This window comes from Roseisolibacter agri, assembly GCF_030159095.1.
GTDB classification, from domain to species: Bacteria; Gemmatimonadota; Gemmatimonadetes; order Gemmatimonadales; family Gemmatimonadaceae; genus Roseisolibacter; species Roseisolibacter agri.
In genome coordinates, this window is the sequence record NZ_BRXS01000002.1 from 1 (window position 1) to 55,485 (window position 55,485).

The following is a 55,485-nucleotide window of genomic DNA, read 5'->3' on the forward strand; positions in this document are numbered from 1 at the left end:
GGGTGGCTCAAGCGCTGGCGGCGCGTGGCGACGCGGGCCGAGAAGCTCGCCGTCACCTACCGCGCCGCCATCTGCCTCGTCCTCGCCGCCCGCTACGCAACGCGGTACTTCTCAGACACTACCTAGGCCGCTCTACCCCCAGATCACGCCTGATGGACCAGCTGCAGCGGTAGGAGCGGAGAGACGCGCGCGGACCCGCGCGAGCCCGCGCCGACGAGCTCTAGGATCGCGACGCACGCACTCGTACAGCGTTTCCGCTCCGCGCCGACAGCGCCTTGGCCGTAGTGGGACGCACGACGCGGTGATCCACCCACTGCGCGGACTCGGTGTCGAAGCGCGCGGGCCGATGCGCGAGAGACCGATCGGCATGTCGCGCGCGACGATCGCGCTGGTGCGGCCCGGGTCCACGCCGAGGGCGCGGACGACCGGCGCGGGCGGCGCTGAGATGCGCGGCGCGGGCGCCGAGTTGGCAGGTGCGGAAGCGAGAGTCGGTGTCATCTCGCTTCCGCACCCTGACGCGTGTTCCGCTTCAGGTCAAGTGCATCGCGCGATGCGCGCGCGTCAGCAGACCGTCCCACGGGCAGATCGCCTTAAGACGTACGGGCACGTGCGCCACTACCGCGTGAAGCGGAAGAACGCGGACTTGGTCCGGCCGTCGGTGAGCGTCACGTCGAGCCGACGACAGCCACCAGCCCAGCCCTTCTCGGACTTCCACACGTAGATGTACTGATCCGTCGCCGCATCGTACGACAGACTGTTGCCAGACGCGGCCACCGTCTCCCCGACCGCGGATTGGGCAGCCTCGGAGACGCAGCTGACCGTCGTGGCCGAGGGCGATCCGCTCTTCAGGATCGCGAGACCGCGGTTCCCGTCGAGACTGAACTTCACGGGGATCGCGCTACCGGCTTTCACGACGTTGAAGACGCCGTCGTTCGCGACGGGCTGGAAGAACCCGGTAAACGCGAAGGTCGGGACGGATTCGACCACGACGAGGAACGAACCCGATGCGGAATTCCAGAAGTTGTCGTACGCCGCGCAGGTCACCTGGGTGGTACCGATCGGAAACATCGCACCGGACTCCGCATCACAAACGATCTGAACATCCGGGTCTGCCACGTCACTGGCGTGCACCGTGAAACTCACTGATGCTTCCTGCGCACCAGGGGCCGCCTGCACAACCTGGGTTGGCGGCATAGTCAGCTGAGGATTCGTCGTATCCTGAACGCGGACGGTGAAGTGGGTGTTCTTGCTGTTGCCAGCAGCGTCAACGGCGAAGCAGATCACGTTTGTGCTGCCGAACGGGAAGAGAGTTGGCGACGGGGCATCACACTGCACCGGGAGAGCATTTCCATCAACGTCATACGCATTCGGAGTCGCGAAGGCGACGACCGCGCCATCGGGTCCGGTAGCCTCTACGACGATGGGCGGGGGCGTGTCAATATAGACTTGGCTGCCAGGTACGACCTCGGCCGAAGCACGGGACGTCGGAGCGAGAGCTCGCGGTCGCGCCGGATCCGCATCACCGCACGCTGCGCTCAAGGCGAGCAGGCCAAGCGTCGCGACGCGTCCGAGACCTGCGATCGTCTGAGACGAGGCGGATCTTCCAAGGGTCGTCCGAGTGGGAGGCGTCATCCAGCGCCGAGTACGCATGCGGCAACTCCTAGCGAGGTCGCGCGGTGGGTGGGGGTCGTTCGAGGGATTGAACGGAGGACGCGGCACACGCGTCGCGCTCGAGGGCCGCAACTGAACCGCGAAGACGCGTGAGTGACGCGCACGAGGGATGTTCGCGCTTGAGTGGCGCGAAGGGATCGCGGACACGTGGTGCCGTTGACGCTGCGGCGCGAACCACCGCTACCGTCGCTGCGCGACTTCCATGCGCCGCCGGGATCGTGCGTCGCACACGCCTCGCGCGCCATGCATTTGTTTACCGGGCGCCCACTATTCGGTTGCGCATCCGTGCTGTCAAGAGCGCGGCATCTTGCAATTCAGCAAGCCGTGCTTGACGATTCGCGGCGTGTCATCGGCGAGCGCATGTATGGCGCGTGCCGGACGCGTGCACGGTGTTAAGCCGCGGACCGCTGGCCCGTCGGATTGCGCGTACGATCGTGCACCGCGTCGGGGGCCTGCACACCCGCACCGTGCGGCACGCGTTGTGGACGCCGGCTGAACACGCGCATGCGTACCCCGTCCGAGCCGGGCGTGAGCTGCGCGCGCGGCGTGCGCCGAGATGCGGCCACCTCGACTTCGGGCACGTCGTCTAGGCTCGCGCCTCCGAATGGATCCGGTGCCTCGTACGCGCCGGACCGGTAGAGCGGTAGCACCGCATTCGCCGTCCGCGCCATGCCGCTCCCGCCCTGCAAGTCCGCCAGCGCCGGCCGCTTCTCCGCTCTCCGGAGCGTGCTCGCCGCGCCACGACGTTGACGAGGATGTTGTCGAACTCTGCGTTGTCGGTCGCGTGTCCCGACAGGTGCCATGTCCGCGCGTAAGCAGTGCGCGCTCCGATGTCCTCCATCACGACGTACCGCCGCTTGGACGCCGGCGAACGGCTCCCGCTCCCAGTCTGCGCCGCATAGGGCTGCAGGTCGCTCGAGAGATCCTGCGCGGGCGCGGTCGGGTCCTGCGTAGTGGCTGCTCGGCAACTTCGGGATCTTCCGGTAGGCCGGGCGCCAGCGACCTGCATTTGCAAGGATGAAGATCGGATAAGATCTGATAACGACGGATGGCTCCGCGTGGCGCGAGAATCCACGCGCTCCGCCGGAGCCATCCGCTCTCATCCGATCTTCTCGGACTTTCATCCTTGCTGCTGTTGCCGTTCTGGTCCGGCGCGCTCGACCCCTCTTGCCTTTGGGAGGGATGCGGATGCTCCGGATGAAGACGGATGCTCCGGATCGCTCCGCATGGCGGCGACGTCCCATGCGCTACACGGAGCGATCCGAATCATCCGTTCAGATCCGAAGCATCCGCTTCCCCCCAATAGGCCAACAGGTCCGGCGCGTCGATGCCGGCCGCGTCAGGCCGGCGCGCTCGCCGGCGCCGCCTCCGGCACATGCGCACCCGGCCGCTGCGCCCGTGGCCGGAAGAGCAGCGCGAAGATCACCAGCACCACCAGCGCACCCGCCGCCGGCACCAGCCAGATCGACGTCCAGTCGTGCGTCACCGCGCCTGCGGCGCCCGCGACCGTGTTCGCGTCCACCACCACGCCCGACAGCCAGCTCCCGATCGCCTGCCCGAGGCCGAGCGTCACCAGCGTGATGAAGCCCTGCGCCGCGGCGCGGATCGAGACGTCCGCCTGCTGGTCGACGTAGATCTGACCCGTCACGAAGAAGAAGTCGTAGCACACGCCGTGGAGCAGCAGCCCGAGGTAGAGCATCCACATCCCGCTCGTCGCGTTCCCCTGCGAGAACAGGACGTAGCGCGCCGTCCACGCGGCCATGCCGATCAGCAGCATCTTCTTCACGCCCAGGCGCGCGAAGAAGAACGGCATCAGCAGCATGAAGCCGATCTCCGACATCTGCCCGAGCGTCATCTTCGCCGCCGCGCCGGCTACCCCGATCTCGTTCAGGAAGGGGTTGGTGAACGCGTAGTAGAACTGCAGCGGGATGCACAGCAGGAACGAGCCGAGCACGAACACCGCGAACGAGCGGTCCTTCATCAGCGCCAGCGCGTCCAGCCCCAGGACGTCGCGCGCCGAGAACGGCTTGCCGGCGGCCTGCGGCGGCGTGTGCGGGAGCGTGAGCGCGTAGAGCGCCATCAGCACCGACGCGCCCGCGCCGATGCGCAGCGGCATCGCCGTCGCGTCGGCGCCCAGCAAGCCGATCACCCAGCCCACCGCGATGAAGCCGATCGTGCCGAGCACGCGGATGCGCGGGAACTCGCGCCCCGGGTCGCCCATGTTGGCGAACGAGAGCGAGTTGGTGAGCGCCAGCGTCGGCATGTAGCAGAGCGTGTACAGGCCGAAGTAGAGCGCGAACCCCGAGAAGCCGTCCTGCAGCGTCGCCACGTACAGTAGCGCCGCCCCCACCAGGTGCAGCGCCGCCAGCATCTTCTCCGTGGCGAAGAAGCGGTCCGCGATCATCCCCACGATGAACGGCGACACGATCGCCGCCAGCGCCGGCATCATGTACGCGAAGCCGATCTCCTTGCCGCTCGCCCGCAGCACGTTCCCCAGGAACGTCCCGAGCGTCACCAGCCACGAGCCGTAGATGAAGTACTGCACGAACATCATCACGGAGAGGCGCGTGCGGATCGCACCGCCCCCTCCCCGCACGGGCGCGGCGGCGGCGCTCATGGCAGCACCCGCACCTTGATCGAGCGGAACTGCACGCGGTCGCCGTGGTCCTGCAGGCCGATGAGGCCCTCCTTGCCCGTGCCGTACGCCTTCCACGCCGCGAACTTCGACGCCGCGACCTTCGCCTTCCAGTCGTCGCTCCACGCCTCGTAGCTCACGACCTTCTGGCCGTTGAGCCAGTGCTCCACCGCGTTGCCACGCACCACCAGCCGCGCGCTGTTCCACTCGCCGGCCGGCTTCACCACGCCGCGCGGCGGCGCGTACAGCCCGTACGCCGCGCCGGCGGACGTCAGCGGGTTCTTGCCGTCCGGATGCCGCGCGTCGTCCAGGATCTGCATCTCGGGCGCGCTGTAGTAGATCGGGTCCGCGCTCTCCAGCGCGTGGTAGAAGACGCCGCTGTTGCCGCCGGGCGGCACCTTCCACTCCAGCGCCAGCTCGAAGTCCTTGTACTTGTCCGTCGTGACGATGTCGCCGCCGCGCCCCGTGCGCGTGAGCGCGCCGTCCACCACCGACCACCCGGAGTCCGGCATCGCGGTCTTGCCGTAGCCGCGCCACCCCGCGGTCGACGTCCCGTCGAACAGCAGCTTCCACCCGTCGGCGCGCTCGGCGTCGGTGAGCGTGTTCGGCGCGCCCGGCTGCGCGGCCGCGTTGGTGACGTCGCCCATGGCCTGCGCGGTGTCGGTGGCGGTGCTCGTCGCCGCCGGCGAGTCGGCGACGGTGTCGTTCCGCTGTCCGCAGCCCGCAGCCCCCACGACGAGGAGCGCGGCCTGCACGAGGAGAGAGGTTCGCATGGTCGTCAGAGGCTCCAGCCGTCGCGGTACCGGCGCGTGAGGAATGGGTTGGCTTCGGGCACGTTGGTCACGGTCATCGCCGCGGCGTCGTAGGCGATCTTCCGCCCCTGCCCCGCGCGCAGCGCCACGATCGGGAGCAGCATCGTCTCGTTCAGCGCCGCCGCGTATGCGAACGGGCTGCTCGCCTGCCCCTTGCCCTTGCAGGCGTTCGCCCAGTTCACCTCGTGCGGGACGTCCACGCGCGGCACCGTCTTCGGGACGCGGTCGGCCGCCTCCTGCAGCGACGCCGGGAAGACGCGCGGGTTGTTGCCGTACGTCTCGTAGATCAGGATCCCCTTCTCGCCGATGAACACGCCCCCGCCGCCGTCGCCGCGCGGGAGCGTCTGGTCGTCGGGCAGGAAGTTGGGACGCGGCGGCATCAGCCCGCCGTCGTACCAGAACAGCTTCACCGGCCCGCGCGCGCCGACCGCGGGATACTCGTACTCCGCCGTCATCGCCAGCGGATAGCTCGCGGGGTTGTTCGCGGGTCCGCCCCACGGCGTCGACGACGCGCTGACGCTCGTCGGCTGCGTGAGGTCGAGCGCCCAGTACGGCTGGTCGATCAGGTGCGCGCCCATGTCGCCGATCGCGCCCACGCCGAAGTCCGTCCACCCGCGCCAGCTGAACGGGTGGTACGCGGGATGGTACGGGATCGGCGGCACCGGGCCGCAGTAGAGGTCCCAGTCGAGCCCCGGCGGCGGCGACTGCGGGTTGGCCGCCATCGCCGCCAGCACCGCGTTGTCCACCGTGCGCATGTTCCAGCGCGGCGGCGCCACCGGCAGCGGCTTGCCGTCGCTCAGCGCCAGCGCAGCCTGCGGCGCCGCCGCGGGTGCGGCCGCACCGTTCGTCGCGTTCGCGACCTCCGGCCGCGGGATCCCCTGCGCCCAGTAGCGCACCGGACGGTCGGTCCAGACGTGCACCTCGCTCACCTTGCCGATGATGCCGGCCTGAATGAGCTCGCGGATGCGCCGCGTCCCCTCGCCCGAGTGGCCCTGGTTGCCCATCTGCGTGACGATCTTCGGCAGCTCGCGCGCCGTCTTCGCGAGCACGCGCGACTCGTGCACGGTCGCCGCCAGCGGCTTCTGCACGTACACGTGCTTCCCCGCGCGCATCGCCCGCTCGGCGATCACGGCGTGCAGGTGGTCCGGCGTCGCGACGACGATGCCGTCCAGGTTCTTCTGCCTGTCCAGCAGCTGCCGGAAGTCGGCGTACTTCGCCGCCTTGAGATACGTGCGCTCGACCGCCTGCGCCTCCAGCAGCGACTTCTCGGCCGCCTTCGTGCGCTCCTCCATCCACTTCGCGCGCTCGGCCTCGGGCACGGTCGCGGGCACGCTCGTGGGCGGGCGCACGCGCAGGCGTCCCGCGATCGACCGCTCGACGTACGGCATGTCGACGTCGCAGATCGCCACGACGTTCTCGCCGAGGAGCTGCGTCCAGTTGCTCATGCCCATGCCGCCGGCGCCGACGATGGCGACGTTCAGCGTGTCGCTCGGCGCCTGGTAGCCCGGGCCGCCCAGCACGTGGCGCGGGACGATCATCGCGCCCATCGCCAGCGTCGACGCCGTGCCGACGAACTCGCGGCGGGTGATCGGGTTGGTCACGGGACCCTGTCCATCGTTCATGCGGGGCTCAGCTCCGGGCGGTGGCGAGGCGGTCGAGGGCGGGCGGTCGCCACGTGCCGCGGGCGACCGGGGGGACGTAGTCGGCGATCGTGTCGGGCGCCCACTCCAGCGTGCGGCGCTCCTCCGCGCTGCGGTACGCGGTCATCAGCAGCTGCACCACTTCCAGCCCGTCGGCGAACGTCAGCCGCGGCTGCTCCTTCCCGAGGAACGCGCGCGCGAAGTGGCGGTTCTCGGCCTCGTAGCCGTAGGCCGCGGCCTCGTTCACCACGACGGGCATCAGGCCCGATTCGGCGTTCTGCTTCTCGATCAGGTCCTCGCCCGCGCGGCCCTGCACGGCGCGGCTGAAGAAGAGCTGCAGCCCCGTGTCCAGGGAGCTCCAGCGCATCGAGTACTCGGGCCCCAGCAGCTCGGCGCTCAGGCGCAGCCCCGCGCCCACGAAGCTCCACGACGTCGACGCCTCGCCGATCGCGGTGTGCCCTTCCGCGGTCTCGAACTCGATCGTCGCGCTGGCGAAGTCCTCGGACGGCGCGCGGTGGTAGTCGACGCCCATCTGCTGCTGCAGCACCGCGCGGTACTCGGGGCGCGTCCACTTGAGGCTCGCGATCTGCGCCGTCACGCGCACGGGCCGCACGCTCGACAGCGGCTCGCCGGGGCGCGTGAGCAGGTGCCGCACGAGCAGCGCGGAGTGGCACATCATGTCGTTCAGCACCCCGCCGCCCTGCTGCACGCCGCTCCAGAACCACGGCATGTGCGGCCCGCTGTGCTCCTCCGCCGCGCGCGCGAGGTACGGCCGTCCGGTGGCGGATGCGCCGCGCGCCCACAGCAGCTCGCGCCCCGTCTCCACCTGCGGCGCGAACAGCTGGTTCTCGAGGTACGCGGTCGGCAGCCCCACCGACTCCACCAATTCGACGACGCGGCGCGCTTCCGCCACCGTGCGCGCCAGCGGCTTCTCGCACGCCAGCCCGCGCAGCGTGCCGCGCCCCTCGCGTATCGCCTGCACGATCGCCTCGACGTTGGCCACGCGCGCGTGGTTGGGCCCCACGAGCCAGATCGCGTGGACGTGCGGATCGGCGACGAGGTCGGCGATCGAGGCGTGCGCGCGCGCGTCGCCCACGTCCAGCGAGCGCGCGTACGCGGCGGCCGACTCGGCGTGCCGCGCGTCGGGGCTCCACACGCCGCGCACGTCGGCCTCGCGCACCGCCTGGAAGGAGCGGATGTGGAAGCGCGCGATGAAGCCGCTGCCGACGAAGCCGATCCCCAGGCGGTCGCTCATCGCGTCGGGGTGCCCTGCGGTGCGACGCGCGTCGTCATCAGGTCGTAGCTGACGCCCAGCTTGTCGAGCGCCGGCTTGGGGCACCCCTGCCAGTTGGGGTTGAAGACGTTCCCCTGGTACTGCAGGTCCTTCCACCCGATCGCGCTCGAGAAGAAGCCCGAGGCGACCATGTTGCGGAAGGTGTTGAAGAACGCCGCGCCCGGCCGCAGCGCCGGCGGCGCCTGCGCCGCGGGGCCCGCGATGTCGTCCAGGATCTGGTGCCGCTGCGCCTCGCTCGCCTGATGGTACGCGACGTTGAAGCGCCGCCGCGTCTCGGTATCGAGCCACCGCAGCCCGCCGCGCATCGCGACGCGCGACTCGTCGCTCGTCTCCTGCACGGACATGTGGTGGTCCATGTAGGCCGGCACGCCCGCGTCGGTCGCGCTCCCCGAGCGGTCGTCGCGCGGGATGATGTCGTCGGCCAGCACGCCGACGGTGCGCCACTCGCGCGCGGTGAAGAACTTCCGCTTCGGCACGCTCGCCGCCGGCGGCGCCGTCTGCCCGGCCGGCTGGTTGGGCGTCGCGTGCGGCGTGCGCGGCGGCTGCGCGGGCTGCTGCGCCTCGACGGCGTCGACGACGCCCGCGAGCGGCAGGACGCTCAGGACCTTGAGCGCCGCGCGACGGTTGATGTTCTCGCTCATCAGATCGCTCCCGCCTTCCGCTGGGCCGTGATCGCGTCCGCCGTGCGCCACGCCAGCGCGAGGATCGTCCACGTCGGGTTCTTGTCCGCCTGCGACACGAACGGCGCGCCGTCGGCGATGAACAGGTTCTTGCAGTCGTGCGCCTGGCAGTCGGCGTTCAGCACCGACGTCTTGGGGTCGGTCCCCATGCGCGCGCCGCCCAGCTCGTGGATGATGCGGCCACCCGGCGCGAGCCCGTACTGCTGCTCCTTCGTCGGCATGCCGCTGAACACCGTGCCGCCCATCTCCGCGATCAGCTTGCGGAAGGTCTCCTGCATGTGCTTCGACTGGTTGATCTCGTGGTCGCTCCACTCCCAGTGGAAGCGCAGCACCGGGATCCCCCACTGGTCCACCACCGTCGGGTCGATCTCGGCGTACGACTTGTCGTTCGGGATCATCTCGCCGCGCCCCGAGAAGCCGATCGTCGCGCCGTAGTACTTGCGGTAGTCCTCCTTCAGCTTCTTCCCGTAGCCGGCGACGTTCGGGTAGCGCTGGATCCCGCCGCCGAAGCCGTACGACGGCTGCCCCAGCCCGCCCCACACCTCGATGTGGTAGCCGCGCGGGAAGTCGAGCTTCGCGTTGTCCAGCCACCACGGCATGTACACGTGCATGCCGCCCACGCCGTCCTCGTTGTGCGGCACGTGGTCCACCATCGCGGGGATGAAGCCCGAGACGTCGGTGCCCGTGGTGTCGGTGATGTAGCGCCCCACCGTGCCGCTGCCGTTCGCGAGCCCCTGCGGGAACTGCGAGGACTTGGAGTTGAGCAGCAGCCGCGCGCTCTCCAGCGCGCTCGCCGCCAGCACCACGACCTTCGCGCGCACGTGCCGGTCCTCGCCGCTCGGCTTGTGCACGTACGAGACGCCCGTCGCCAGCCCGTCGCGGCCGACCGTCACCTCGCGCGCCATCGCCTCGGTGATCAGCGTCAGCTTCCCCGTCGCCAGCGCCGGCGCGATCAGCACGTCGGGGCTGGAGAAGTTCGCCTTCACGCTGCAGCCGCGGTTGCACTGGCCGCAGTAGTGGCACGCCTGACGGCCCGGCAGCGGCTTGGTGATGATCGAGAGCCGCGACGGGATGCACGTGATCCCCAGCTTGTCGCTCGCCTTCTTCACCAGCAGCTCGTAGCAGCGCGGCTTGGGCGCCGGATGGAAGCGCCCGTCGGGGTGGTTCTCCAGCCCCTCGTTGCTGCCGAAGACGCCGATCAGGTCGTCGATGCGGTCGTAGTACGGCGCGATGTCCTGGTAGCCGATCGGCCAGTCGTCGCCCAGCCCGTCGTGCGTCTTCCCCTTGAAGTCGCGCGGCCCGAAGCGCAGCGAGATGCGGCCCCAGTGGTTCGTGCGCCCGCCGAGCATGCGCCCGCGCCACCAGTCGAAGCGGGTGCCGGGGGCGCGCGTGTACGGCTCGCCCTCGATCTCGAAGCCGCCGTCGCACGCGTCGTGCTCGCCGAACTCGCGGTTGCGCGTGGAGCGTCCGCGCCCCGGCGTCGCGTACGCCGGCAGGATCATCGTCGAGTTCTTCGACGCGTACCACGCGGGGCCCGCCTCCAGCATCACCACGCGCGCGCCCGCCTTCGTCAGCGCGTACGCGGCCATGCCGCCGCCGGCTCCGGAGCCGACGATCGCGACGTCGTAGACCTGCTGCTCGCTGTGCGCCATCAGGACATCAGTCGGCGAAGGTGCTCGTAGCCCGCACGCGCGGTCGCCAGCGCGTCGGTGGGATTGTCGTGCTCCACGTACACGCCCTGCAGGCCCACGCGGCGCCCCTCGCGGATCAGCGTCGCGAAGTCGATCGTCCCCGCGCCGACGTCCACCATCTTCCGCTCGGGCGCCGCGGTGGCGTCCTTCGCGTGGATCATCACCACGCGCCCCGGCTCGCCGGTCATGAGCGCCAGCGCGTCCTTCCCCGCCTTGGTCGCCCAGTACACGTCCAGCTCGTACTTCACGAGCTGCCGGTCGGCCTCCGCGCGCAGGATGTCCCATCCCGTCTGCGTCGTCCCCGCGATCGGCGCGAACTCGAAGTCGTGGTTGTGGTACGCCATGCCGATGTCGCGCGCGCGCGCGAGCTCGCCCCAGCGCGACAGGTCGGCGGCGAGCCGCTTGTACGCGTCCACGGTGCGCTCGCTCTGGTCCAGCCACGGCACGGCGACCCACTGGTGGCCGAGCGTCGCCGCGTCGTCGAGGACCTTGGCGACCGAGGCGCGGAACTGCGCGAGCGGCACGTGCGCCGACGGCGCCGCCAGCTGGTGCCGGTCGAGGATCGCGCGGAGCTCGGCCGCCGTCTTCCCGTGGTGCTGGAACAGCTCGACGTTGCGGTAGCCGATCCGCGACAGCGCCGCGAGCGTCCCTTCGAGGTCCTTCCCGAGCGCGTCGCGCAGCGTGTACAGCTGGACGCCGAGTCGCATGGTGGCGGGCGCCGTGGACGCGTTGGCCGGCGTGGTGGTGTCCGGCGCGGAGCCGGCGCGGGGCGCGCACGCCGCGAGGGGCGCGAGCAGCGGCGCGGCCATCGCGGCGCCGGCCGCCGCACCGAGCGTGCGCAGGAAGGTGCGCCGCGGGGTCGCGGCGGCCTGGTCGAGAGGCATGGGAGTCACCGCGTGAGGGGAGCCGCGGCGAAATCCTACCGGGGTGCGCAGGAGGACGCCAGAGCGCGGCGCGTCGGCCGTCACGGACGGTCGCACCGCTGGCGTCCCACGCACGCCCTCCGCAGACTTGCACCGTCGTCCCCCCCTCCACCCGCGCCGCGCCTCGCGATGCACTACCTGCTCATGTACGACGTCGCGCCCGACTACCTCGCCCGCCGCGGCGAGTTTCGCGGCGCGCACCTCGCCCTCGGCTGGGCCGCGCACGCGCGCGGCGAGCTGGTGCTCGGCGGCGCGCTCGCGGATCCGGTGGACGGCGCGGTGCTGCTCTTCCGCGGCGACTCGCCGGCGGTCGCGGAGCGCTTCGCGGAGGCCGACCCGTACGTGACGAACGGGCTGGTGCGGACCTGGCGCGTGCGCCCGTGGACGACCGTCATCGGCGACGACGCGGCGACGCCGGTGCGCCCCGAGCCGGCATGAGCGCGGGCATGAGCGCGCCCGAGCCCTGGCTGCGCGGCCCGATCGCCGGCGTGCCGCCCACGCTGCAGCCCGCGGCGCACGCGCTGCAGCAGGCGCTGGAGGACGTGCGCGCGTCGGTCGGCACGCTGGACGACGCGGCGTTGTGGCGGAGTCCCGGGGGCGGCGCGCCCTCGGCCGGCTGGCACGTGCTGCACGCCGGCGGCGCGCTCGACCGGCTGCTGACGTACGCGCGCGGTGCGGCCCTCGACGACGCGCAGCGCGCCGCGCTCGCGGCGGAGAAGGCGCCCGAGCAGGTGAACGGCGCGACGCTGCTGGCCGGCTTCGAGGCGCGCGTCGCGGCCGCGTTCGCGCAGCTGCGCGCCACCGATCCGTCGACGCTCGCCGACGTGCGCGAGGTCGGCCGCGCGAAGCTGCCGTCGACGGTGCTCGGCCTGCTCTTTCACGCGGCCGAGCACACGCAGCGGCACGTGGGGTCGGTCGTGACGACGGCGCGGGTGGTCAGAGGCTGAGCGCTGCGCGCTACGTGGCCGGCCTGTTCACGCCGGACCCGCTCGCCTTTGGGGAGGATGCGGATGCTCCGGATGCGGCGGATGCTGCGGATCGCGCCGCGTGGCGGCGACACTCCGTGCACTCGAGCGGAGCGATCCGAACGATCCGTTCCGATCCGAGGCATCCGTATCCCTCCAATCGCCAGGGGGCTCGGGCGCGCCGGACCTCGGCATGCGACACACTGCTCCGCGCCCGAGCGTCAGACGGCCGCGCAGCCCGCCGCCGCTGGCGAGGTCGGCGCGCCGTGGCAGGTCCGATCAGCTTGACTCGCGCACGCGCCTCACGATCGTGGAGCGCCGCGCGCCGCACGGAGGCGCGGCGCACGTTCCCGCTCCGTCCCGCCGCCCGGCGCACTCCCGCTGCCGGCGTCGGCCACGTGGCGCAGGGGCGGGTGGGGACCTCACCTCCGCAGCCCGGGAGGTCGTCATGGCAAAGTCCACGCAGCAGGACGCCGCCACCTACACGGGTGCCGGCCAGGACGTCACCACGATCGCGCGCACGCTGATCGACGCGTACAACACGCGCGACTTCGACCGGCTCGACGCGGTCATCGCGCCCGACGCCGAACTCCGCAACGTCGCCACCGGCGAGGTCTATCGCGGGGCGGACGCGATGAAGCGGTACCAGCGCAACTGGGCGACCGCGTTCCCCGAGTCGAGGGTCGACCTCACGACGCTGGTCGGATGCGGCGAGACGGTGACCATGGAGTACGTCGGCCGCGGCCGGCAGACCGGCCCACTCGACACGCCGCAGGGGCGCATCGAGCCCACCGGACGCAGCGTCGAGCTGCCGCTCTGCGACGTGCTCACCGTGCACGACGGCCGCATCACCGGCGGTCGCACCTACTACGACGTCGCGACGCTCCTGCGGCAGCTCGGCCGGTGACGGTGCGGCGGACCGCGGGACTCGATCCGTGCCGTCGTCAGCCGTCGTTGCGCCCGCGCCCTGTGACTTGTGGAGGGATGCGGATGCTCCGGATCGGAGCGGATCCTTCGGATCGCTCCGTGTGGCGGCGACGCTCCGTGCGCCGGTGCGGAGCGATCCGGAGCATCCGTTCTCATCCGAAGCATCCGCATCCCTCCAAAAGGACAGGAGGGTCCAGCGCGCCGGACCCGAACGACAAGAGCAGACAGGATCAAACGGATTGACGGACAAGATCGGATGTACGCTCCTCGCGGCGCAGGGAGCCACGCCCGACGAGGAAGTCACATCAGATCTTGTCCGTCCAATCCGTCCAATCCTGTCGAAGCCGTTCGCCGGTCAGGTCGGCTGCGTCGATGCCGGCCGCGCAGCACACAGCGGTTCAGATCCGCAGCCCGCAGCCGTCAGCGCTTCTTGGCGAGCATCGTCCCCCGGCAGTTCGCCGCCCCGCAGTTGCACGGGAACCGCCGCTTCGCCGCCGGCGTGTGCCGTTCCTCCAGCACGAACGCGTAGTCGTACGCCAGCTCGTCGCCCGGGTCCACGTCGTGGATCGTCTCGATCCAGATCCGCCCGCCCTCCACGATCGCGTCGCAGTTCGGGTCGCACGAGTGGTTGATGAAGCGCGCCTCGTTGCCGTTCACCGCCGCGTCCACCACCACCTCGACCCACTCGCCGTCGATCTCGTCCTCGATTGCGAACAGGAAGGTGTGGTGCCGCTCCCCCGGCACGTCCGGATACCGCGCCTCCGACTCCGCCACCGTCAGCCGCTCGCCCGCGTACTCGATCAGGCGCGTGCCCGCGGGGATGAAGCGCGTCGCGAACGCTCCCAGCCCCTGCATCGGCGACGGGCGGATCTCGAACGGAAGATCGACGGGGTCGGCGGGCCCGGAAGGGGCCCCGGAGGCGGCGGCATCGTGCGGCATGCCGCATCTTACCCGCATGACGCCCCGAATCCTCGCCTCCGCGTCGCTCCTGGCGACGCTCCTCGCCGCCGCGCCGCTGGCCGCCCAGGCGCCGGCCGCCGCTGCCCCCACGTTCGATCCCGCCGCCGACCGCGCCGCCGCGCTGGCCGTCGTCAAGCGCCTCTTCGACGCCATGCGCGCCGGCGACAGCGCCACCGTCCGCGCCGTCTTCCACCCGCAGGCGCTCCTCTCCTCCGCGCTCGTCGGCCGCGATGGCACGCCGCAGGTCCGCGTCGATTCGCTCGCCAGCTTCGTCCGCGCCGTCGGGACGCCGCACGCCGAGGTGTGGGACGAGCGCATCTCCGGCGAGATCGTGCAGGTGGACGGGCCCATGGCCACCGTCTGGACGCGCTACGCCTTCTACGCCGGCACGAAGTTCAGCCACTGCGGCGTCGACGCGTTCACCCTCGCCCGCACCGGGACCGAGTGGCGCATCCTCGCGCTCACCGACACGCGGCAGCGCACCGGCTGCCCGGAGCAGGCCGCCGGCGCCGCGCGCTGATCCGCGGGTGACCCACCCGGTCAACGATGGGGTGATCCTCGCGCTCGACGGCATCGTCAAGCGCTTCGGCGCCGCCGTCGCGCTCGACGGGGCGTCGCTCGCCGTCCGGCGCGGGACGCTCCACGCCGTCCTCGGCGAGAACGGCGCCGGGAAGACGACGCTCATGCGCATCGCGTTCGGGATGCTGCCGCCCGACGCGGGCACCATCCGCCTGGATGGCGTCGCGCGCCGCCTGGCCTCCCCCGCCGACGCGATCGCCGCCGGCATCGGCATGGTCCACCAGCACTTCACGGTCGTCCCCGCGATGACCGTGGCGGAGAACGTGGCGCTGGGCGGACGCGGGCGGTACGACGCGCGGGCGGCGGCGGACCGCGTCCGCGAGGTCGGCGCGCGGGCGGGCCTCGCCCTCGATCCGGACGCCCGCGCCGGCGACCTCTCGGTGGCCGGCCAGCAGCGCCTCGAGATCGTGAAGGCGCTCGCCCGCGACGCCCGCCTCCTCATCCTCGACGAGCCGGCCGCCGTGCTCGGCCCGGCCGAAGCGCGCGAGCTCCTGACCTGGCTCCGCGGCTACGTCGACGCCGGGGCGACCGCGGTCCTCATCACCCACAAGCTGCGCGACGCGCTCGCCTTCGCCGACGACGTGACGGTGCTGCGGCGCGGGCGCACGGTCGCCACCGCCAGGGCCGCCGCCACCGACGAGACCGCGCTCACCCGCCACATGCTGGGCGCCGCCGACGGGACGGACGACGCCGCGCTGGCGACCGTCGGCGCCGGCCCCGCGGCGCACCACGACGCCGCGCCGACCGCCGGCCCGGTGCGCGCCGCCGCACGTGACCTCCGCTACGTCGACGCGCGCGGCGTCACCGTCGTCCGCGACGCCACCTTCGAGCTGCGCGCCGGTGAGCTGGTCGGCGTCGTCGGCGTCGAGGGGAGCGGCCAGCGCGAGCTGCTCCGCCTCCTCGCCGGCCGCCTCGCGCCGACCGCGGGCACGCTCACCCGCCCCGCGCGTGTCGGGTTCGTCCCCGAGGATCGGCACCGAGATGCCCTCTTGCTCGACGGCTCGCTCGTCGAGAACGTGGCGCTGCGGGGCGCGGGCGCCCGGCGCGGCCTGGTCCCCTGGACCGCGCTCGGTCGGCGCACGACCACGCTGCTGGAGCGCTTCGACGTCCGGGCCGGGCCGGCCGGCGCCACGCTCCCGGCCCGCGCGCTCTCCGGCGGCAACCAGCAGAAGCTGGTCGTCGCCCGCGAGCTGGCCGGCGACGAGACGGGCACCCCCGAGCTCGTCGTGGCCGAGAACCCCACGCGCGGCCTCGACGTCCGCGCGACGGCCGCCGTGCTGGCGCGGCTGCGCGACGCACGCGCGGCCGGCGCGGCGGTGATCGTCTACTCGAGCGACCTGGACGAGGTGCTGGCGCTGGCCGACCGCGTCCTCGTGGTGTACGACGGACACGTGCGCCCGGCTCCGGCCGAGCGTGAGGCGGTCGGGCGTGCGATGCTCGGCGTCTTCGACTAGAGAAGCGGCGACCCGGGCTCCGGACCGCCGCCCCCCGCGCACGGCCCCTGCACCCGCGTCCGCCAGATGTCCCTCCAATCCCGCCCGCTCCGACGGATCCTCCCCCTCGCGCTCGCCCTCGCGGCGGCCGTGGCGGGCGGGTGCCGCGAGCGCGCGCGGATCTCGCGCGACGACGCGGCGGAGATCGCGCGGGCGGAGCGGGTGGTCGACTCCCTCCTGGCGGTCGCCCGCGCCGACGAGACCGCGCTCGGCACCGCCGGGCGCCCCGCCGCCGCCCGGCTCGACTCGTCCGGCGCCCGCGCCCTCCTCTATCTGGAGCGGGCGCGGCTCGGGCTGGGCTCCCCGTTCCGCCTCGCGGAGCAGGCCCGGCAGGATCCGGAGCTCTCGCGCCGCCTGGGCCGCACCCTCGCCTGGGCCCTCCTCGGCCGCGCCGCCTATGGGGAGACGTACACCGTCGATCCGGCCGCGCTCGCGGACGCGACCGACCCCTGGCGGCCGGGCGCGCTGGTCGACGGCCGGCTGCACCGCCGGCTGATCGACTCGACGGTCGCCGCGGCGCCGTCGGCCCGCACGGGCGAGGCGACGGTTCGGCTGGCGTTCGCGCTCGCGCGCGCGGAGCGGCTGGTCACCCCCCGCACCGCGGAGGCGGCGGTGCCGGCGGCGGCGCTCGCCCGCGACCGGCGGCTGGCGCGCGAGGACGCGGCCCGGCTGCTCGCCGCCAGCGCGGCCACCCGCGTCGCCGCCGACTCGGACGCGCTCGTCCTCCTGGAGCGCTGGCGCCGCGAGCGCCGCCTGACGGTCGAGCGGCCGCTCCTGGCCGACGACCTGCGCGCCGACGACGCGACCGCGGCCCGCGACGCCGAACGCCTGCTGGTCGCGATGCGCGAGCGAGTGCGCTCTGCCCTCGTCTCCACGGAGCCAGACACGACGCAGCCGGGCGACAGCATCGCACAGGCTGCGCCGATGGCGCCGTCCGTGGCGGCCGTCGTCGCCTGCGCCGCGCCCGACGCGCTCCTCCCCTGCCGCACCGCGGAGCGCCTGGCCGCGATCGAGTCCGCTCGGCGCGCCCGACCGGATCCGTTCGTGACGATCACCCTGGGCGGCTTCCGCTCGACCGTGTCAGACGGCAGCCTCGAACGCGACAGCATCGGGACCGGCAGCGATCCGGCGGTGCTGCGGCGACTCGCGGCGCGCGCCCGCACCGCCGACGGCCTCGCGGTCGAGTGGGTCCGCGCCCGCGGCACCCTCCCCGCCGACGGTGACGCGCTCCGCCGCGTCGCGCGACTGGTCCATGCGGTCGCGGTCGCGGCGCGGCCGTACGCACAGGCGCCCGTGACGCCGGCGACCGCCGCCGACCGCGACGTCCAGACGGTCGCCGACCGACTCCGCATCTCCAGCGGGATCGCCCGCGTCGCCTTCGAGCGGGGGCTGCCGGCGTCGTGGCGCGTCCCCGCCCTGCGCGACCTCGAGCTGGCGGTGTCCGACCTCCGGCTGGCGCTCCCCGCGTTGACGCTCGACGGGCTGAACGTCCGCATCGGCGCGTCGCCGAAGGGCGACCTCGCGCTCGCGCTCCACGACCCGACCTCGCGGACGATCTTCCTCCCACCCGCCTCGGGCCCGGGGACGATCGCCCACGAGCTGGCCCACGACCTCGACTGGCAGGCCGCGCGCACCCAGCTCGGTCTCCGCGGCACCTACGCCACCGACCGCGCCGCGCGCCTGGGGGCCGAGCCGCTGGCGACCGCGGTGCGCGGCCTCGCGGACACCCGCAGCCGGAACGCGGCCCGCACCCGCGGCGGCAACGACCGACCCGCGGAGCTGTTCGCGCGGGGCGCCGACTGGTTCGTGGCGGCGATGCTGGCGCGCGAGGGGCGCATGAATGGCGCGCTCACCTCGGTGCAGGACGCGGAGCTGCCGGGCTTCGCGGGTGCCGCCGTCCCCGCACCGGGCACTGGAGCCGCCGACGCGATCGTCGAGGCGCTGGGTCGCGTGACGCCCATCTCCCCGGTCTCGGTCGCCTGGTTCCGCGCCCGCTTCGGCGCCGACGCCCCGATGCCGGCGGCCGCCGTCGCGCGCCTGGCGCTCGACGCCTCCTCCACCTGGGGCGCCGAACGGACCCTCATCGGGCTCGGCTTCCCCGCGGGCCTGACCGAGCGGATGCCCCCGGGCGGCTCCGGTCGCGCTGCCGGCACCTGCCCCCTGGCGCCCTGGCAGAGTCGCCTGCTCTGGGTCGCGGCCGACGCGCGCGCCCGCGGGATGCTGCGCAGCCAGGCCGCCCGTGCGCCGATGATCGGCTTCCCGCTCTGGCAGTCGCGAGCCACGTTCGGTGCACCATGGGAGCAGGAGATCCTCGAGGAGCCGCGCCAGCGCTTCCGCGACGCGGTCATGCGCGGCGCGCTGCGCGACCTGCGCGCCCGGGCCCCGTTCGCCGACGTGGCCGCCTGCCGCTGATCAGGCCAAACCGGGCGCGTCGATGGTAGCTTGCGCGCCGTGCCCCTCCGACCGCTCGCCGTCGGCGCCGCCACCCTGCTGCTGGCGGCCGGCGGCCTCGTGCTCCTGCTGGCCGCCACCGGCCACGACGCCGCCGGCGCGCTCTCCGCGCTCTGGGCGGGCGCCGCGGGATCGCGCTACGCGCTGCTCTCGGCCACGCTCGTCCGCGCGACGCCGCTGATCCTGGCCGGGCTCGCGGTCGCCATCGCCTTCCGCGCCGGCATCCTCAACGTCGGGGCGGAGGGGCAGCTGCTGGCCGGCGGCGCGGCCGCGACGGCGGTGGGGCTGGCGGGGGCACCGATCCTTGGCATCCTGGCCGCCCCTGCGGCGCTGATCGCCGGCGTCGCGGCCGGCGCGGCCTGGGCCGGGATCGCGGCGCTGCTCCGCCGCCGCTTCGGCGTGCTCGAGGTCATCAGCACCATCATGCTGAACTTCGTCGCGCTCCACGCCGCCGGGTGGCTGGTGCGCGGCCCGCTCCAGGAGCCGCAGCGCATCTATCCCCAGTCCCCGTCGCTCCCCGACGCGGCGCGGCTCCCGATCCTGGTCCCCGAGTCGCGGCTGCACGTCGGCTTCGCGCTGGCCGTGCTGGCGGGCGTGGCGCTCTGGGCGCTGCTGCGCTTCACCGCCGCCGGCTTCCGGCTGCGCGCCGCCGGCCTCAACCCGGCCGCCGCCGCCAGCGCGGGGCTGATCGCCGTCCCCGCCGTGACGACCGGCGCCTTCCTCCTGAGCGGCGCGCTCGCGGGGCTGGCCGGCGCGGTCGAGGTCACGGGCGTCACCTACGCGCTCTACGAGAACCTCTCCCCCGGCTACGGCTACACGGCGATCGCCGTCGCCCTCCTCGCCCGCCTGCACCCGCTCAGCGTCGTCGTCGCGGGGATCGGCTTCGGGGCCCTGGAGGCGGGCGCCGGCGCGATGCAGCGCGACGCGGGCGTCCCGGCCGTCGTCGTGACGGTCGTCGAGGCGCTGCTGATCCTGCTCGTCCTCGCCGCCGACCGGCTCCGCGACGTGCGCCCCGCCGCCCCCGCGAGGGAGCGCGCCGCATGAGCGACGCCCTGGCCGCCTTCCTCGAAGCCACCGTCCGCACCGCCACCCCGCTCGCCCTCGCCGCCCTCGGCGAGTCGGTGACCGAGCGGGCCGGCGTCATCAACATCGGGCTCGAGGGGGCGATCATGGCGGGCGCCTTCGGCGCGCTGGTGGGTGCGGGCCTCGCGCCGGGCGCCGGCGGCGCGCTCCTCGGCTTCGCGGTGGGCGCGCTCGCCGGGCTGCTGGCGGCGGCGCTCTTCGCGGCGTTCGCGGTCGGGCTCCGCGCCGACCAGATCATCACCGGCACGGCCGTCACCCTGGCCTCGCTCGGCCTCACGGGGACGCTGTACCGGACCCTGTATGGGGAGACGGGCGCCGCGCTCACCCTGCCGACCACGCCTCCGGCCCCGATCCCGGGGCTGAGCGCGATCCCACTGCTCGGCCGCGCCCTGTTCGCGCAGCCGCCGGCGACCTACCTCCTCTACCTGCTGGTGCCGGCGCTCGCGTGGTGGTCGTCGCGCACGCACGCGGGGCTCGCGCTGCGCGCGGTCGGCGAGCGCCCCGACGCGGCCGTCGCCGCCGGCATCCGCCCGCGCCGCGTCCAGCTCGCGGCCACCCTCTTCGGCGGCGCGCTCGGCGGCCTCGCGGGCGCGACCCTGGTGCTCGCCCAGGCCGGGACGTTCGCCGAGGGGATGAGCGCGGGCCGCGGGTTCATCGCGATCGCGATCGTGGTGCTCGGCCGCTGGCACCCGGTCGGCGTCGCCGCGGCGGCCCTGCTCTTCGGCGCCGCGAGCGCGCTGCAGTACCTCTTCCAGGCGATGGGCTGGCAGCTGCCGTATCAGCTCTTCCTCGCGCTGCCGTACCTGCTGACGCTCGTCGTGCTGGCGAGCGTGTCCGGACGCGCCGCGGCGCCGGCAGCGCTGGGACAGCGGTAGGGCTGCGTGCTGCGTGCTCCGTGCTGCGTGTGGGCGCGGTGCCCTCGGCAGTCCGCGTCGCACCCGAGCTGTCCGCCACTGGTGAGGATGCGGATGCTCCGGATGAGACGGATCATGCGGATCGCTCCTCGGAGTGCACGGGACGTCGCCGCCACGCGGCGCGATCCGCACGATCCGTTCAGATCCAAAGGATCCGTATCCTCCCCAATAGCCAAAGGGGTCCGGCGCGTCGGTGTCGGCCACGCAGCACGAAGCACGCGGCACGCAGCCTCCCGATGCATCTGACCGACCTCCCCACCCTCCTTCGCTCGCTCGCGCCCGTGCTGCGCGACGGCGAGTGGGTGTTCTGCTGGCTCGATCACGACGCGGCGCAGGCGCACGCGGAGCACGCGCTGGCGAGCATGCGCGAGGACGACGGCATGTCGCTCGTGCTGCCGCTGGCGCACGCGCGCGCACACGGGCTGCCCGACACGCCCGCGTTCCGCTGCATCACGCTCACCGTGCACTCCAGCCTCGAGGCGGTCGGGCTCACGGCGGCGGTGTCCGGCGCGCTCGCCGCGCGCGGCATCGCGGCCAACGTGATCGCGGGTGCGCGCCACGACCACGTGTTCGTGCCGGAGATGCGGGCCGACGAGGCGCTGGCGGTGCTGCAGGCGCTGTCGCGCGGCGCGTGAGGACCCGCAGTCCGCAGCGCGCAGCCGTCAGTTGGTGAGTGGCACCTCGGCCATGATCGCCAGCAGGTTCTCCTCCGGGTCGCGCAGGAACGCCATCCAGATCTCGCGGTCCGCGAGGCGCGCGATGAGGTGCGGCGCGTCGACGAACGTCACGCCGCGCGCGGTGAGCGTCGCGTGCGCCGCGTGCACGTCCGGCACGCTGAAGTAGAGCACCGAGTTGCCGCGCGGCGCCTCGCCGTCCTCCGGCTCCCCCAGCATCAGCCGCTGCCCCGCGCAGTCGAAGAACGCGAGCCTCGGCGGCGCCTCGAACAGCAGGGGCAGGCCGAGCACGTCGCGGTAGAAGGTCACCGCGCCGCGCAGGTCGCGCACCGTCATCGCGATCTGTCCGATGCGGCCCAGCCCCGTCGCGGCCAGTGCGTCTGCGGCGCTCGTCGTCATGTCTCTCCCGGTGGTGCGTGCGTCGCGCACGCGGTGCATGGCGCATGTCGGTCGCGCATCGGCCATCCGCCGCGCCGACGACCGCCACGGTGCCCCGCGCCGCACGTGGCCGCAAGCGGCTTGCGCGAGCGGCCATGCACTTTATAATGCAAAGTGGATGACCGGTCGAACCCGGTCGCGGCGTTCACGAGCACCGGGAGGAAGTCGTGCGGCAGTGGCTGAGACGCATCCGCGGGGTGCTCGGGATGGGGCTGATCTGGGCGATCGGCGGGATCGGCATCGGCGGCCTGATCGAGCTGCTCGACAACGTCGCGCCCGCGGCGCACGGCTTCACGCGCCAGGTCGACATGTGGCCGCAGACGCTGGCGATCCCCGGCTTCATCGCCGGCGTGGTGTTCGCCATCGTGCTCGGGATCGCGGGCGGGCGCCGCCGCTTCGAGGAGCTGTCGTTCCAGCGCTTCGCCGCCTGGGGCGTGGTGACCGGCGTCCTGGTGGGCGCGCTCGGCATGTCGCTCGGCGCGCCGATCCTCTTTCTCGGCGTGATGACGGTGCTCAGCGTCATCGGCGCCTCGAGCACGCTGGCCCTCGCGCGCTTCGCCGAGCGGCGTGGGCTCATCGGTGCTGGCGCGACGCCGCGTGCGGAGCTCGCGCCCGGCACGGCGCAGGAGCTGCTCGGGCGCGGCGACTGAGCGCGCCGGCGTCCGGCGCGACCGCGCGGGAGGCGCGAGTCCTGCCGGAAGCGATGGCCCGAGCCGCGGCCCCGGCCGTGCCGCGGCGCGCCGTCCCATCGCACGAGGGAGATCGCATGACGCCGCGTCGGACGCGAAAGGCCGTCGGGTGGATCGTCGCCACGATCGTCGGCATGGTCACGCTGGCGGCCGTCGCCGCCGCGCAGCCGGGCGGGCCGTCCGCGCCGCAGCTGGACTCGCTCGTTCGCGCGGCGCAGCAGTCGATCGGCGCGCCCGGCATCTCGGTCGCCGTCGGTGTCGGCGGGCGGATCGCGTACTCCGGCGCCTTCGGCAGCGCCGACGTCGAGAACGCGGTGCCCGCTACCGCGGCCACCGTCTATCGCACGGCGTCGGTGGCGAAGCCGTTCACCGCCGCCGCCGTGCTCCGCCTGGCGGCGCAGCGGAAGCTGGAGCTCGACCGCTCGATCCGCGCCTACGTGCGCGAGCTGCCGGCGACGTACGACCGGGTGACGCTGCGCGACCTGCTGCGCCACACCGGCGGCGTGCGCCACTACCGGAACGACGCGGAGTTCGTGACCACGCGCCACTGCGACAGCCTCGCGCAGGCGCTCGCCATCTTCGCCACCGACTCGCTGGAGCACGCGCCGGGCGAGAAGATCACGTACTCGAGCTACGGCTACACGCTGCTCGGGCTCGCGGTGGAGCGTGCGTCGGGCCAGCGCTACGTGGACGTCGTGCGGACCACGGTCTTCGAGCCGGCCGGCATGCGCGGCACCCGGCTCGACGATCTCGCCGTCGTGCCGCACCGGGCGCGCGGCTACCGGCGCGCGGAGGGCCAGCCACTCGCGAACGCGCCGCCGCTGGACGCGAGCTGTCGCGTGCCCGCCGGCGGCTTCGTCGCGACGGCCGAGGATCTCGTGCGCTTCGCGATGGCGCTCGATGCGGGCACACTGCTCGACGCGCGCTCGGTGCGCGAGATGACGCGGTCGCACCTGACGCCCGACATCATCGCGCGCACGCTGGCCGGGCTGCCGGTGCCGCCGGGCTATCAGCCGCCGGGCATGGGCTTCGGCTGGGCCGTGGAGCCGGACGGGCGCGCCGTGTACCACGGCGGGAACCAGCCGGGCTTCACGTCGATGCTCTACCACGTGCCCGATCGGGACCTGAGCGTCGCCGTGATGACCAACCTCGACGGCGCCGGCGACGCGCTCACGGAGCTCGCGCGCCGGATCGCGGCGACCTACGCGGATCCGGTGCGCAAGTAGCGACCGGACGTCTCAGGACGGCGCGGTCTCGGCGCGCGCGTGCACCTCGGCCACCTCGCGCGCGAGGCGCGCGGGATCGGCGTGCTCCAGCGGATGGCCGGTCGCGGGCAGCACCGCCAGCTCGCCCTTCGGCAGCGCGCGCACCGCGGCCGCGCACTCGTCCAGCGTCATCGTCGCGTCGCGGTCGCCGACGCAGATGCGCGCCGGACACGCGATCGCGGCCAGCACGTCGGGCGTGACCGTCGGCCGCGCGGCGATCGCGTGCATCATCGCCGCGGTGCGCGACAGCACGCGCTCCCATCCGCCCGCGTCGCCGTGGCGCGCGGCCAGCGCATCGGCGAAGCGCGGCACCTTCGCGCGGATCGCGGCGGGATCCAGCCGCGACGTCTCGCGCGCCGCCGACTCGGGCGTCCACGCGAGCTTGGTCGCCAGCGTCACCACCGCGCGCACGCGCGCCGGATGCTCGGCCGCCAGCAGCAGCGCCACGTAGCCGCCCATGCTGTAGCCGAACACCGTCGCGCGCGCGATGCCGTCGCGGTCCATCGCGTCCAACACGCCCGCGGCCAGCCGTGCGACGTCGTACGGCGCGTCGGACGCGGCGTCGGGATCGGGCGTGGCGCCGTGCCCCGCGAACTCGTGCGCATGGACGGGCGTGCCCGCGGGCACGAGCGGCGCGAGGGCGTCGGCGAGCGGGCGCAGCGTGTCGCGCGCGCCGAGCGCGCCGTGGAGCAGCAGGATGGCGTCGGGCATGGCGAGAAAGCTAAGCGGGCCCGCCACCCGCCTCGTCGCCGGTCACCAGCCGCAGCTCGCCGTAGCGGCGCTCGGGGTGCTCCAGCAGCACGTCCGCGGGGCGGCCCAGCAGCGCGTGGTCGAGGAACGCGCGCACGAGGTCCGTCGTGACGCGCAGCGCGCGCGTGCCGTCGATCGGCCCCCAGCGCATCCACCGCCGCTCCGCGCCCACGATCAGCGACTCGGCCAGCGCCGCATCCGTGAAGTCGAGGTGGCGCGCGCCCAGCAGGCGCACGCGGCGCGCGTCAGCCGAGCGGGAGGAGATCCGTGCCCACTCGCCGGTGCGCCGCCGCTCGCTGCGCTCCACGCCCTGCCGCGTGAGCACGTACCACGCGGAGTCGCGGCCGGCGGGTGCCTCGTCCATCGCCGGCAGCTCGCTGCTGACGAAGAGGAGCGGCTGGCGCGGGCGCGCGTCGAGCACCGCGGCGCCCATCGCGTCGCCGTCGAGGTTCATGGCGGCGCGCACGAGCGTGTCGCGCGCCGCCGCGACGATCGCGGTGGTGCCGCCCAGCGAGTGGCCGAGCGCGGCGACGCGCGTGAGGTCGAGCCGTCCACGCGCGGGCGAGCGCGATGCGGTGTCGAGCGCGCGCAGCTGCCGCAGCACGTGCAGCACGTCGTCGTGCGCGTGCCGCTGGTCGTCGGCGATCGCCGCGCCGACGCCGAGCGTCTTGGGGACGACGCGGCCGTCCCCGTGGACCACGACGTCCGCGAGCCCCGCCGGCGCGACGCCGACGACCGCGTAGCCGTGGCTCGCGAGGTCCTCGAGCATCACGCCGTAGTCGGTGGGCAGCCAGCCGTTGCCGGGCGTGAAGACGAGCACCGGCGCGCGGCCCGCGTCGCGCGCCCACGGCGCGTCCGTCACCGCGTGCACGCGCAGCCCGCGCATCGCCGCCGCCGCGGCGTCGCCGATCTTCGCCGCCGACGCGGTCGCGCGCAGGTCGCCCCACGCGCCGTCGAGCGCGGGCTGGAGCGCCGCGTCTCCGCGCGCGACGCGTGCAGGCTTCGCCGCCGGATACCAGAGCCACGCCGTGATCGTGCGCGCGTGCGTCGTGTCGGTGGGATCGCGCCGCGCGGAGTCCACCCACGTCAGCAGGCGCCGTCCGACCGCGTGCGGGCCGGTGGGCGCGGGTGCCGTCATCTGTGCGAAGAGTGCGAGCGGCGCCGCCGCGCCGACGACGGCGCACGTGGCGAGGCGAAGGAGGTGGCGCGCGAGCATGGGAGCGTGCACGGGTCGGTGGTCGTGGCATCCGCGGTCGCGGTGCCCCGACGTGGACACGCCCCGGGCCGGCAGGGTTGCGTGCGTGACTCGGCGACCGATGCGTCGTAGCTTGCGGCATCCACCCGTCGGAGGACGGCATGACGAACTCGCTCACCACCGAGCCGCTGCTGACCGCCGAGGACCTGTACGGACTGCCTGACGACGACCAGAGCTACGAATTGGTCGAGGGGCGACTCGTGGTGTCGGAGCCGCCCGGCATGTGGCACGGGGCGCTCGTGATGCGCATCGGCACTCGACTGACCGCCTTCGTCGATGCGAACAGTCTCGGTCTGGTCGTGGCCGAATCCGGCTACGTTCTCTCCCGCCGCCCCGACACCGTGCGCGGCCCGGACGTCTCGTTCATCCGAACGGACCGGCTGCCCGCACGCGCGGTCGCGCACCGCTTCTACGAGGGCGCGCCGGACCTCGCGATCGAGATCGTGTCGCCCGGCGACCGCGCCGGCGAGCTCGCGCACAAGGTGCAGGGCTACCTGCGCGCCGGCACGCGCGCGGTGTGGGTCGTCTACCCCGACACGCGCAGCATCGTCGCGCACACGCCCGACGGCCTCGCGCGCCTGCACGGCCCCGACGACGCGATCGACGGCGGCGACGTGCTGCCCGGCTTCACCGCGCCGGTGGCCGAGCTGCTGCCGGAGTGAGCGCGCGCCGACTCAGCCCGCGCGCTGCGTGAGCGCCGGCACCGCCGAGTCGCGCGTCATCGCCGCCGCGAACTCGAACGCGCGCCGCTCGGCGTAGTAGTCGGGGGCCCACGGCACGCGCCCGCCGACGAAGCCCACGTGCCCGCCGCGCTCGTGGAACTCGATCGTCAGCGCGGGATTCGCGACCGCGATCGCGCGCACCTCGTCGAGCACCGCGGCGGGGAGGAACGGATCGTCGACGGCGCTCAGCAGCAGCGTCGGCACGCGCACGCCGTGCAGGAAGCGGATCGCGCTGCTGCGCGCGTAGTAGTCGTCCGCGCCCGCGAAGCCGTGCACGGGGCCCGTCAGCAGGTCGTCGAAGTCGTAGAGCGTGCGCACGCCCGGCAGCCGCTCCGCCGCGATCAGGTCGGGGTACGCCGCCAGCTTCGCCTCGACCTTGCGCACCAGCGAGCGCAGGAAGTGGCGCTCGTACACGCGCGCGAAGCCCTGGCTGATGTGCCGCGAGCCGCGCGCGAGGTCGAACGGCACCGAGATCGCCACCGCGCGCCGCAGCGTCGACGGCACGCGCTCGCCGCGCTCGCCCAGGTACTTCACGAGCTGGTTGCCGCCCAGGGAGACGCCGACCGCCGTCAGCGGCGCGTCGGGGAACTCGCTCGCGATGCGGTCGAGCACCATCCCCGCGTCGCCCGTCTCGCCCGAGTGGTAGAAGCGGCGCTGGCGGTTGATCTCGCCGCCGCACGAGCGGTGCAGCATCAGGTCCATCGCCCAGCCGCGCCGCGCCGCCTCGGCGAACATCCCCCAGGCGTAGTGCGACTGGCGCCCGCCCTCGAGGCCGTGGAGCAGCAGCAGCCGCGGCGCGCGCGCGGGGTCGCCGCGCGACGGGTCGGCGCTCAGGCGCTCGACGTCCAGGAAGTCGCCGTCCGGCGTGTCCCAGCGCTCCGTGCGCGTGGCGACGCGCGGAAGGCGGCGCGTGAGCTTCCCCCAGATCGTCTGCGCGTGCGGGTTGCGGGCCCACCACGCGGGGCGGAAGGCGGGAGCGGGGCGATTGGACGGGGAGGGGGACGACATGACGCGGAACCGGCAGTGCTGCGCCCGCCGCGGATGCGCGCGCGGGCCTCGTCGCCCAGTATACACGTCCATGCCTCCGCTCGCCCTCGCCCTTCGCGTCGTCCCGGCCGTGCTCGCCCTCGTCGAGGTGGGCGTCGTGCTGTTCGTGCTGCACCTGATGGTGTCCGAGACGATGCGCGCGCGCGGCTACGCGGCCTGGCGGGTGCGCGACACGGCGCTCACGGTGCCATTGCTGCTCGTCGCGCTCGCCGTCGCGTTCGGCACGATCAACCATGGCGTCGCCCGGCTGGCGATGGACGTCTGGCGCGGACACCCCTGGGCGCCGCACGCGGCCGCGACGCTCGGCGTGCTCGTCGTCGCGCTGGTGGTGGCGGCGTTCGGGGCGCGGGCGGTCCGCAAGCTGTTCTGAACGGGCGCGGAGCGGGCGCGGCGGGGGTTCGCGCGGCCGCGTCCGCCCTCGATATTCGTCGCATGCCCACCCCCTCCCGGTCCGTCGCGCGCGCGCTGTCCGTTGCGCTCGCCCTGTCCGCGTGCGCGCCGCGCCGCGCCCCGTCGCCCGCGCCCACGCCCACGCCGGCTCCCACGCCCGCGGCGGTCCCCGCGACGCCGGCACCGCTGCCGCGCCCCGCGCTCATTCCCGCGCCGACGCGCATGGAGCTCTCGACGACGGAGCGCTTCGTCGTCACCGAGAGCACGACGGTGACGTTCGACGCCGACGCCGCGCCCGAGGTCGAGCGCATCGCGCGCCTGACCGCCGCGATGCTGGCGCCGAGCGTGCCGCGCGAGCCGCGGCGGCTGGCGGCGGGCGAGGCGCCGGGGCGGCACGCGATCCATCTCGCGCTCGCGTCGGCCGATGAGCCGTCACCGGGCGACGAGGGCTACGCGCTGACGGTCACCACCGAGCGCGTGACGCTCGCCGCGCGCGAGCCGGCGGGGCTCTTCCACGCGGTGCAGACGCTGCGGCAGCTGCTGCCGGTGGCGGTCGAGCATCCGGCCGCGATCGGGCGGCGGCTGAGCGTGCCGACGGGCCGCATCGAGGACGCGCCGCGCTTCGCGTGGCGCGGCGCCATGCTCGACGTCGCGCGCCACTTCCTGCCGGCCGAGGACGTGAAGCGCTTCATCGACGCGATGGCGCTCTACAAGCTGAACCGGCTGCACCTGCACCTGAGCGACGACCAGGGCTGGCGCATCGAGATCCGGTCGTGGCCGAACCTCGCGCAGTTCGGCGGGCGGCTGCAGGTGGGCGGCGGCACGGGCGGCTACTACACGCAGGCGCAGTACGCCGAGCTCGTGGCCTACGCGCGTGACCGCTTCATCACCGTCGTACCCGAGATCGACATGCCCGGGCACACGAACGCGGCGCTGTCGTCGTATCCCGCGCTCAACTGCGACGGCGTGGCGCCGCCACCGTACACGGGCACGCGCGTGGGCTTCTCGACGCTGTGCGCGTCGAAGGACACGGTCTACGCGTTCGTGAACGACGTCGTGAAGGAGCTGGCCGCGCTGACGCCGGGCCCGTGGCTCCACATCGGCGGCGACGAGGTGGAGAAGCTGACGCACCCCGACTACCTGCGCTTCATCGAGCGCGTCGAGGGGATCGTGCGGTCGCACGGCAAGCGCGCGGTGGGCTGGGGCGAGATCGCGCCCGCGAAGCTGGACACGGCAACGGTCGTGCAGCACTGGCGCTCCGACGCGAAGGGCGTGCGCGACTCGACCTTCCTGCACGCGGCGCGCGGCGGGCGCGTGGTGCTGTCGCCGGCGCGGCGCGTCTACCTCGACATGAAGTACGACAGCGCGACGGTGCTCGGCCTGCGCTGGGCGGGGCTGGTGGGCGTGCGCGACACGTACGAGTGGAACCCCGCCACCGAGCTGCCCGGCGTGACCGAGCGCAGCGTCCTCGGCGTCGAGGCGCCGCTCTGGTCGGAGACGCTGGAGAAGCGCAGCGACTTCGAGGCGATGGCCTTCCCGCGCCTGCTCGCGCTGGCCGAGGTGGGCTGGACGCCGCAGGCGGGGCGCGAGTGGGCGGCATTCCGCGCGCGGCTCGGTGCGCACGGGGCGCGGCTCTCGGCGCTCGGCGTCAACTTCCATCGCGCGCCCGAAATTCCATGGGTGCAGTGATGCGCGCGATCACGCCCTCGCCGCGCCGGGAGCTGCGGACCGCGGACTGCGGGTCGGACCTCGGGAGGTGTCGGCGCGCTGGACTCGTTTGCCTCTTGGAGAGGATGCGGATGCTCCGGATCTGAACGGATCAGACGGATCCCTCCGTGTGGCGCGTGGGACGTCGCCGCCGCGCGGGACGATCCGGAGCATCCGTTCAGATCCGCAGCATCCGCATCCCTCCCAAAGGCCACAGGGCTCCGGCGCGACGTCGCAGGCCACGCAGCACGCAGCACGAAGCCTCGAGCATCCGCAGCCCGCAGCCCACAGAGTCTCTGTCATGGAAGTCCAGATCTTCGGCCACAAGAAGGACCCCGATACTCGGAAAGCATTGCGCTTCTTCGCCGAGCGGCGCGTGAAGACGCACTTCGTGGACTTCGCGGAGCGCGCGGCGGCGCCCGGGGAGCTCAAGCGCTTCGCGCAGAAGTTCGGCGTGCAGGCGCTCGTGGACCGCGAGGGAAAGCGGTTTGCGGAACGCGGGCTCGGCGTCGCGCGCTATGGCGACGAGCGGTGGCTGGAGCTGCTGGTGGACGATCCGGGGCTCGTGCGCACGCCGCTCGTGCGCTTCCAGCACAAGCTCACCGTCGGGCTCAACGAGGCCGAGTGGAAGCAGTGGTGCGGCAAGTGACCGGCAGCGACGCGACATCGTCCTGAGCGGGCGGAAAGGGCTGCGCGGTGATGTGACGCGGCGCACATTGGTGGCCAGCGGCGTGACGCCGATGGCCGGCGAGGCTCTACCCGGCTCGACCAGGCGGTCATAACGTCGAAGGCGCGTCCCGGCACTGCACGGTGCGGGACGGCGCGAGCGCCCGGGTGCGGGCGGGAGGGGAGCATGAGCGAATCGAAGACGATCGCCGTGGCGCGCGCCACGAAGCCGGCCCCCGTCGCGCCGGAGGCGCGCGAGGAGTCGGCACCGGAGTCGCGCGGCACGTTCACGGGCGACCACCCGCTCGCCGGCGACGCCGGCCGCGACCGCAGCGCCACCGAGTGGACGCACGAGGTCCAGAGCTGGCTCGACCCGCAGCACTGGCCGCAGCCCGCGTGGTCGGCGACGCGGCTGCGCCGCAGCGGGCTGCACCGCTACGACTCGTACGTGCTGCACCAGTGCCGCGTGCGCTATCTGGAGCTCGAGACCGACTTCCGCACGGTCTTCGGCAACTGGTCGTACGGCATGCTGGGCGGCGAGCCGGTGGACGTCGTCACGGGCCAGTGCGCGGTCGGGCTGCTGCACGGCGCGCGCAAGGCGCTGGAGCAGCCGGACCCGGATCTCCTCGCGGTCTCCTCGACGCTCGACCTCGTCGAGCGCTGCATCGTCTGGGCGACGCCGTCGTACCTGCTCTCGGCGCGCATCCCGTCGCTGCGCCGCCGGCTGGAGCAGGAGGTGCCGGCCGACGTGCGCGAGGTGCTCGAGCCGCTGCTGCGCCGGCTGGCGCAGGCGACCGACGGCGCGGGCGGCGGGCGGATGCAGGTGCCGCTGCACGAGCTGCGCAGCGCGATCGACGAGGCGACGTCGGTGCTCAACACCGCGGTCACCGAGCGCCAGATCACGAGCGGGCTGCAGCTGGAGCGGCTGACGATCCTGCGCGACCGCGGGATGGTGCTGCTGGGCGTGCTGGTGCTGCTGCTGCCGATGCTGATGCCGGCGGTGCCGCCCGGATCGGGCGCGCGGCTGACGGTGCCGTTCGTGCTGCGCTTCGTGCCGCTGGCGGCGTCGGACGCGTGGCTCTCGGGCGCGGCGGTGGCGCTGTTCGGCGCGGCGGGCGGCTTCCTCAGCGGGCTGCTGCAGGCGCGCGCGAGCACCGTCTCGACGGCCGAGTACCAGGACAGCGTGCTGCGGCTGGAGCTGCGGCCCATCGTCGGCGCGACGATCGCGATCGTGCTCTTCGTGCTGCTGTCGTGGGGGATCGTGCCGGGCGTCGCGATCACGAGCGGCGGGTCGTTCCTGCTGCTCGCGTTCCTGTCGGGCTTCTCGGAGCGCTACTTCCTGCGGCTGCTGGAGCTGAAGCCGGACGAGGCGCAGGATGCCGCGCGCAACGCGACGGGCACCTTCCCCGCCATCCCCGCTCGGGAGGCGGCGCGCACCGCGCTCCTGCGCCCCTCGGGCAACGGCGGCGGCGGCGGGAGCACGCCCTCGGCCAACGGCTCGTCGAACGGCTCCCACGGCAACGGCCGCGCGAACGGCACCAACGGGAACGGCGGCTACGGCGCGGGCGGGCGCCTGGGATCGCTGGCCGACGCGCCGCCCGCCGACGACGCCGTGCGCGCCGGCGAGGCGCCGGGGGTGCCGGTGGTGGGGGCGCTGTACTGTGATGCACCGCGCGCCGGGTACGACGAGAATCGGTAGGGCGCGCGAAGGCGGAGGACGGAACGGCGGAGAACGGAACCGCGGAAGACGATGAAGCGTGAAACAGAGGGGCGGACCTGTGCTCGATGCTTCGAGCTGGCGGGTCCGCCCCTCCGTTTCACGCCCTTCCGTCCTCCGCTTCACCGTTCTCCGCTGTTCCGTCCTTCGCCGTCTGTAGATTGTCCGCATGACGCAGCTCGCCGTCTCCAACGTCGCCGTCGAATTCGGCGCCACCACGCTCTTCCAGGACGTCACCTTCACCGTCGCCGCGGGCGAGCGGTGGGGGATCATCGGGCGCAACGGCTCCGGGAAGACGACGCTCTTCAAGCTGCTCACGGGCCAGCTGGCGCCCTCGCGCGGCCAGATCGCGCGCCAGCCGGGGCTCAGGGTCACGCTGCTCGAGCAGCACCGCGACTTCGGCCACGCCGAGACGGTGTGGGAGGCCGTGGCCGGCGCGTTCGCCGAGCTGCGCACGCTGGAGCGGCGGCTGGCCGAGCAGGCGAAGGCGCTCGAGACGACGCATGACGAGGCGGCGCTGGAGCGCTACGGCCACGACCTCGAGCGCTTCGAGCGCGAGGGTGGGTACTCGTACCACGCGCGCGTCGACCAGGTGCTCGACGGCCTGGGCTTCGATCCCGAGGTCGCGAAGACGCGGCTGCTGAAGACGCTCTCGGGCGGCGAGCGCGGACGCGTGGGCCTCGCGCGCCAGCTCGTGCTGCCGGGCGACGTGCTGCTGCTCGACGAGCCGACGAACCACCTCGACCTCGAGACGACGCGCTGGCTCGAGTCGTACCTGCAGGGCGTCGATCGCACGGTGATCCTCGTCAGCCACGACCGCGCGTTCCTCACGTCGGTCGTCGACCACGTGCTGCACGTCGAGGGCGGGTCGATGTTCCCGTACGCCGGCGGCTACGCGGCGTTCGTGGCGCAGCGCGAGGAGCGGCGGCTGACGCAGCAGCGCCAGTTCGACAAGCAGCAGAAGACGATCGCGGCGCAGGAGGACTACATCCGCCGCAACCTCGCCGGCCAGAACACGAAGCAGGCGAAGGGACGGCGCAAGCTGCTCGCGCGGCTGCCGCGCCTCAGCGCGCCCATCGGCGGCGAGGACGTGATGGCGCTGCGGCTGGAGACGGAGGGCCGCGGCGGCGACCAGGTCCTCGTCGCGGACCGCGCCTCCCTCGGCGTCCCCACCGCGGACGGCGGGCATCGTACGCTGATCCGCGACTTCAGCGTGCGGCTGTCGCGCGGTGAGGTCATCGGCTTCATCGGCCCGAACGGCGCGGGCAAGAGCACGCTGCTGAAGGCGATCGTCGGCGAGCGCGGCACGCTGCTGGACGGCTCGCTGCGCACGGGCGACTCGATCGTCGTCGCGCACTACCGGCAGGACCTCGCGCAGGTGCCGTTCGGGCGCACGCTGTACGACGTGATCCAGGACCTCCGGCCGACGTGGGAGCGGCGGCTGGTGCAGGGCCACCTGGGCCGCTTCGGCTTCAGCGGGGACGAGGTGCTGCGGCGCGCGGACACGCTCTCGGGCGGCGAGCGCGCGCGCGTGGCGCTGGCGATGATGATGCTGCAGCGCGCGAACCTGCTGATCCTCGACGAGCCGACGAACCACCTGGATGTCGAGAGCATCGAGGCGCTGGAGGACGCGCTGGACGGCTACGACGGCACGGTGCTGCTGGTGTCGCACGACCGCGCGCTGCTGCGCGCGCTGGCGACGCAGGTGTGGGCGCTGCACGACGGGCGCGTGCACGTCTTCGAGGAGCCGTTCACGGAGTGGGAGGCGAACGGCGGCGAGGACGCGCTGGCGAGGCACGCGGCGTCGCGCACCGTGGCCGACGCGCACAACGCGGACGAGCGCGCGCGGCGCGAGGCCGAGGCGCGCCAGAGGCAGCGCGACGCCGAGCGCGCCGACCGCGCGCGCGAGCAGGAGAAGGCGTCGCGCCAGCAGGAGCAGGAGCAGCGCAAGGCGACCGACCGCGACGCCCGCCGCACCGCGCGCGACGCGCAGCGCCGCGCCGAGCGCGCCGAGCAGCGCGCGGCGCAGCTGGAGACGGAGGTGGCGGCGCTGCAGGCGCAGCTCGACGACCCGACGCTCTACGCGACGCCCGAGGGCGTGCAGCGTGCGAGCGCGATGTCGCGGACGCTGGACGAGCGGAAGGCGGCGCTGGAGGCCGCGCTCGAGGAGTGGGCCGTCGCCAGCGAGGCGCTGGAGGCGGCGGGGGCTGAGGGCGGCCGCTAGCCGCGCCTCACGCGCTCCATCGCGTGCGCCCGCCGCGTCGTCTCGCGCTGCTCGCCGCGCTGCTCGCCGCGGTCGCGGCGTCGGGCGTGGCCGCGGCGCGCCGCGCGGCACCGGGCCCCGACGGGCACACCGCGCCGTTCGTGCGCCGCGTGCTCGCGTCGTCCGGCGGACGCTGGGTGGAGCATCGCGCGCTGGGGCTGCACGTGCACGCGCCCGCGGGCTCGCGCGCCGCCCGTGTGCTGCCGGCGCTCGCCGCGCAGGCCGTCGCCGCGCGCGACGCGGACCTGCGCCTGCTCGGCGCCACCATCGACACGACGCACCTCGAGCTGCTGGCGCTCGACACGCGCGAGGCGATGCGCCCGTTCACCGGCGGCACCCCCGGCGGCTGGGCCGAGTCCGCGGCGTCGGCGGTGCTGTTCGTGACGAACGACTCGGCGCGCGCGCCGCTGCGCCACGAGCTGATGCACGTGCTGTCGTGGCAGCGCTGGGGCACGCCGGCCGGTCACTGGATCTCGGAGGGGCTGGCGATGCACGCCGTCGGCCGCTGCCACGGGCGCGACGTGCACGCGATGGCCGCCGCGCTCGCGGCCGAGGGCCGTCTCGTGCCGCTGGCCGAGCTGCCGCGCCGCTTCGACGTGCAGGGCGAGGCGGGCGCCGCGATGTACGTGCAGGCCGGGAGCTTCGTGCGTCACGTCCTCGACACCTACGGCACCGCGCGGCTGCGCGCGCTGTGGCAGGGCGGGCTGCGGAGCGCGCCGCTGGCGCTCGGCGCGGACGTGCCGACGCTGGAGCGGGCGTGGAGGGCGCGCGTGGACGCGGCGAAGACGAGCGAGCCGTGGGCGGCGATGTGGGCGGAGGTGCGGAGTAGCGGGTGCGAATGAAGTGAGACTGCGGAGGACGGAACGGCGGAGGACCGAACGGCGGAAGACGATGAGGCGTGAAACGGAAAGGCGGACCTTCACTTGAAGCTTCAAGCCGAAAGTTCCGCTCTTCCGTCTCACGCCGTTCCGTTCTCCGCCATATCGTCCTCCGCCGTTCCGTCCTCCGCAGTCTCACGTGTTCAGGAGCATTTTGGTGAGATTCGGCAACCCCGCCCCCTGCTGCGGCCGGTGTCGCTGCAGGTCCGTGCACGACGCGAGCAGCAGCGCCTTCAGGCGATCGGGCTCGCCGATGAACTCGCGGCGCGCGGACAGGAACGACGCGAGGATCCCCGACACGTGCGGCGCCGCCATGCTGGTGCCGCTCATCTCGACGTAGAGGTCCTCCGCCGACGGCGTGCCGGCGGCGCCGTTGCCGCCGTTCCCCTTCACCCAGTCGTGCCGGCACGAGCGCACGCGCTCACCGGGCGCCACCAGGTCCGGCTTCTGCCGCCCGTCGGCCGTGGGGCCGCGCGACGAGAAGTACGAGATGCCGTACGTGTGCGGCCGCGTCTTGTGCGTCGAGCCCACCGCGATCGCGTCCTCGAGGTTCGCCGGGTCGCCGATCGAGAGGTCCATGTTCGCCTCGATCGGCCCTTCCAGCGTCTGCAGCGTCGCGAAGCCCTCGTTGCCGGCGGCGAGCACCACCACCACGCCCTGCCGCCAGAGCCGGCGCAGCTCCGTGCACAGCGGCGAGTGGCCGCAGCCGAACACGCTCTGGTCGAACGGCCCGCCGAGGCTGAGGTTCACGCCGTGGATCACCAGCTGGCCCGCGCGGCGGTTCACCTCCGCGATGTGGTCGAGCGCCTTGATGATCCACGCGTCGCGCCCCGTGCCGTCGTCGGCCAGCACCTTGTAGACGTGCAGCTTGGCGGCGGGCGCGATGCCGGTGAAGACGCGCGGCACGCCGTCGGTGGGCCGGAACTCGTGCCGGCCGGCGATGATGCCCGCGACGTGCGTGCCGTGGCCGTGGCCGTCGGTGGCGGTGCCGCCCTCCTTCAGCGCGCCGCGCTTCGTGCAGTCGTACTCCGCGACCACGCTGTTGCGCGCCGCCAGGTGCGGATGCGACGCGACCACGCCCGTGTCCAGCACCGCCCACTGGATGCCGCGCCCGTCGGCCTGGTAGCCCAGGTGCGCGGTGGACGCCTGCACCGTGCTCGCCGACTCGTCCAGCAGCGCGCGCTTCACCGCGTTCCGCCAGATGCGCTTGATGCCGAGCACCGTGACGTCCGTCTGGTGCGCGAGCCACTCGGCCTCCGCGCGCGTCAGCTCGGCCGCCATGAAGCGATCGAGCTCCTCGAGCGCCATGTCGTCGAAGTCGACCTGGCTGTCGCGCGCGCGGTCCTCGAGCCGGCGCCGCACCTCCGTGCGCGCCACCGAGGTGGGACGGCCCGTGAGCCCCGGATCCGCCAGCTCGATCAGCACCTCGTGCCGGATGTCGGGCGGCCGGTTCTCCATCTCGCGCACCATGTCGCGCGCCATCGTGAACTCCGCCACCGGCTGGAAGAGCGCCGTGTCCACGACCTGCCGCACCGCCATGCGCACCGGCGGCGTGCGCAGGTAGCCCGTCCCCGAGTGCGGATGGCGCGGGCTGTCGAGGTTCCACTCGACGTCGTCCTCGACGCGCACGCCCGTCGCGCTGGGCGCGTAGTCCTGCGACAGCCGCTTGTCGAGCGCCACCGGATCCAGCGGATCGGCGACGTTGAGCCAGCGGCGCACGTTCGGCGGGACGCGGAGCCCCGTCTCCTTCTTCAGCTGGTCCTGCACCTCCCTGATGCCGAGCGGCGACCCGACGGTGACGAGCAGCGCGACGTCGAGCGTGCGGAACTCCGGCTCCGACAGCACCGCGTAGGCGATCATCGAGCCCTGGCTGTGCGCGACGATCACGAACGGGCCGCCGCCCGTGCGCAGCCGCGCGCGCAGGCTCTCGCGCATCGCCGCGCCGCGCGCGGGCACGAAGAAGAAGTCGTGCACGTCGCGCAGCAGCGCGCGCGTGAGCTGGCGCGTGATCCAGCGGCGCACGAACTCGGGCACCGGGAGGATCTTCGCCTCCACCGCGCGCGCGCCCACGTCGAGGCCCTGCGCGCGCTGCAGGCGCAGCGGCCGCCGCTCCTGGAAGGCGGCATCGGCCTCCGTCGCGCGCACTTCGGTGCTCGCCTCGATCGTCGCCGCGACGCGCTCCAGGAAGCGCTGCGCCTCGGGATCGTCGGGCGCGATGCTCTGCGCCTCCTGCGCGAGCGTGACCTCGTGCAGGTGCTGCCGCACGCTGAGGCCCTCGCCGGTCGGCTCGCTCTCCAGCGTCACGAGGTCGCCGCCCTTGCACGTCCCCTCCTCGGCCCGCGGATAGTACTCGCGGTTGCACCAGTACGAGAGGCGACTGCGCTCGCCGAGGTCGAACCCGAACAGCGCGTGGTCCCACTGGCACTTGAGGACGCTGGGCAGCGGCTTGTTGCCGATGCCGTGCACGTAGACGATGGTGGCCGCGCGCCTGGCGGCGGCCGGCGCGGCGGCGGCCTTCACCGCCTGCGCCGGCGGTGCGGCCATCTCCACGGTCTCCGCCACCACCTTCGCGGTGGGCCGCTTCGCGGCGGACTTCCTCACCGCGGTCTTCTTCGCGGCCGTCTTCTTCACTGCGCCCTTCTTCGCCGTTCCCGTCTTCGCAGCGCCGCGTTTCGCGGCGGTCTTGCGCGTCGAGCCGGATCTGCGAGCCATGGACCCTCCTGACGATGAGGCGGAGGACGATGCTGCGGAGAACGGAACGGCGGAGAACGATGGAGCGTGAAACGGTGGGGCGGATGATTCGAGCGCGGAGCTCCAGTCGCGCCGCCGCCCCATCGTATCACGCCCCACCGTCTTCCGCATCACCGTCCTCCGCCGTTCCGTCCTCCGCCCCTCCGTCCTCCGTCACATCGGGCTCTTGTTCTCCAGCACCGCGAAGTACGCCCCCGTCGGATCCTGCGCGACCGCCATGCGGCCCCACTCCTGGATGTCCATCGGCTCCATCATCGGCGTGCCGCCGAGCGCCGCGATCTGCGCCACCGCGGCGTCGGCGCTGGCGACCGCGAAGTAGGGGAGCCAGTTCGGGCGCGACTCCGCCTCGGGCGGCATCGGCATCATCCCGCCCGCGTACTGGTCGCCGCGCTTGAACAGGCCGTACGTGCCGAGCGGCATGTCCATCGACTCGTGCGTCCAGCCGAACAGCTCGCCGTAGAACTTCGCTGCGGCCTCCGGATCGGTCGTCAGCAGCTCGTTCCACGCCACGGTGCCGAGCGGCGCGTTCACCGGCGGCTCTGGTGACGGATCGTTGCCGCGGAACGGCGAGAACACCGCGCCCTGCGGATCCTCGCTGACCGCGAAGCGGCCGACGCCCGGGATGTCGGCCGGCGGCACGCACGTCTTCCCGCCCAGCGCCTCGATGCGCGCGCACGTCGCGTCGACGTCGGCGGTGCTGGCGTACGCGATCCAGTGCGACGGGACGCCGTGCGCCGCGTCGAGCGGGACGATGCCGCCGACGCCGTGCTCGCCCGCGGTCACCATCGTGTAGTCGCCGAACTCGCCCATCGGCATCACCTGCGTCGTCCATCCGAAGAGCGCGGTGTAGAACGCCTGCGCGCGCGACGCGTCGGTCGTCATCAGGTCGTGCCACACGAAGCGGCCGGCCGGCGTCGGTGCGGCATACGCGCTGGTGTCGCTGCTGGCGTTCTGGGCGGGGGTCGTCATCGAGCCTCCGGAGGTGGGCGCGCGGGGATGTGATGCATTCGTCGGCGGGCGCCCAACGATCGCACGCCGTCGCGCGGCGTCAACCCGCGCGGCGCGTTCGAATCTCGTCAGGGCGCGCCGCGGTGGTGGGTCGCGTGTCCCATGCGGCGCGTGCGCGCGGACGATACCTTCGCCGCATGACGCCGCCCGACCGCGCCACCATCGAGCTGAAGCGACTGCCCGACGTCGACCGCGGCGCGCTCGTCGCGCTCATGAACCATCCGCTCGTGCGCCGGCACATGCCGCTCGCGCGCGGCGCGTTCGGCGCGGAGGAGTGCGCGCGCTGGGTGGCCGCGAAGGAGCGGCTGTGGGCGCAGCACGGCTACGGGCCGTGGGCGTTCGTGGTGGACGGCGAGCTCGCCGGGTGGGGCGGGCTGCAGCCCGAGGGCGACGACGTCGACCTGGGACTCGTGCTGCACCCACGCCACTGGGGCGTCGGCCGCGCGATCGTCACGCGCATCCTCGACGTCGCGTTCGGCGCGATGCGCCTGCCGTCGGTGATCGTGCTGCTGCCGCCGAGCCGCGTGCGCGTGCGCGGCCTGCACCGGCTGGGGTTCGTCGCCGACGGGGAGACGACGATCGGCGACGAGCGGTTCGTGCGCTACCGCCTCACGGCGCCGACGGTCGCGTAGCCGGCGGCACCGCGCGCTCGGTCGCTGCGCGCTTGGTCGCGACGCGCCGGGCGAGCCGCTGCCGCGCATCGGCCGCGAGGCGCCGGCACGCCGACGGATCGCGGAACGCATCCGCGCGCCCCTGCTCGCGCGCCGCCAGCCGCTCGAAGAGCTCCGAGAACCCCGGGTGCGGCGTCAGCAGCACGTCGCACCGCAGCCGCTCGAGCGTCGCGTGGCCGCGCGCGAAGTCCTGCAGCGCCTGCGGGTAGCGCGTGTTGCGCGTGAACAGGAAGCCGTCGGCCGACACGGGCGTCTGGCTGTCGGCGTACACGAGGTCGAGGCAGCGCTCCTTCTCGCACGCGCGCCAGCTCCAGGTGGTGCCGCCCGGCGTGTGGCCGCCGGTGAAGTGCGCGGTGAGCGCGAGCGGCCCCACGCGCACGGTCTCGCCGTCGGCGAGCGCGCGCACCGTCGGCACGGCCGGATACGGGATGTCGAGCCCGTGCTGCGGATCCTCGGGCAGCGTCGTGCCGCGCCGCATGACGGCCGCGCTCCACGGATGCGCCGCGACCGTCGCGCCCGACATCCGCTGCAGCGCCGCGAGGCCGCCCGCGTGGTCGTAGTGCGCGTGCGAGTTGAGAATCACGCGCACGTCCTCCATGCGGAAGCCGAGCGCGCGCACGTTCTCGGCGATGCGCGCGGCCGACTCGGGCAGCCCGCCGTCGAGCAGCACGTGGCCCTGCGGCGACGTGACGAGGATCGCGCTCAGCCCGCGCGTGCCGACGTACCAGCTGTCGCCGTGGATGCGGAACGGGCGCTGCGGCGCGTTCCACTCGACGCAGCTCGCGCACGGGGTCGTGTCGACCTGGGCGCGCAGTGCGAGCGGCGCGGCGAGGAGGGTGGCGAAGGCGAGCAGGCGCATGGGCCGGGCGCGGAGGAGCGGAGGACGAACGGGCGGAGAACGATACCGCGGAGGACGATACGCCGTGAGACGAGAGGGCGGACCTCCCGGCTCGATGCTTCGAGCGCGAAGGGTCCGCCCTCTCGTCTCACGCCTTCTCGTCTTCCGCCCTTCCGTCCTCCGCCGTTCCGTCCTCCGCCCTCAGGGTTCCGGTCGGAAAGCCGCCGCCGCCCGCCCCGTGTCCATGTACTCGCGGAAGCGCGCGATGCGCCCGTCGCGGATGGTGAAGACGTGCGCGTACTCGCCCTCCCACTGCCGGCCGGTGGGGATGACGTCCCACGCGTAGTGGCCGAGGACCACCACCTCGTCGCCCTGGGCGATGTACTGGCGCGGCTCGAAGCGGCGCGGCGTCTGGTGGACCGCCAGCTCCTCGAAGAATTGCGCGGCGGCCGCGCGCCCGTGGCGCGGGCCCGTGTACGCCGCGTGCTCGACGACCGGGATGTGCCACTCGATGTCGTCCGTCATCGTGTCCAGCAGCGCGGGGATGTCGCCGCGCTGGAAGTGGGCGATGGCCTGCTGGACGATGCGCGTGTTCGCCTCGACGTCGCGATCGCTCGTGGCGTCGTACGACGACGGCGTGGAGGACGACAGCGGGTTGCTGATGGGCGCGCTCATGGCCTGTGACCTCCGACCGGGGTCCGCTCGGTTCCCGACGCCCGCCCACGCTGCGAGTGGCCGGCGGAAGTGTCAAGAGAACGGAACGGCGGAGGACGGAAGGGCGGAAGACGGAACGGCGGAGGACGATGACGCGTGAAACGAGAGGGCGGACCCTTCGAGCTTGACGCATCAAGCTCACAGGGTCCGCCTTCCGTCTCACGCCCTTCCGTCCTCCGCTTCACCGTCCTCCGCCGTATCGTCCTCCGCCGTTCCGTTCTCCTCAGAATTCGCCGATGAACCCGATCTCCGGCTCCAGCCGCTGCCCGAACTTCTCCTCCACCGCGCGCTGCGCGAGCGCGATCAGCTCGCGCACGTCCTTCGCCGTCGCGCTGCCGCGGTTGACGACGATGTTCGCGTGCATCGGCGAGATCTGCGCGCCGCCGTGGCGGTGGCCCTTGAGCCCCGCCTGGTCCACCAGCCGCCCCGCGCCGACGCCCTCGATCTTCTTGAAGATCGAGCCCGCGCTGGGATGGATCTGCAGCCACGGATGCCGCGCGCCGCGCCACGACAGGTTCTCGTGCAGGATGCGGTGCAGCCGGTCCGGATCGCCCTTCTGCAGCCGGAACGTCGCGCTCAGCACGATGTCGCGGCGGTGGTGGAAGACCGTGTCGTCGTAGCCGAACTGCACGTAGTCCGCGTCCACGACCTTCCGCTCCCCCTCCTCCGAGAGGATCTCGCAGCTCTCGAACGCCTCGGCGATGAACATCGTGCGCTCGCGCTCGGGGGCCGGCGAGAGGAAGTGCAGGTTCTGCCAGATCGCGCCGCCGACGGTGCTCGGGATCCCGATGTAGTGCTCGATCCCGCTCCAGCCGCGCTCCACCGCCTCGAGGATGATGTCCTGCATGATCGCGCCGCTCTCGGCCCACAGGTGCCCCGTGTCGCCCTCGGGGCGGATGCGGAAGTGGCGCGCCGCGTTGCGGATCACGAGCCCGCGGAACCCCCTGTCTCCGACGAGGATGTTGGCGCCGAGGCCGAGCAGGAAGTGCGGGATGCCGAGCTCGCGAGCGGCCCGGATGGCCGCCTCCAGCTCGTCGGCGGACCGGGCCGTGTAGAGGGCGTCGGCCGGACCCCCGATGCGGAACGAGGTGTACTGGGCGAGTCGGACGCCGCGCCGCACGCGGTCGGCGCCGAGGCGCCCGCGCAGCGCGTCGAGCTGGTCGTCGGTGAGGGGCGTGGCGGTGGTCGGGGCGGCGCCGGTGGCCGCATCGGAGACTGCTGGCAGCGTGGACGTCATGAACCGAAACCAAACGACGCCCCTTGGCGGTCGCCAGCGGCGCGGAACGGGCATTGCGCCCGCCCTTCCGGACCGCGTCCCGCTGTCCCGCCCGTCGCCGTCGCGCCACCTTCCCGGGGGCCGGACGCCGTCGTCCGGCCCTCGTGCCGTCAGCCCATCCGCCCCGTCGCTCGTGCCCAGGAACGTGCCCACGAACGTCCATCCGCTCCCATCGCGTCGGCGCTGGCGCCGACGCGCCCTGCTGCTCGCGACGCTGCTCTCGGCCGCCGTCGCCGCGCCCGTGGCGCCGGCCGCCGCGCAGTCGCGCGCGGAGCTCGAGAAGGTCATCCGCCGCCGCGTGCTGCCGAACGGGCTGGAGGTGATCGTCGTCGAGAACCACGGCGTGCCGCTGGCCACCGTCGAGGTGGACGTGAAGAACGGCTCGTACACGCAGCCGCCCGACTACGCGGGGCTCGCGCACATGTACGAGCACATGTTCTTCAAGGCGAGCCAGCAGTTCCCGGCGCCCGACCAGTTCACGCAGCGCGCCACCGAGCTCGGGGCCGTGTTCAACGGCACGACGCAGGAGGAGCGCGTGAACTACTACATGACGCTCCCCGCCGACTCGCTGCCCGCGGCGATGCGCGCGGTCGCCAGCGCGCTGCGCTCCCCGCTCTTCCGCGCCGACGAGCTGGCGCGCGAGAAGGAAGTCGTGCTGGGCGAGTACGACCGCCAGGAGGCGAACCCCGCGTTCGGCTTCCAGAACGAGCTGACGAAGCGGCTCTATCCGGGGCAGTTCTCGCGGAAGAACATCATCGGCGACCGGCAGGTGATCCGCACGGTGACGCCCGAGAAGATGCGCGAGATCCAGAAGCGCTACTACGTGCCGAACAACACCGCGCTCGTCGTCACGGGCGACGTCGTCCCCGACTCGGTGTTCGCGTGGGCGGAGCGCTGGTACGGCGACTGGGCGAAGGGCGCCGATCCGTTCGCCGACGCGCCCATCCCGGCGATCCCCGCGCTCACCGCCGACGAGGGCGTGATCGCCGAGGCGGGCGTGAGCGCGGTGACGGTGCTCGTGCAGTGGCAGGGGCCGAGCGTGCGCAGGGACCGCGCGGCGACGTACACGGCGGACGTGTTCAGCGACGCGCTCAACACGCCGGGCTCGCGCTTCCAGCGGAAGCTCGTGGACAGCGGGCTGTGGCAGGGCGTGGCGGTGAACTACTACACGCTCGACCAGGTGGGCCCGATCACGATCAGCGGCCAGGCCGATCCGGCGAAGCTGCGCGAGGCGCTGGCCGCGCTGCGCGACGAGATCGAGAAGCTGGACGACCCGGGCTACTTCAGCGCCGACGAGCTGGTGGCGGTGAAGGCGCAGCGGGCGATGGAGAGCGCGCTCGGCGCCGAGCGCACGAGCGGGCTGACGCACACGATCGGCTTCTGGTGGGCGGTGGCGGACCTGGACTACTTCATGGGCTACGTGGACGAGATGGCGAAGCAGACGCCGGCGGACCTGCAGGGGTACGCAGCGAAGTACATCGTCGGCAAGCCGCGCATCACGGGCGTGCTGCTGTCGCCCGAGGACCGCGCGGCGCTGAAGCTGACCGAGGCGGAGCTGGCGGGCGTGTGGAAGAAGGCGACGGCGGCGGGGGTGGTGCCGTGAGCGTGCGTCGATTCCTTCTGGCGGCGGCGCTTCTCGCCGCTGCTGCACCTGCCTTCGCGCAGGCGGAGCGAGCGCCGAGCGCCGAGCGCCGGGCGGTCATGCTCGCCCCGTCCGACACCAACACCACGTCGTTCGACGTCAACGGCCTCCAGGTCATCCTGCGCCGCGTCACGTCCAACGAGGTCGTCGCCGCGAACCTCTACCTGCTCGGCGGCACGCGGCAGGTGTCGGCGCAGCAGGCGGGGCTCGAGCCGTTCCTGCTGGAGGCGAGCGAGCGCGGCACGGTCGCGTATCCGCGCGAGCAGCTGCGCGAGAAGATGGCGCGGCTCGGGAGCCTGATCGGTGTCGATCCCGACCACGACTGGACGACGTTCGCGCTGCGCAGCACGACGGCGACCTTCGACTCGACGTGGGCGATCTTCGCCGACCGGCTGCTGCGTCCCGCGCTCGACTCGGGCGAGGTGGAGCTGCTGCGCGGCCAGCTGCTGAACGGCGTGCGCCAGCGGCGCGACAGCCCCGATGCGCAGCTCGAGTACCTGGCCGACTCGCTGGCGTTCGCGGGCCACCCCTACGGCATCGCGCCGAGCGGCACCGAGGCGTCGCTGCGCCGCATCACGATCGCCGACCTGCGGAAGTACCGGCAGGAGCAGATGGTGACGTCGCGCATGCTGCTGGTGGTCGTCGGCGACGTCGACCGCGCGCGCATCGAGCGGCTCGTCGCGACGACGCTCGGCACGCTGCCGAAGGGGAGCTACACGTGGACGCCGCCGGCGCCGCCGACCGCGCAGCCCGCCGGCGTCGCGGTGGAGCGGCGCGAGCTGCCCACGAACTACCTCCTCGGCTACTTCCCGGGGCCGAGCGCGGCGAGCCCGGACTACTATCCGCTGCGCATCGCGACGGCGGTGCTCTCGGGCCGCTTCTTCGCCGAGATCCGCAGCAAGCGCAACCTGTCGTACGCGGTGCACGCGCCGTTCGTGGACCGCGCGGTGGCGACGGGCGGCGTGTACGTGACGACGGTCGATCCGCGCACGACGCTGGCGCTGATGCGCGAGGAGCTGCGCAACCTGCAGGAGGGGTGGATCACGCCGCGCGGGCTGGACCAGCTGCGGCAGCAGTTCATCACGGAGTACTTCCTCGACAACGAGACGAACGCCGACCAGGCGAACTTCCTGGCGCGGGCGCAGCTCTACCGCGGCGACTGGCGCCGCGCGGCGCGCTTCGTCGAGGAGCTGCGCGCGGTGACGCCGGACGACGTGCGGCGCGTGGCGCGGCAGTACCTGCATGACCTGCGGCTGGCGTACATCGGGGATCCGGGGAAGCTGGATGAGAGCCTCGTGAAGGTCTTCTGACGCGCACGAGACGGCGGAGGACGGAACGGCGGAGAACGGTAGGGCGGAGGACGATACGGCGTGAAACGAAAGAGCGGGCGCTGCGAGCTTCGAGCTCCAAGCGTCCGCCTTTTCGTATCGCGCCCTTCCGTTCTCCGCTTCATCGTTTTCCGCTCCATCGTCCTCCGCAGAATCGTTCGCGTTCGCACGGCGTGTGCATTTACCAGCGCTCCCCCACCCGCCCAGGAGCCGCCGATGCGATCTCGCACCACCGCCCGACGCACGCCCCCGCCAGAGCAAGGCCGCACGCCCGAGGTCGCCGAGCCGCGGAAGCGGGCGACCACCCGCGCGACGCCGCCGGCGTCCCGTCGCTCACGGCGCGCGCCCGAGCCGGCCGAGGTGGACGGGTCGGCGCTCGAGGCCGCCGTGCCGCTCCCGACCGATCCCGGGGAGCTCTACCGGCGCGAGAAGTCGCGGCGCGTCAGCCGCGTCGACCCCGCCGTGATGGCCGAGGCGCGCCGGCTGCTCGAGGAGGCGATGACGCCGATCGGCGGGCGGAAGCGCGGCGGCACGGTGACCGTCGGTCAGGCGGCGCGGCGGCGGAAGCCGGCGCTCAAGCCCGACGAGTTCGACCTGCCGGAGTACCGCCCGGGCGCGACCGCCGCGCGCGGCGGCACCGAGGCGGACGAGGAATAGTCGTCAGGCGGTGGCCCGGGGCGCGTCAGCGCGCGCCCGGGCCGCCAGCACGGCGCGCACGTCGTCGAGCGTGACGCCGATGGCGCGCAGCGCCACCAGGGTGTGGTACACGACGTCGGCGCCCTCTTCCGCCGCCCGCTCGCGGTCGGCGTCGGCGCACGCGGTCACGAGCTCCGCCGCCTCCTCGCCGATCTTCTTCAGGCGCAGGTTGCGGTCGGCGAGCAGGCGCTGGGTGTAGCTGGGGCGGGCGTCGGGCGACGCGGGGGGCGTCGCGACGGCGCGCGCCGCGAGCGTCGCGTCCAGCGCCCCCAGCGCGTCCGCGCCCAGCGCGACGTCCCCGAAGCACGAGGTCGCCCCCGTGTGGCAGGCCGGCCCCGCGGGCGTCACGCGCGCCAGCACCGCGTCGGCGTCGCAGTCGGCGGCCAGCGACACCACGCGCTGCACGTTCCCGCTCGTCGCGCCCTTGTGCCACAGCCCGCGCGTGCGCGAGCGGTAGTGCATCTCACCCGTCGCCAGCGTGCGCTCCAGCGCCTCGCGATCGGCGTGCGCGACCATCAGCACCGCGCCCGTGCGCGCGTCCTGCGCGACCACGGTCACCAGCCCGGCGCCCTTCATGAAGTCCAGCGTGTCCAGATCGAGCATGCGCGGAATGTAATCCCTTCCGATCGCCGTCCCCCCGCGCCAGCTTGCGCCGCCACCCCGCTCCCCACTCCTCGTGCGCAAGACCGCGCAGCGCCTCCTGACCGAGTACGGCCTCGCCGCCGTCGTCGTCTACTTCGCGATCTTCTTCGCCGTGCTCTTCGGCGCCTGGGCCGCCATCGGCGCCGGGTGGAAGCCGACGGGCGCGCTCGCGAACGTGGGCGCATTCACCGCCGCGTACCTGTTCACCAAGGTCACGCAGCCGGTGCGCATCGCGGCGACGGTCGTGCTCGCGCCGCTGGCGGCGAAGCTCTGGGAGCGCATCACCGGGCGGCGGCCCGGTGCGATCGCGGCCGCCCCGACCACCGACGAGCCGCGCGCCTAGCGACCCACGCGGTCGATCAGCGCCCCCACGCCTGGCACGGACGGGGAGTCGTGCCCGTCGGGGGAAACACCGCCAGGTCGGCGGAATCGGCCGTGGCGCCGAACTGCCTGCGGACGGGCCAGGTGCACGGGAAGTAGCTGCTGCGCATGAACTTGATCTCGATCCCCTCGGCGCGCCCCTGCTGCAGCGGGACCATGAACAGCAACCCGAACTCGTTGATGGCGCGCGCGAAGCGCAGCGGCCCCGCGTCGAACGGATCCAGGCCGATCCCCGCGATCATGCGCGCCACGGTCTCTTTCGCCGCCCGGTCGTTCGCGGCGATGGGGACGGTCGGGGGGACCCCGTGCACCAGCGGCTGCGCGATCACGTAGGCGCCGGGGATCCCGACCTTCACCACGCGCGCGCGCGGCGCCCACGACTGCACGCGCTCGCTGTTCGACGGGCCGGGCACGAGCTCCAGGTAGCCGTCGGCCGCCTTCCGCAGGGCCGCTGAGGTGACGTCGACGAGGATCTTCCCGTCGAGCGGGCCGAGGCTCTTCGTCACCAGCTCCTCCAGCGCGGCCCCCGGCACGGCGAGCACGATCACGTCCGCGCGCGCCGCCGCGTCCTGCTGGGACGCCGCCGAACCCTTCGGCCCGGTGCGCGCGACCAGCGTGCGCACCGCCTCGCGCCCCGGCTCGCGCGAGCCGTAGATCACCGGGTGCCCCAGCTTCGCGAGCTGCGGACCGAGCGCGCTCCCGACGTTGCCGGTTCCGATGATGGCGACAGTGGGCAGCGCCTGCCTCGCGCCTCGATCCTCCCGCGACGTCTGCCTGCCGCTGCCACCGATGGAGAGGATCGAGCCGACCGCCAGCATCGTCCACGGAAGTAGGCGCATTGCACTGGGCTCCTGACGTCGCGGGATCTCTCGACGTCGCCGTGCGGGTTCGACACGACCGCCGGTGCTTCACCGGGATGGTCGTGCAGGGATGGTGAGCGGACCGTCGCGCGCTGGAAAGTGCCGCTCCGATCCGCGTCCGCCAGGGGCGCGGTGGAGCCGATCGCGGCGGTCGATCAGCGCTCCCGCTCCCACTCCAGCGCGAGCGCGCCCACGACGGCCGGCGCCTTCGCGCCCGGGTGCGCGAGCGTCACCGTCGCCCCCGCCGCGCGCACGAGGCAGCGCGAGTTGTAGACGCGCGGCCCCGGCACGGGCAGGCACATCACGGGACCATCGACGCGCAGCAGCGGCGCCGGCCCGCCGCCCGCCGCCGTCGCGCGCGCGAGGAAGACGAGGTTGAGCAGCCCCATGGGCAACCGCAGCCGCACCGAGTCGCCGGGCGCGAGCCGCACGGACGCGGCGACGAGGCGCTCGTCGGGGCGCAGGTCCGGGCGCAGCCCCTCGAAGCCGGCCACCGGCGCGAACACGCGGATCTCGCCGCCGGCCCAGCGGTTCCCGACCGACAGGCCGAGGTGGGTGCGCCCCGCCCGCAGCGGGCGGATGTGCAGGCCGTCGAGCGTGGCGACGGTGCTGTCGTCGACGCTTAGCCGCGCGCTCAGCAGCGTCACGGGCTCGCCGTCCACGCCGGTGAACTCGGTCGGCAGCTCGCGCGCGGGATCGCCCACCAGGAAGTCGTTCCAGACCGCCGCGCGGGCGTCGCGCACCGGCCGGCAGAGGAGGACCACGTCCGTCGCGAGCGCGCCGAGCGAGGCGCGCACGATCGCGTCGCCCCGCCGCGGGCAGGTGACCACGCCGCGTGCGGACAGCTCGACCGGCGCGCCCGCGATGCGCGCGTAGCGCACGCCCGTATCGGGCAGCACGCGCCCGTCCGCGTCGAGCACGCGCGTCGCGAGCGACACGGCCTTCACGTGGTTCACGACGACCGTGTCGCGGACGCCGGTGACGAGACGCACGGGCGGTCCCGCGCCGGCCGACCACCAGAGGAGCGCGACACACGTCGCGACGCCCGCGCCCGCGATCCCCGCCGCGAGCCGCATGCGTCCGCGGTGATCCAGGCGACGGAGCGCGCTCCACGCCAGGTGCGGCGCCGATCGGAGCGCCTCGCGCACGTACCACCACCGCGCGGCACCCGCGCCGTCGCGCGCGGCCCGCTCCGCGTACTCCTCCGCCAGGTCGCCGACGACGGACTCCGCGAGCACGGGATCGACGCCGATGCGCTCCAGCAGCGTCTCGATCGACGACCGGGCCGCACGCGGCGCGCGATGGGTGGCGCGCATCGTCTTCATGCCGGCTCCGGGCCGAGCAGGCCGACGCCGGCCCACATCGAGACGGCCTGCCGCTGCGCCGCGCGCAGCGCCCGCGTTCCGGCGCCCGTGAGCGTGAAGTGGCGGCGCGAGCGCCCGCCGCGCACCGGCAGCGGCGCGCTCGCGTGCGAGGTGAGCAGGCCCTTGTCCTCCAGCCGCTGCAGCGTCGTGTAGATGGCGCCGACGGAGTGGTCGCGCCCGAGGCGCGCGGCGAGGTCGCGCCGGATCGCGAGGCCGTACGCCTCCTCTCCCAGCCGCGCGACGGCGAGCAGCGCGGCGAGCTCCAGCGATCCGATGGTGGGCGTCGACATGTTGCGATCTTGTAGAACAAATCCCCGGGCCGCAAGAGCGGCCGTGCCCCTCCGTCAGCCGCGGCCGAGCACCCGCCGCGCCTCCGCCGCCAGCGCGCCGTTCGTCGCGATCGCGTCGCCGCCGAACGCCGTGCGCCGCCCGTCCCAGGTCGTGAACGCGCCCCCCGCCTCCTCGATGATCGGCAGCAGCGGCGCGGTGTCCCAGTCGCCCACGATCGCGTCCACCATCACCTCCGCGCGCCCCGTCGCGACCAGCAGGTAGCCGTAGCAGTCCGCCCAGCTGCGCGAGAGCAGCGCCGCGTCCTCCAGCGCGCGCCACGCGTCGCGGCGCTCGGGGCGATGTCCGAACTTCGGATCGGTGGTGAGCACCATCGCGCGATCGAGCGACGCGACGTCCGACACGCGCGCCCGCGCGCCGTTCCACCAGCACCCCTCGCCCGGCGCGGCGGCGACCATCTCGCGCACCGCGGGGAAGTACGCCGCGCCCGCGAGCACGGTGTCGCCCTCCACGCACGCCACGAGCGTCCCCCACAGCGGCACGCCGCGCACGAACGTCTTCGTGCCGTCGATCGGATCGAGCACCCACCGCCGCGGCGCGTCGCCGCGCGTCAGCCCGAACTCCTCGCCCAGGATCCCGTCGCCCGGAAACCGCGTCTCGATCCACGCGCGCGCCACCTGCTCGGCCCCGCGGTCGGCGACGGTCACCGGCGAGCCGTCGCCCTTCGTCTCCACGTCGACGCCCGCGCCGAAGAAGCGCATCGCGTGGTCGCCGGCGACGCGCGCGACGTCGGCGGCGGCGTACATGAGCAGGGCGGGCGAGGCGTCGGTCATGCGTCAGACGATGGAAGTGGAATCGGTGCGCACGCCGAGGAAGCGCGCCATGCGTGCCATCTCGGCGTCGAGCGCGCGTGTGAAGGCCTGATCGCGCGGCCGGCCCGCGACGAAGCCCAGGTCGACGTCGACCACGTCGTCGCGCACCGCGACGTTCGCCCAGCCGACCAGGCGGTCCGCCCACAGCACGGGCAGCGCATAGTAGCCGTACTGCCGCTTCGCCGCGGGCGTGTACGCCTCGAAGCGGTACGCCCAGCCCCACAGCCGCTCGACGCGCGCGCGGTCCCACACGAGCGGATCGAAGGGCGCCAGGAAGCGCACCACGCGCGACGCGTCCACCGGGCCATCGGGCGCGGCGTCGGCGGGCCAGATCCACGCCACGCCGTCCACCGTGCCGCGCTCCAGCGCGCCGGCGCGCAGCAGCTCCTTCACGGCGCCACCGCGCTCCGCGACGTCGGTCACGCCCCAGCGCGCGAGGCGCAGCGCGCCGCGCAGGCTCGTCTCCGGCAGCGGTCCGAGGACGTTCGCGATGAGCAGCACGAGCGCGCGCCACCGCTCCTCCGCGGGACGCGCATCGGCGACGTCGGGCGCCGCCTCGTACACGCGCACGCCGCCCTCGCGCCGCGCGACGCGCAGCCAGCCGTGGTACTGCAGGTGCTCCAGCGCGCGCGTCGTCGCGCGCGAGTGCCCGCCCCAGTAGTTGACCTCGCGCGTGTCGCCGAACGCGTCCACGAGATGCTTCGGATGCGTCGGGCCGTTCGCGCGCACGTGCGCCAGCACCTCGCGCGCGAGGCCCTCGGGCTCCGCGGGGCGCACGCGCGGGTGCAGCAGCGCGCGCGTCGCCGGCGGCACGAAGCCGTACGCGTAGACGAAGTCCTCGTCGAGGCCGAGCGACGGATAGCGCTGCTCGAGCTGGCCCGCGCGGTAGCCGCTCACGCGATGCCGCAGGATCAGGTCCTGGGCGCGCGCCGGCGCGCGGATCGGATCGGCCTGCACGAAGCCCAGGCGCGCCACCGTGCTGGCGAGGTCGCCGCGCGCAGTGAACGTCCGCCGCACGAGATGCGCGCGCATGCGAGCGGCCGCCGTCATCTCAGCGGACCGGCAGCCCCGCGTCGGCCATCGTGCGCTTCAGCGCGCCCACCGTCGTCACGCCGTCGTGCAGGATCCCCGCGACCAGCGCCGCGTCCGCGTGCCCGTCGGCGATCGCCTGGCGCACGTGCTCCGCGTTCCCCGCGCCGCCGCTCGCGATCACGGGCACGTCCACCGCGTCGGCCACCGCGCGCGTCAGCGGCAGGTCGTAGCCCGTGCGCGCGCCGTCGCGGTCGATGCTGGTGAGCAGGATCTCGCCCGCCCCGCGCGCCACGCACTCGCGCGCCCACGCCACGGCCTCCAGCTCCGTCGGCTGCCGCCCGCCCTTCACGTGGACGCGGAACATCCCCGCCGCGTCGTCCCACTTGGCGTCGATGCTCGCCACCACGCACTGCGCGCCGAAGCGCCACGCGCTCTCGGTCAGCACCGCGGGGCGGTCGACGGCGGCGGAGTTGATGCTCACCTTGTCGGCGCCCGCGCGCAGCGCGCGCCCGACGTCGTCGGCCGTGCGCACGCCGCCGCCGATGGTCAGCGGCACGAACAGGCGCTCGGCCGTGCGCCGCGCGACGTCGAGCAGCGTCGCCCGCTCCTCGTTGGAGGCCGAGATGTCGAGGAAGGTGATCTCGTCCGCGCCTTCGGCCTCGTAGCGCGCGGCCAGCTCCACCGGGTCGCCGACGTCGCGCAGGTTCACGAACTGCGTCCCCTTCACCACGCGCCCGCCCTTCACGTCCAGGCAGACGATGAGCCGCCGCGTGAGCATCAGCCCTCCGTCGGGGTCACGGCGCCCGGTCCGGTGATCGGCGGCGCGTCCAGCGTGCCGTCCTGGCGCACGACGGTCGCGACGGAGCCCTTGGTCGAGAACACCGCGCCGCCCTCGGTCAGCGCGTCGCGCAGCGCGAGGCCGAGCGCCTTGAACGCCGCCTCGACGACGTGGTGGCGGTCGGTGCCGCGCAGCACGCGCACGTGCAGCGTCGCGCGCGCGTTGGCGGCGAAGCTCTGGAACCAGTGGTCGTACAGGCGCGCCGGCAGCTTCCCCGCGTACCACGGCCGCCCGCCGATGTCGAGCGACACGTGCACGAGCGCGTCGTCCATCGGGATGGTGCGGTCGCCGTAGCGCGCGGCGGTCGGCGGCGCGAACGCGCGCAGCGCCTCGCCGAACGCGATCCCCACGTCCTCGATCAGGTGGTGCGCCATGTCGCCGCGCGCCTGCACGTCGAGGTCGAGCCCCGCGTAGCGCGCCAGCGTGATCAGCATGTGATCGAGGAACGTCGACGACGTGTCGACGCGCACCTGCGGCGCTTCCGGCCTCGCGGCGCGGGCGATGCGGATGGTGATCTGCGTTTCCTTGGTCTCGCGCGTTACCGTCGTCATGGGGGAGGAGCTTGGTGTGCGGGCCTGGGATGTCGTCGTGCTGCGTGCTGCGTGCTGCGTGAGGGGCGTCCCGAGCGTAGCGAGGGACCTCGTATGCGTCACGCGTGGGACGCCTCTCGCCATGGAAAGCGGATCCCTCGCTACGCTCGGGATGACACCTCAACGGCACGCAGCGTCCCTTCAGTCCTCGTCATGGAACTCCTCGATGACCGCCCGCGGATCGAGCGCCCCGGTATAGAGGGCCATCCCCACGATCGCCCCCGCCACGCCGCGGTCCTGCAGCGCGCGCAGGTCGTTCGCGCTCGACACGCCGCCCGACGCGAACACGGGCACGTGCGACGCGTCCACCACGTCCTCCATCAGCGGCAGGTCGGTGCCCTGCATCTGCCCCTCCTTGTGCACCGCCGTCACCATCACCGCCGCCAGCGGCAGGTCCGCCAGCTCCTCGACGACGTCGGTCACGATGCGCGGCAGCGTCTGCGTCCAGCCGCGCGTCGTGATGCGGCGCTCGCGCACGTCCGCCGCGAGGATGATCTCGTGCGGGTAGCGCTCGGCCATCTCGCGCAGCCAGTCGGGGTCCTCGAGGCCGCGCGTGCCGACCACCACCGCGCTCGCGCCCGCGTCCAGCAGCCGCTCGATGTCGCTCTCGTCGCGCACGCCGCCGCCCACCTGCACGACGTCGAAGCCGCCGTGCCGAACGATCTCCGCGACCGTCGCCGCGTTCGAGCCGCGGCCGGTCGCCGCGTCCAGGTCCACGACGTGGAGACGCCGGAAGCCGAGCCGCGCCCACTCGCGCGCGACCGCCAGCGGATCTTCCAGGCGCACGCGCTCGTCGGCGTACTCGCCGCCCACCAGCTGCACGCACGCGCCGTCGCGCAGGTCCACCGCGGGGATGACGATCATCGGTCGGGTCCGGACGATGTGGAAGCAGGCGTGTTCAGCGAGCGCACGAACGCGTCGATCATCGCGACGCCCGGCGCGCTGCTCTTCTCGGGATGGAACTGCACGCCGACCGCGCGCGCGGCGCGCACGGCGGCGGGAAAGCGGTCGCCCTCGTGCTCGCTCCACGCGACCACCGACGCGTCGGCGTCCTCGGGGCGGCAGACGAAGCTGTTCGCGTAGTACGCGATCGTCAGCCCCGACACGGCGAGCAGCGGATCGGGCGCGCCGCCCGTGGGCTCGACGGTGTTCCAGCCGATCTGCGGCACGCGCTGCGCCTGGATGCGCGTCACGCGCCCCGGGATGAGGCCGAGCCCCTCGCCGGGTCCCTCGTCGCTGCCGTCGAACATCAGCTGCATGCCCAGGCAGATGCCGAGCGTGGGCAGGCCGGCGGCGATCGCGTCGCGCATCGCCTCGCGGCCAGGTGCGAGCCGCTCCGCGGCCGCCGCGAACGCGCCGACGCCCGGCAGCACCAGCGCGTCGGTGTCGCGCACCGCCGCCGCCGCGTCGGCCTCGATGCGCACCGCGGCGCCCGCGTGCTCCAGCGCCTTCGCCAGCGAGTGCAGGTTGCCGGCGCCGTAGTCGAACAGCGTGACACGCGGTGGATACACGGTCGTCATCGCATCCCCTCCAGCACGGCCGCCAGCGCGTCGAGGAACGCGCGCTGCACGGGCTCGGGCCCGGCGTTGATGCGCAGCCCCTCGCCGCCGCTCGCCGCCAGCGCGGGCACCGCGCTGGGAAGCGCGGTCGGCAGCCCGGTGAACACGCGCACGCCGACGTCGAAGCGCGCGCGCAGCTGCTCGGCCACCGCGCGCGCGCGCGGCACCGGCACGAACGCGAAGTGCGCCGCCGACGGCGCCGGCGCGAGGCCGAGCGCGCGCAGGCCGTCCTCCAGGCGCACGCGCTGCGCGACGGCGAGGCGCGCGTGCGTCTCCACCCAGCGCCGCGCGTCGTCCACGTCGTCGAGCGCCGCGAGCACGCCCTTCTCCGCGGGATACGTGACCTTGAACGGCCCGCGCGCCTTCTCGACCTCGCGGATGATCGTCGGATGCCCCACGCCGTAGCCCACGCGCAGCCCCGCGAGGCCGAACGCCTTGCTCAGCGTGCGCAGCGCCAGCACGCGCCCCATCCCGGGCGCCTCGGGCGTGAACACCTCGGCCCGCGCGTCGGGGTCGGCGAGCACGTACTCCGCGTACGCTTCGTCGATGATGACGAGCCCGCGCGCGCCCGCGACCACGCGCCGCAGCGTCTCGCGCGCCACCGGCGTGGCGGTCGGGTTGTTGGGCGAGCACAGGTAGATGATGGCCGCGTCGAGCGCGAGCAGCGCGTCGGCGTCCACCGCGTAGTCGTCGCCGGCGAGCGGCACGCCGACCGGCTCCATGCCATTGGCGCGCGCGTACACCGGCACCATCGAGAACGTCGGCGCCGCGTGCGCGACGATGCCGCCCGGCTCCGCGAACGCGCGCAGCGCGCAGTCGATGACGTCATCGGAGCCGCAGCCCGTCACGATCTCGTCGGGCGCGACGCCCGCGTACGCGGCGAGCGGCGCCTTCAGCTCCGCGTTGTAGAGCGCGGGATAGTGCGCGATCGTCTCGACGGTCGACGCGCGCACCGC

The 55,485-nt window shown here is 73.8% G+C and carries 53 protein-coding genes (1 of these 53 only partly in view); 24 read left to right on the top strand and 29 right to left on the bottom strand.

Annotation, left to right across the window (positions count from 1 at the left end; translation table 11 throughout):
* Nucleotides 1-615: 615 nt before the first annotated feature.
* From rosag_RS04580 to rosag_RS04615, 8 genes are all read right to left on the bottom strand, one after another.
* Entirely contained in the window at nucleotides 616-1,650 is a 1,035-nt protein-coding gene (locus rosag_RS04580; RefSeq protein ID WP_309298172.1) for a PxKF domain-containing protein, read from the bottom strand.
* 1,360 nt (nucleotides 1,651-3,010) lie between these two features.
* On the bottom strand, nucleotides 3,011-4,288 hold the full coding sequence (locus rosag_RS04585) for a nucleoside permease (protein ID WP_284348864.1): 1,278 nt from the start codon (nucleotides 4,286-4,288) through the stop codon (nucleotides 3,011-3,013).
* On the bottom strand, nucleotides 4,285-5,079 hold the full coding sequence (locus rosag_RS04590; RefSeq protein ID WP_284348865.1) for a 3-keto-disaccharide hydrolase: 795 nt from the start codon (nucleotides 5,077-5,079) through the stop codon (nucleotides 4,285-4,287). Before rosag_RS04590 ends, rosag_RS04585 begins: the two co-directional genes overlap by 4 nt.
* A gap of 5 nt (nucleotides 5,080-5,084) precedes the next feature.
* Nucleotides 5,085-6,740, bottom strand: coding sequence for a Gfo/Idh/MocA family protein (locus tag rosag_RS04595; protein ID WP_284348866.1), 1,656 nt, complete (start codon nucleotides 6,738-6,740; stop codon nucleotides 5,085-5,087).
* 7 nt (nucleotides 6,741-6,747) lie between these two features.
* Nucleotides 6,748-8,013 carry a Gfo/Idh/MocA family protein gene (locus rosag_RS04600; protein ID WP_284348867.1) on the bottom strand — a complete coding sequence of 422 codons (1,266 nt, stop codon included), beginning with the start codon at nucleotides 8,011-8,013 and terminating at the stop codon, nucleotides 6,748-6,750.
* Nucleotides 8,010-8,693 carry a gluconate 2-dehydrogenase subunit 3 family protein gene (locus tag rosag_RS04605; RefSeq protein WP_284348868.1) on the bottom strand — a complete coding sequence of 228 codons (684 nt, stop codon included), beginning with the start codon at nucleotides 8,691-8,693 and terminating at the stop codon, nucleotides 8,010-8,012. Before rosag_RS04605 ends, rosag_RS04600 begins: the two co-directional genes overlap by 4 nt.
* Entirely contained in the window at nucleotides 8,693-10,384 is a 1,692-nt protein-coding gene (locus rosag_RS04610; RefSeq protein ID WP_284348869.1) for a GMC family oxidoreductase, read from the bottom strand. Before rosag_RS04610 ends, rosag_RS04605 begins: the two co-directional genes overlap by 1 nt.
* On the bottom strand, nucleotides 10,384-11,307 hold the full coding sequence (locus rosag_RS04615; RefSeq protein ID WP_284348870.1) for a sugar phosphate isomerase/epimerase family protein: 924 nt from the start codon (nucleotides 11,305-11,307) through the stop codon (nucleotides 10,384-10,386). The genes rosag_RS04610 and rosag_RS04615 overlap by 1 nt, the downstream gene beginning before the upstream one ends.
* 168 nt (nucleotides 11,308-11,475) lie before the next feature.
* Here rosag_RS04615 and rosag_RS04620 point away from each other — a divergent pair, with 168 nt between their 5' ends.
* From rosag_RS04620 to rosag_RS04630, 3 genes are all read left to right on the top strand, one after another.
* Nucleotides 11,476-11,784 carry a YciI-like protein gene (locus tag rosag_RS04620; protein WP_284348871.1) on the top strand — a complete coding sequence of 103 codons (309 nt, stop codon included), beginning with the start codon at nucleotides 11,476-11,478 and terminating at the stop codon, nucleotides 11,782-11,784.
* Nucleotides 11,785-11,792: 8 nt separating this feature from the next.
* Nucleotides 11,793-12,293, top strand: coding sequence for a DinB family protein (locus tag rosag_RS04625; RefSeq protein ID WP_284348872.1), 501 nt, complete (start codon nucleotides 11,793-11,795; stop codon nucleotides 12,291-12,293).
* A gap of 466 nt (nucleotides 12,294-12,759) precedes the next feature.
* Complete coding sequence (locus rosag_RS04630; protein ID WP_284348873.1) at nucleotides 12,760-13,218, top strand: ester cyclase; 459 nt, start codon at nucleotides 12,760-12,762, stop codon at nucleotides 13,216-13,218.
* 440 nt (nucleotides 13,219-13,658) lie between these two features.
* Here rosag_RS04630 and rosag_RS04635 read toward each other — a convergent pair whose 3' ends face one another.
* Nucleotides 13,659-14,177 (bottom strand): SET domain-containing protein, encoded by a 519-nt coding sequence (locus tag rosag_RS04635; protein ID WP_284348874.1) that lies wholly within the window; start codon nucleotides 14,175-14,177, stop codon nucleotides 13,659-13,661.
* A gap of 16 nt (nucleotides 14,178-14,193) precedes the next feature.
* Between rosag_RS04635 and rosag_RS04640 the strand changes: the two genes are divergently transcribed.
* The 6 genes from rosag_RS04640 (at nucleotide 14,194) to rosag_RS04665 (ending at nucleotide 21,353) form a co-directional block, all read left to right on the top strand.
* On the top strand, nucleotides 14,194-14,718 hold the full coding sequence (locus tag rosag_RS04640) for a nuclear transport factor 2 family protein (RefSeq protein ID WP_284348875.1): 525 nt from the start codon (nucleotides 14,194-14,196) through the stop codon (nucleotides 14,716-14,718).
* A gap of 7 nt (nucleotides 14,719-14,725) precedes the next feature.
* Nucleotides 14,726-16,231 carry an ABC transporter ATP-binding protein gene (locus tag rosag_RS04645; protein WP_284348876.1) on the top strand — a complete coding sequence of 502 codons (1,506 nt, stop codon included), beginning with the start codon at nucleotides 14,726-14,728 and terminating at the stop codon, nucleotides 16,229-16,231.
* 66 nt (nucleotides 16,232-16,297) lie between these two features.
* Nucleotides 16,298-18,682, top strand: a complete 2,385-nt coding sequence (locus rosag_RS04650; protein WP_284348877.1) for a hypothetical protein — start codon at nucleotides 16,298-16,300, stop codon at nucleotides 18,680-18,682.
* Nucleotides 18,683-18,721: 39 nt separating this feature from the next.
* Entirely contained in the window at nucleotides 18,722-19,765 is a 1,044-nt protein-coding gene (locus rosag_RS04655; RefSeq protein WP_284348878.1) for an ABC transporter permease, read from the top strand.
* The gene (locus tag rosag_RS04660; protein WP_284348879.1) at nucleotides 19,762-20,679 is read left to right on the top strand and encodes an ABC transporter permease; all 918 of its coding nucleotides are present in this window, start codon (nucleotides 19,762-19,764) and stop codon (nucleotides 20,677-20,679) included. The genes rosag_RS04655 and rosag_RS04660 overlap by 4 nt, the downstream gene beginning before the upstream one ends.
* A gap of 275 nt (nucleotides 20,680-20,954) precedes the next feature.
* A complete protein-coding gene (locus rosag_RS04665; protein ID WP_284348880.1) occupies nucleotides 20,955-21,353 on the top strand; it encodes an ACT domain-containing protein in 399 nt (132 codons plus the stop codon).
* Between the two features lie 27 nt (nucleotides 21,354-21,380).
* On the opposite strand, the gene rosag_RS04670 is transcribed toward rosag_RS04665, so the two are convergent.
* Nucleotides 21,381-21,791, bottom strand: a complete 411-nt coding sequence (locus rosag_RS04670) for a VOC family protein (protein WP_284348881.1) — start codon at nucleotides 21,789-21,791, stop codon at nucleotides 21,381-21,383.
* A gap of 206 nt (nucleotides 21,792-21,997) precedes the next feature.
* Between rosag_RS04670 and rosag_RS04675 the strand changes: the two genes are divergently transcribed.
* Together rosag_RS04675 and rosag_RS04680 are read left to right on the top strand one after the other, a co-directional pair.
* Entirely contained in the window at nucleotides 21,998-22,480 is a 483-nt protein-coding gene (locus rosag_RS04675; RefSeq protein ID WP_284348882.1) for an MnhB domain-containing protein, read from the top strand.
* 116 nt (nucleotides 22,481-22,596) lie between these two features.
* Nucleotides 22,597-23,745 carry a serine hydrolase domain-containing protein gene (locus rosag_RS04680; RefSeq protein WP_284348883.1) on the top strand — a complete coding sequence of 383 codons (1,149 nt, stop codon included), beginning with the start codon at nucleotides 22,597-22,599 and terminating at the stop codon, nucleotides 23,743-23,745.
* A gap of 12 nt (nucleotides 23,746-23,757) precedes the next feature.
* On the opposite strand, the gene rosag_RS04685 is transcribed toward rosag_RS04680, so the two are convergent.
* Nucleotides 23,758-24,495, bottom strand: a complete 738-nt coding sequence (locus rosag_RS04685) for an alpha/beta fold hydrolase (RefSeq protein WP_284348884.1) — start codon at nucleotides 24,493-24,495, stop codon at nucleotides 23,758-23,760.
* A gap of 10 nt (nucleotides 24,496-24,505) precedes the next feature.
* Nucleotides 24,506-25,762: an alpha/beta hydrolase gene (locus rosag_RS04690; protein ID WP_284348885.1), complete on the bottom strand. Its 1,257-nt coding sequence runs from the start codon at nucleotides 25,760-25,762 to the stop codon at nucleotides 24,506-24,508.
* 128 nt (nucleotides 25,763-25,890) lie between these two features.
* Here rosag_RS04690 and rosag_RS04695 point away from each other — a divergent pair, with 128 nt between their 5' ends.
* The gene (locus tag rosag_RS04695) at nucleotides 25,891-26,451 is read left to right on the top strand and encodes a Uma2 family endonuclease (RefSeq protein WP_284348886.1); all 561 of its coding nucleotides are present in this window, start codon (nucleotides 25,891-25,893) and stop codon (nucleotides 26,449-26,451) included.
* A 12-nt stretch (nucleotides 26,452-26,463) separates the two neighbouring features.
* Here the strand turns inward: rosag_RS04695 and rosag_RS04700 are convergent, their stop codons facing one another.
* Entirely contained in the window at nucleotides 26,464-27,519 is a 1,056-nt protein-coding gene (locus tag rosag_RS04700) for a hydrolase (RefSeq protein ID WP_284348887.1), read from the bottom strand.
* Nucleotides 27,520-27,589: 70 nt separating this feature from the next.
* On the opposite strand from rosag_RS04700, the gene rosag_RS04705 reads away from it, so the two are divergent.
* From rosag_RS04705 to rosag_RS04730, 6 genes are all read left to right on the top strand, one after another.
* Entirely contained in the window at nucleotides 27,590-27,928 is a 339-nt protein-coding gene (locus tag rosag_RS04705) for a hypothetical protein (RefSeq protein WP_284348888.1), read from the top strand.
* A gap of 62 nt (nucleotides 27,929-27,990) precedes the next feature.
* Nucleotides 27,991-29,637, top strand: coding sequence for a beta-N-acetylhexosaminidase (locus rosag_RS04710; protein ID WP_284348889.1), 1,647 nt, complete (start codon nucleotides 27,991-27,993; stop codon nucleotides 29,635-29,637).
* A gap of 319 nt (nucleotides 29,638-29,956) precedes the next feature.
* Entirely contained in the window at nucleotides 29,957-30,304 is a 348-nt protein-coding gene (locus tag rosag_RS04715; RefSeq protein WP_284348890.1) for an arsenate reductase family protein, read from the top strand.
* Between the two features lie 204 nt (nucleotides 30,305-30,508).
* Nucleotides 30,509-32,020 carry a hypothetical protein gene (locus rosag_RS04720; protein WP_284348891.1) on the top strand — a complete coding sequence of 504 codons (1,512 nt, stop codon included), beginning with the start codon at nucleotides 30,509-30,511 and terminating at the stop codon, nucleotides 32,018-32,020.
* A 187-nt stretch (nucleotides 32,021-32,207) separates the two neighbouring features.
* Entirely contained in the window at nucleotides 32,208-34,262 is a 2,055-nt protein-coding gene (locus rosag_RS04725) for an ABC-F family ATP-binding cassette domain-containing protein (RefSeq protein WP_284348892.1), read from the top strand.
* A 23-nt stretch (nucleotides 34,263-34,285) separates the two neighbouring features.
* Complete coding sequence (locus rosag_RS04730; RefSeq protein WP_284348893.1) at nucleotides 34,286-35,143, top strand: gluzincin family metallopeptidase; 858 nt, start codon at nucleotides 34,286-34,288, stop codon at nucleotides 35,141-35,143.
* 171 nt (nucleotides 35,144-35,314) lie between these two features.
* Here the strand turns inward: rosag_RS04730 and rosag_RS04735 are convergent, their stop codons facing one another.
* Complete coding sequence (locus tag rosag_RS04735) at nucleotides 35,315-37,780, bottom strand: S8 family serine peptidase (protein WP_284348894.1); 2,466 nt, start codon at nucleotides 37,778-37,780, stop codon at nucleotides 35,315-35,317.
* Here rosag_RS04735 and rosag_RS04740 point away from each other — a divergent pair.
* A complete protein-coding gene (locus rosag_RS04740; protein WP_284348895.1) occupies nucleotides 37,752-37,961 on the top strand; it encodes a hypothetical protein in 210 nt (69 codons plus the stop codon). The genes rosag_RS04735 and rosag_RS04740 overlap by 29 nt on opposite strands.
* A 122-nt stretch (nucleotides 37,962-38,083) precedes the next feature.
* Here rosag_RS04740 and rosag_RS04745 read toward each other — a convergent pair whose 3' ends face one another.
* Nucleotides 38,084-38,899, bottom strand: a complete 816-nt coding sequence (locus tag rosag_RS04745) for a VOC family protein (protein ID WP_284348896.1) — start codon at nucleotides 38,897-38,899, stop codon at nucleotides 38,084-38,086.
* 176 nt (nucleotides 38,900-39,075) lie between these two features.
* Here rosag_RS04745 and rosag_RS04750 point away from each other — a divergent pair, with 176 nt between their 5' ends.
* Nucleotides 39,076-39,570 carry a GNAT family N-acetyltransferase gene (locus tag rosag_RS04750; protein ID WP_284348897.1) on the top strand — a complete coding sequence of 165 codons (495 nt, stop codon included), beginning with the start codon at nucleotides 39,076-39,078 and terminating at the stop codon, nucleotides 39,568-39,570.
* Here the strand turns inward: rosag_RS04750 and bla are convergent.
* The 3 genes from bla to murB form a co-directional block, all read right to left on the bottom strand.
* On the bottom strand, nucleotides 39,548-40,468 hold the full coding sequence (gene bla, locus rosag_RS04755; protein ID WP_284348898.1) for a subclass B3 metallo-beta-lactamase: 921 nt from the start codon (nucleotides 40,466-40,468) through the stop codon (nucleotides 39,548-39,550). The genes rosag_RS04750 and bla overlap by 23 nt on opposite strands.
* Before the next feature lie 180 nt (nucleotides 40,469-40,648).
* Entirely contained in the window at nucleotides 40,649-41,122 is a 474-nt protein-coding gene (locus rosag_RS04760) for a nuclear transport factor 2 family protein (protein ID WP_284348899.1), read from the bottom strand.
* A gap of 262 nt (nucleotides 41,123-41,384) precedes the next feature.
* Nucleotides 41,385-42,398, bottom strand: a complete 1,014-nt coding sequence (murB, locus tag rosag_RS04765) for a UDP-N-acetylmuramate dehydrogenase (protein ID WP_284348900.1) — start codon at nucleotides 42,396-42,398, stop codon at nucleotides 41,385-41,387.
* A 184-nt stretch (nucleotides 42,399-42,582) separates the two neighbouring features.
* Between murB and rosag_RS04770 the strand changes: the two genes are divergently transcribed.
* The 3 genes from rosag_RS04770 (at nucleotide 42,583) to rosag_RS04780 (ending at nucleotide 46,064) form a co-directional block, all read left to right on the top strand.
* Nucleotides 42,583-44,040: a M16 family metallopeptidase gene (locus tag rosag_RS04770; protein WP_284348901.1), complete on the top strand. Its 1,458-nt coding sequence runs from the start codon at nucleotides 42,583-42,585 to the stop codon at nucleotides 44,038-44,040.
* A 98-nt stretch (nucleotides 44,041-44,138) separates the two neighbouring features.
* Complete coding sequence (locus rosag_RS04775; protein WP_284348902.1) at nucleotides 44,139-45,389, top strand: M16 family metallopeptidase; 1,251 nt, start codon at nucleotides 44,139-44,141, stop codon at nucleotides 45,387-45,389.
* Nucleotides 45,390-45,623: 234 nt separating this feature from the next.
* Complete coding sequence (locus rosag_RS04780; RefSeq protein WP_284348903.1) at nucleotides 45,624-46,064, top strand: flagellar biosynthesis protein FlhF; 441 nt, start codon at nucleotides 45,624-45,626, stop codon at nucleotides 46,062-46,064.
* Between the two features lie 3 nt (nucleotides 46,065-46,067).
* Here rosag_RS04780 and hisIE read toward each other — a convergent pair whose 3' ends face one another.
* A complete protein-coding gene (gene hisIE, locus rosag_RS04785) occupies nucleotides 46,068-46,706 on the bottom strand; it encodes a bifunctional phosphoribosyl-AMP cyclohydrolase/phosphoribosyl-ATP diphosphatase HisIE (protein WP_284348904.1) in 639 nt (212 codons plus the stop codon).
* A 73-nt stretch (nucleotides 46,707-46,779) separates the two neighbouring features.
* On the opposite strand from hisIE, the gene rosag_RS04790 reads away from it, so the two are divergent.
* Nucleotides 46,780-47,088, top strand: a complete 309-nt coding sequence (locus rosag_RS04790) for an FAM210 family protein (RefSeq protein ID WP_284348905.1) — start codon at nucleotides 46,780-46,782, stop codon at nucleotides 47,086-47,088.
* Between the two features lie 16 nt (nucleotides 47,089-47,104).
* Here rosag_RS04790 and rosag_RS04795 read toward each other — a convergent pair whose 3' ends face one another.
* The 10 genes from rosag_RS04795 to rosag_RS04840 all read right to left on the bottom strand — a co-directional run.
* Nucleotides 47,105-47,965 carry an NADPH-dependent F420 reductase gene (locus rosag_RS04795; protein WP_284348906.1) on the bottom strand — a complete coding sequence of 287 codons (861 nt, stop codon included), beginning with the start codon at nucleotides 47,963-47,965 and terminating at the stop codon, nucleotides 47,105-47,107.
* A 176-nt stretch (nucleotides 47,966-48,141) separates the two neighbouring features.
* Complete coding sequence (locus tag rosag_RS04800) at nucleotides 48,142-49,311, bottom strand: hypothetical protein (protein ID WP_284348907.1); 1,170 nt, start codon at nucleotides 49,309-49,311, stop codon at nucleotides 48,142-48,144.
* Nucleotides 49,308-49,640 (bottom strand): PadR family transcriptional regulator, encoded by a 333-nt coding sequence (locus rosag_RS04805; protein WP_284348908.1) that lies wholly within the window; start codon nucleotides 49,638-49,640, stop codon nucleotides 49,308-49,310. The genes rosag_RS04800 and rosag_RS04805 overlap by 4 nt, the downstream gene beginning before the upstream one ends.
* A gap of 54 nt (nucleotides 49,641-49,694) precedes the next feature.
* The gene (hisN, locus tag rosag_RS04810) at nucleotides 49,695-50,471 is read right to left on the bottom strand and encodes a histidinol-phosphatase (protein WP_284348909.1); all 777 of its coding nucleotides are present in this window, start codon (nucleotides 50,469-50,471) and stop codon (nucleotides 49,695-49,697) included.
* 3 nt (nucleotides 50,472-50,474) lie between these two features.
* On the bottom strand, nucleotides 50,475-51,542 hold the full coding sequence (locus rosag_RS04815) for a DNA glycosylase AlkZ-like family protein (RefSeq protein WP_284348910.1): 1,068 nt from the start codon (nucleotides 51,540-51,542) through the stop codon (nucleotides 50,475-50,477).
* Between the two features lie 19 nt (nucleotides 51,543-51,561).
* Nucleotides 51,562-52,320: an imidazole glycerol phosphate synthase subunit HisF gene (hisF, locus tag rosag_RS04820; protein WP_284348911.1), complete on the bottom strand. Its 759-nt coding sequence runs from the start codon at nucleotides 52,318-52,320 to the stop codon at nucleotides 51,562-51,564.
* Nucleotides 52,320-52,931 (bottom strand): imidazoleglycerol-phosphate dehydratase, encoded by a 612-nt coding sequence (locus tag rosag_RS04825; RefSeq protein ID WP_284348912.1) that lies wholly within the window; start codon nucleotides 52,929-52,931, stop codon nucleotides 52,320-52,322. Before rosag_RS04825 ends, hisF begins: the two co-directional genes overlap by 1 nt.
* A 180-nt stretch (nucleotides 52,932-53,111) precedes the next feature.
* Nucleotides 53,112-53,834 carry a 1-(5-phosphoribosyl)-5-[(5-phosphoribosylamino)methylideneamino]imidazole-4-carboxamide isomerase gene (gene hisA / locus rosag_RS04830; RefSeq protein WP_284348913.1) on the bottom strand — a complete coding sequence of 241 codons (723 nt, stop codon included), beginning with the start codon at nucleotides 53,832-53,834 and terminating at the stop codon, nucleotides 53,112-53,114.
* Nucleotides 53,831-54,481: an imidazole glycerol phosphate synthase subunit HisH gene (gene hisH / locus rosag_RS04835; RefSeq protein ID WP_425607479.1), complete on the bottom strand. Its 651-nt coding sequence runs from the start codon at nucleotides 54,479-54,481 to the stop codon at nucleotides 53,831-53,833. Before hisH ends, hisA begins: the two co-directional genes overlap by 4 nt.
* Before the next feature lie 5 nt (nucleotides 54,482-54,486).
* On the bottom strand, nucleotides 54,487-55,485 hold the 3' portion of the coding sequence (locus rosag_RS04840) for a pyridoxal phosphate-dependent aminotransferase (RefSeq protein WP_284348915.1). Its footprint extends 144 nt past the window's final position; the window shows 999 of its 1,143 coding nt (coding positions 145-1,143); the start codon falls outside the window, past its right edge; the stop codon is at nucleotides 54,487-54,489.

Coding starts and splice junctions, on each gene's coding strand:
- rosag_RS04705 (WP_284348888.1), top strand. CDS start 27,590: ATGCCTCCGCTCGCCCTCGCCCTTCGCGTCGTCCCGGCCGTGCTCGCC.
- rosag_RS04665 (WP_284348880.1), top strand. CDS start 20,955: ATGCATCTGACCGACCTCCCCACCCTCCTTCGCTCGCTCGCGCCCGTG.
- rosag_RS04600 (WP_284348867.1), bottom strand. CDS start 8,013: ATGAGCGACCGCCTGGGGATCGGCTTCGTCGGCAGCGGCTTCATCGCG.
- rosag_RS04700 (WP_284348887.1), bottom strand. CDS start 27,519: ATGTCGTCCCCCTCCCCGTCCAATCGCCCCGCTCCCGCCTTCCGCCCC.
- rosag_RS04720 (WP_284348891.1), top strand. CDS start 30,509: ATGAGCGAATCGAAGACGATCGCCGTGGCGCGCGCCACGAAGCCGGCC.
- rosag_RS04800 (WP_284348907.1), bottom strand. CDS start 49,311: ATGAAGACGATGCGCGCCACCCATCGCGCGCCGCGTGCGGCCCGGTCG.
- hisF (WP_284348911.1), bottom strand. CDS start 52,320: ATGCTCACGCGGCGGCTCATCGTCTGCCTGGACGTGAAGGGCGGGCGC.
- rosag_RS04750 (WP_284348897.1), top strand. CDS start 39,076: ATGACGCCGCCCGACCGCGCCACCATCGAGCTGAAGCGACTGCCCGAC.
- rosag_RS04760 (WP_284348899.1), bottom strand. CDS start 41,122: ATGAGCGCGCCCATCAGCAACCCGCTGTCGTCCTCCACGCCGTCGTCG.
- rosag_RS04660 (WP_284348879.1), top strand. CDS start 19,762: ATGAGCGACGCCCTGGCCGCCTTCCTCGAAGCCACCGTCCGCACCGCC.
- rosag_RS04640 (WP_284348875.1), top strand. CDS start 14,194: ATGACGCCCCGAATCCTCGCCTCCGCGTCGCTCCTGGCGACGCTCCTC.
- rosag_RS04625 (WP_284348872.1), top strand. CDS start 11,793: ATGAGCGCGCCCGAGCCCTGGCTGCGCGGCCCGATCGCCGGCGTGCCG.
- rosag_RS04610 (WP_284348869.1), bottom strand. CDS start 10,384: ATGGCGCACAGCGAGCAGCAGGTCTACGACGTCGCGATCGTCGGCTCC.
- rosag_RS04715 (WP_284348890.1), top strand. CDS start 29,957: ATGGAAGTCCAGATCTTCGGCCACAAGAAGGACCCCGATACTCGGAAA.
- rosag_RS04650 (WP_284348877.1), top strand. CDS start 16,298: ATGTCCCTCCAATCCCGCCCGCTCCGACGGATCCTCCCCCTCGCGCTC.
- rosag_RS04670 (WP_284348881.1), bottom strand. CDS start 21,791: ATGACGACGAGCGCCGCAGACGCACTGGCCGCGACGGGGCTGGGCCGC.
- rosag_RS04695 (WP_284348886.1), top strand. CDS start 25,891: ATGACGAACTCGCTCACCACCGAGCCGCTGCTGACCGCCGAGGACCTG.
- rosag_RS04615 (WP_284348870.1), bottom strand. CDS start 11,307: ATGCCTCTCGACCAGGCCGCCGCGACCCCGCGGCGCACCTTCCTGCGC.
- rosag_RS04745 (WP_284348896.1), bottom strand. CDS start 38,899: ATGACGACCCCCGCCCAGAACGCCAGCAGCGACACCAGCGCGTATGCC.
- hisN (WP_284348909.1), bottom strand. CDS start 50,471: ATGACCGACGCCTCGCCCGCCCTGCTCATGTACGCCGCCGCCGACGTC.
- hisIE (WP_284348904.1), bottom strand. CDS start 46,706: ATGCTCGATCTGGACACGCTGGACTTCATGAAGGGCGCCGGGCTGGTG.
- rosag_RS04585 (WP_284348864.1), bottom strand. CDS start 4,288: ATGAGCGCCGCCGCCGCGCCCGTGCGGGGAGGGGGCGGTGCGATCCGC.
- rosag_RS04815 (WP_284348910.1), bottom strand. CDS start 51,542: ATGCGCGCGCATCTCGTGCGGCGGACGTTCACTGCGCGCGGCGACCTC.
- hisA (WP_284348913.1), bottom strand. CDS start 53,834: ATGATCGTCATCCCCGCGGTGGACCTGCGCGACGGCGCGTGCGTGCAG.
- rosag_RS04595 (WP_284348866.1), bottom strand. CDS start 6,740: ATGAACGATGGACAGGGTCCCGTGACCAACCCGATCACCCGCCGCGAG.
- rosag_RS04580 (WP_309298172.1), bottom strand. CDS start 1,650: ATGCGTACTCGGCGCTGGATGACGCCTCCCACTCGGACGACCCTTGGA.
- rosag_RS04680 (WP_284348883.1), top strand. CDS start 22,597: ATGACGCCGCGTCGGACGCGAAAGGCCGTCGGGTGGATCGTCGCCACG.
- rosag_RS04685 (WP_284348884.1), bottom strand. CDS start 24,495: ATGCCCGACGCCATCCTGCTGCTCCACGGCGCGCTCGGCGCGCGCGAC.
- rosag_RS04605 (WP_284348868.1), bottom strand. CDS start 8,693: ATGAGCGAGAACATCAACCGTCGCGCGGCGCTCAAGGTCCTGAGCGTC.
- rosag_RS04825 (WP_284348912.1), bottom strand. CDS start 52,931: ATGACGACGGTAACGCGCGAGACCAAGGAAACGCAGATCACCATCCGC.
- rosag_RS04710 (WP_284348889.1), top strand. CDS start 27,991: ATGCCCACCCCCTCCCGGTCCGTCGCGCGCGCGCTGTCCGTTGCGCTC.
- murB (WP_284348900.1), bottom strand. CDS start 42,398: ATGACGTCCACGCTGCCAGCAGTCTCCGATGCGGCCACCGGCGCCGCC.
- rosag_RS04725 (WP_284348892.1), top strand. CDS start 32,208: ATGACGCAGCTCGCCGTCTCCAACGTCGCCGTCGAATTCGGCGCCACC.
- bla (WP_284348898.1), bottom strand. CDS start 40,468: ATGCGCCTGCTCGCCTTCGCCACCCTCCTCGCCGCGCCGCTCGCACTG.
- rosag_RS04795 (WP_284348906.1), bottom strand. CDS start 47,965: ATGCGCCTACTTCCGTGGACGATGCTGGCGGTCGGCTCGATCCTCTCC.
- rosag_RS04630 (WP_284348873.1), top strand. CDS start 12,760: ATGGCAAAGTCCACGCAGCAGGACGCCGCCACCTACACGGGTGCCGGC.
- rosag_RS04805 (WP_284348908.1), bottom strand. CDS start 49,640: ATGTCGACGCCCACCATCGGATCGCTGGAGCTCGCCGCGCTGCTCGCC.
- rosag_RS04620 (WP_284348871.1), top strand. CDS start 11,476: ATGCACTACCTGCTCATGTACGACGTCGCGCCCGACTACCTCGCCCGC.
- rosag_RS04775 (WP_284348902.1), top strand. CDS start 44,139: ATGCTCGCCCCGTCCGACACCAACACCACGTCGTTCGACGTCAACGGC.
- rosag_RS04590 (WP_284348865.1), bottom strand. CDS start 5,079: ATGCGAACCTCTCTCCTCGTGCAGGCCGCGCTCCTCGTCGTGGGGGCT.
- rosag_RS04780 (WP_284348903.1), top strand. CDS start 45,624: ATGCGATCTCGCACCACCGCCCGACGCACGCCCCCGCCAGAGCAAGGC.
- rosag_RS04635 (WP_284348874.1), bottom strand. CDS start 14,177: ATGCCGCACGATGCCGCCGCCTCCGGGGCCCCTTCCGGGCCCGCCGAC.